Raw genomic sequence first — 57,671 nt, 5'->3', positions numbered from 1 at the left:
ACCACCGATATCCGCTGGCGCGCTTAAACTGTTCAAACTCGCTATTATAGGCTGCGAGAATCTGCTGTTTTTCTGTTACATTGAGAATGTCTTGAACTAGCAGTTCTTGAAACGCCGGATTTTCGTTGGCGGGCAGGGAATCGATCTCAATATTTAAAACTGCCAGTTGACTGGCGATCGCCCGGATATCCGTATATGTTCTACCGTCTTCTAGTTGCAGAACAGCCATATTACCACCTAATGTGTTGAGCTTTGAGGGAAATTTAGTTTCCATTTTTAAGCTGCTGTTTTAAGCTTTCGTCAAAAACTAAACTCCTGCTTGTTTTCAATAATAGCCGATCGCTAAAATTCCATGTCCTGCCTCGCCAATCATCAAAGTAATACCACCCATCAAAGAATTTTGTGGGTTTTTTAACTTTTATTTAATAAGATTTACTGGAGTTAATGTAAGGTGCACCATAAGCACCGCACAGCTTAACTAAAAACTCAAAACTTTCAAATCAGCATCCCCGCGATACAAGCAGTCATAAAACAAGCCACAGAGCCAGCAATCATCGCCCTCACGCCCAACCTCGCCAAATCGCCTTGCCGCTGCGGGGCCATCGCGCCAATTCCCCCAATCTGAATCCCGATCGAACCAATGTTAGAAAACCCGCACAAAGCATAAGTCGAGATAATTTGCGATCGTTCAGAAATCGCCTGTTGTTTCACCAATTCCATCAAATCTAAATAAGCAATAAACTCATTCAAAATCGTTTTTTTTCCCAAAACAATCCCCACCTCTGCACAATCAGCCCAAGGCACCCCCATCAGCCAAGCAACCGGAGCCATCAAATAAGCAAAAATTAATTCTAGCGACAACTGAGGCAAACTAATTAGCCCTCCAAACCACCCCAAAAGCGCATTAAAAAAAGCCAACAAACCCAAAAAAGCAATCAGCATAGCAGCCACATTCGCCGCTAACTTCAACCCGTCGCTAGCACCCGAAGCCGCCGCATCCACCGCATTAGCATAAACCTGTTCCACCTTCACCTCCACCTCCCCAGCAGTCAGCGACTTTTCAGTTTCTGGGTACAGCAATTTAGAAATAGCCAAAGCTGCTGGTGCAGACATCACCGACGCCGCAATTAAATGTTGAGCCGGTACTCCAAAAGAAATATAAGCTGCCATGACTCCGCCGGCAATTGTGGCAAATCCTCCCGTCATGACAGCATGGAGTTCCGAGAGCGTCATCGCCGCAAAATAAGGTTTAATTAACAAAGGAGCTTCCGTTTGCCCGATAAAGATATTCGCAGCACAAGAAAGCGTTTCTGCGCCCGAAGTTTTCATGGTTTTAATCATCAACCATGCCACTCCTTGCACAACTCGCTGCAAAATGCCGTAGTGATAAAGTATGGTGATAAACGAAGAGAAAAAAATGATATTCGGCAGCACTTTGAAAGCGATAAAGTGTTCGGCAAAATTGTCTCCAAATATAAACTTTGCTCCCGCATCAGAAAAATTGAGAAACTGCGTCACCATATCTCCCAAAAATTTAAAGACAGCCAAACCAGGAGCAGTTTTGAGAATCAAAATAGCAAAAATTAGCTGTAAAGCAATTCCCCACAATACGGGCGGCCATTTGACAGCGCGCCGATCGACTGAAAAGACGTAGGACAAACCGACAAAAACAGCTAACCCGAATACAGAAATAAGTCGTTCCATTTAGCAATTTTTAGAGAAGGTGCAGCAAGCATTTATCGTTACCAGGCTCTGGTAATCCAGATTAACAGTCCGAGCCTTCTTTATCTCGTTTCCAGAGGTCGCCATGAGTTCGCGGCGCGGGCAGCACAGCCCCGGAGGGCGTATAATACACGATGCAGCCCGATCGCATACAATCTCAGCCAGTTTCGCTTACAATAAAAGGCTAAACCTCAAAATCACGGCGCAGCCTAATTGCTGCTACTTTTATGTCTCTACCTATAGTTGCTATTATTGGACGCCCCAATGTAGGCAAATCGACGCTCGTCAACCGTTTAGCCAACACCCAAGACGCGATCGTCCACGACGAACCGGGAATCACGCGCGATCGCACTTACAGACCAGCATACTGGGGCGATCGGGAATATCAAGTCGTAGACACCGGCGGGCTAGTATTCGACGACGAGACAGAATTTCTGCCTTTAATTCGCGAACAAGCAATGGCGGCCCTCGCAGAAGCCAGCGCAGCCATTTTCGTAGTTGACGGAAAAACCGGGCTCACCGGCGGCGACGAATCGATCGCATCTTGGCTGAGACTGCAAAAAGTCCCAGTCATTCTCGCAGTCAACAAATGCGAATCCGAAAATACAGGACTCACCCAAGCAGCAGACTTTTGGCAATTGGGGCTCGGAGAACCTTTCCCAGTTTCCGGCATTCACGGCAACGGCACCGGCGAATTGCTTGACAAATTAATTACTTATCTTCCCACGGAAGTATTACCAGAAGTTGAGGAAATTAAAGTAGCAATTATCGGTCGTCCCAACGTCGGCAAATCGAGTTTGTTAAACGCATTTCTCGGAGAAAACCGCGCCATAGTCAGCCCGATTTCCGGCACAACCCGCGACGCGATCGACACCTTAGTAGAACGGAACGGTAAAACCTACCGCCTGATCGACACCGCCGGAATTCGGAAAAAGAAAAACGTCGAATACGGCGCAGAATTTTTCGGCATCAACCGCGCTTTCAAAGCCATCCGCCGCGCCAACGTCATACTGTTAGTAATTGACGCAATTGACGGCGTTACGGATCAAGACCAAAAATTAGCCGATCGCATCAGCCAAGAAGGTCGAGCCTGCATCATAGTCGTCAACAAATGGGACGCAGTAGAAAAAGACTCCGACACAATATACGAGTACGAAAGAGAAGTCAGAACCCGACTTTATTTCCTCGACTGGGCAGAAATGATTTTTGTTAGCGCCATGAGTGGACAGCGAGTTGAAAAAATCATTGAATTAGTAGACAAAGCCTCCGACGAACACAAGCGCCGCGTCACTACCGCCGTGATTAACGAAGTCATAGAAGAAGCCACAACCTGGCACTCAGCCCCAGTTACCCGCCAAGGAAAACAAGGCAAAATCTATTACGGTACTCAAGTGCGATCGCAGCCACCGACAATCGCCCTATTCGTCAACGATCCCAAACGCTTCACCGAAAATTACCGCCGCTACATGGAAAGCCAATTCCGCAAACACCTCGGCTTTACCGGTACACCAATGCGGCTACTTTGGAGAGGCAAAAAAGTTCGTGCCACCGAAATGAGCACAACAAACAGAGCACTGCGCGTCAAGTAATTTTCGATTTTAGATTTTGGATTTTAGATTGAAGAAAAGATGCTGTTAGATGATATAATTTGTTGCCAATTACAGCCCAATTTTTCATCTAAAATCTAAATATCGGATGAATGAACAAGAGTTTAAACACAGAACCAAGCAGCTAGCATTAAGAGTTATTAAGCTAGTAAGTTCACTGCCAAAAAATACCGTTTCCGAGGTAATTGGCAAGCAGTTAATTCGTTCAGCAACTTCTGTAGGGGCTAACTATCGAGCAGCTTGTCGCGCTAGGTCAACAGCAGACTTAATTGCCAAACTCAGAATAGTGGAAGAAGAAGCGGATGAATCTTTGTACTGGATGGAGTTGATAGTTGAAGCTAAATTAGTAGATGCCACTAATTTGAGGAGTATTATGTCAGAAACGAATGAAATTTTAGCGATGACAGTTGCCTCCATCAAAACTTTAATTGCTAAAAACCCAGCAGCAAACCGCAAATAAAAAAATCTCAAATTCCCCAAAAATTCCCAACCTAAAATCAACAAAGAAATAAAACAATCCCCAATCAATCAAATAGTCCCCAATCAATCCCCAGTCAATCAAACAATCCCCAATCAAACAATCCCCAATCAATCAATCAAAAAATCCCCAATCAAAAAATCTAAAATCTAAAATCTAAAATCTAAAATCGCCAAATGGACTTACTTCGATCGCTCCCCATAGGACTATACCTAGAACAACCAGTAACCTGGCTTCACCGGCTAGACTCCCGCGTAAAACTAGCCTGGTTGATGACATTTCTGATTGCGCCCATACTCGCCAATCCCATCTGGCGGTTCATGCTAGTAGGAATGTTAATCGTACTGACACTAACAGCAGCAATTCCCTGGCGCGTGTGGAAACAGCAAATGGGACTTCTGCTGCTATTCTGCCTATTACTATTTTGCCTCAGCGCGATCGCCCCCGACGGACTCCCTGCAGAACACCAGCCCCGCATCCCCGCCGACGAATTAACCTTTTCCCAACAGCCCGCAACTCTTCCACCCCCGCCCCAACCAAAACCCTGGTACAAACCTTTTAACTTAGGCTCAAACTCCCCAATCCCCAATACCAAAGCCCCAAGCCCAAATCAACTCCCCCAACCTACAAACTACCGTTACGTTGTATTCAAACAAGGCCCGATTAAAATCACCCGCAAATCCCTAGATTTAGCTATCAACGTCAGCACCCTATTTTTCACAGTAATTTACAGCACCAACCTCTACCTTCTCACCACAGCCAGCGAAGAAATTACCGCCGCCCTTGAAAACTTAATGCAGCCCTTGCGCCGCTTGAACTGGCCTATTACCGAAATAGCCTTAACATTAACTTTATCTTTGCGATTCATTCCCCTAGTATTGGAAGAAATACAAAATTTAGTGCGATCGGTCAGAACCAGAGCGATAAACTGGAAAAAACTCGGATTTCGCAGCGCCGCTCAAGTGTGGTTGATGATAGCTGAGCGGCTGTTAGAAAACTTGCTTTTGCGAGCTGAACAAATAGCCAGCGCCATGAAAGTTCGCGGCTTCACCAGTCCCGATCGACACCGTGTAGAATGGCACCAGTTGCAATTGAAAATCCGAGACTGGATCGCCCTCGGCTGCTTGCTCCTCCTCTGGAGCGCCCGCTTTGTTTGGGGGTGGGACAGTTAAGATTTTAGATTTTAGATTTTAGATTTTAGATTGAAGAATTTTGAAGAATTGGGAATGACTGATTCGATCGGGGTTTGGAACACGGGCCTACATTTGAGTAAATTTTGTCTGGTACGCGACAGTCCTGCTAAAGTAATGGAGACAAATATTTAGAGAACCAATACCTTGAACATCTATCTTGGGACAGATGTTGCGATTTTATATTTTAGTTTTTAGATTTTAGATTGATTAGATTTGAGATTGAAGAATTGGGAAGGAAAGATTCGAGCGGGCTTTGAAGCACGGACATACATTTGAGTCAATACGCTTGGGTTAGTGCTAAAAAAACCGATCGTGCGTAGGTTGGGTTGAGGAACGAAACCCAACATTTTCGCTACAATTTTCCTTAACTGAACCGTATTGACATTTGAGTAAATTTTGTCTGGTGCGCGACAGTCCTGCTAAAGTAATGGAGACAAATATTTAGAGAACCAAGACCTTGAACATCTATCTTGGGACAGATATCGTATATGTTCCGCGCATTCAAGCCGCATTAGACCGGTTTGGCGATCGCTTCCTCGAAAAAGTTTACACGCCCGCCGAACAAAGGGATTGCGGGCAACTAAATTCTCAACACAGCAGCATTAAAGGTAAAATGAATCGAGTTTCCTGCAACCAGCTAGCGGGCCGCTGGGCAGCAAAAGAAGCCGTTGTCAAAGCTCTAGGCACGGGATGGCGGGGAATACGGTATGCAGATGTGGAAATTCGGCGCTCCGAAAACGGTGCTCCAAATGTGCAACTGCACGGAACCGCAGCAGCACAAGCCTCTGTTTGGGGAAATTGCCAGTGGCAATTAAGCCTCAGCCACGACGGAGACTATTGCACGGCTACGGCGATCGCCCTTTGTACCCCGCCGTCAAACAACGCCGTCGGGCGATCGAGCGAAACTAAAATCTAAAATCGAAATCTTTAATCTAAAATTGATAGATTGTGAGCGTTAATGACTACCGAAACTTACCTGAATCATCCCAACTTTGGCCTCCTCTTCAGGGTATCCCAGGTTGAAGACAGCCAAGAATTATTTACCACCCTATACGCCCAACGCCTGTTTTTTTTGGTGACAAACGGCCCTGGCGGGCTGAGATTTGAACCAATCAGCCGCTCCGACGCTCGCCTCATGGTCGAAATTCGCCTGCGAACCCTGCGTCGCAGCGGTCAATATCAGGAGTACGACCAATTGCAGACCATTCACCAGCGCACATTTCAATAACGAAAATCAGTAATTTGGTAATTGGTAACTGTCTTAATTTTCCTTCCCTCCCGTCAAGAGCGTTGAGCACCCATGACCATAGCCTCTCGAATTAACAGCATTCGCCAACACTTGCCCCAATCAGTGCGGTTAATTGCCGTTACCAAACAGGTACCGACTGATGCTATCCGCGAAGCATACGAGGCCGGTATCCGGGATTTTGGCGAGAGTAAGGTTCAAGAGACTGCAGAAAAACAAAGCCAACTGCAAGATTTGCCGGATATCAACTGGCACTTGATCGGCCACTTGCAAGCCAACAAAGCTGCCAAGGCCCTAGAGCATTTCCAGTGGATTCACTCTCTCGACAATTTAAAACTCGCTCAGCGACTTTCGCGCTTGGCGGGGGAAATGTCCTGCTCTCCCCAAGTCTGCCTGCAAGTCAAAATGTTGCCCGACCCGGACAAATACGGCTGGAGCGTTCCAGAACTCCTTGCCGACCTTCCCGAACTCAACAAATGTCAGCATATCAAAATTCAAGGTTTGATGACAATTCCTCCGCTGGGATTAGATGACTCCCAAATCCTAGAATTATTTAACAGCACCCGCGAACTTGCACAGAAAATCCAGCAGCAAAATTTGCCCTGCATTCAAATGCACCAGCTCTCGATGGGGATGTCGGGAGATTATCATTTGGCAATTCAAGCAGGTGCTACTATGGTACGGCTAGGACAAACCTTATTTGGCTCTAGGAGGGGATAAATAATTGAAATCTTCTGATAAAGACAATTTGGGTTAAATATAGAATAGTCAGCCACCCGCGACTAACGCGCAACGCGAGTATAGTCGGGGCAGCAAAGTCGTGAAGGAGCGTAAATCATGAATATTTTTTCTAAACTGCGAGATTTTGTAGGCATCAACAATGAGCCTGAGTACGATGACGTATACGACGAAACTGAAGGGGAGCGGTATCAGAACTTTTACCAAGCGCCTGAACCCAACCCCGCTGCCGTCGCAGCAGCCGAAGAAGAACGTCGTCAAAATCGTAGAATGCGAGAGCGGTCAGTAGTAGGATCGACAGGTATGGATGTCGTTGCACCAACCGGGGGAGTAGGGTCAGTAATGAATAACGTGATTGGAATGCCTGGAGCTATGAACGGGATTTCGGAAGTAGTAGTAATGGAGCCGCGCACTTTTGAAGAGATGCCGGCAGCAATTCGAGCCCTTAAGGAACGGAAGTCTGTGGTTTTGAACCTGACGGTGATGGACCCAGACCAAGCGCAAAGAGCTGTGGACTTTGTGGCGGGCGGTACTTATGCCCTTGACGGTCATCAAGAGCGAATTGGCGAAAGTATTTTCTTGTTTACGCCTAGCTGCGTGCAGGTGAGAACTCAGTCGGGTGTGGTTCACGAAGTGCCTCCTGCTCAAGGACGCCCTCGTGCTGCTGCTCCTGCACCCACAGTCTGGCCTGCAGAACAAGCTCCCATCGCTCAGTAGTTATTAGTCAGCAGTTATTAGTCATTAGTCATCTGTCTTTAGTCTTTAGTTATTAGCCAGTAAGCTTTTAACTAGCCAGATCCTGAATTTTGTATTCCTTAGTTCTGGGTTCTTAACTCTTAGCTAAGGCAGTTGACTGATAACTAATGGCAACTAATAACTAATGACTAGCATAAAATAGTAAGGTGCGTCGCTTTGAGATGTTCGATAAAACTTGTAGATTGTTGCGGGCGACGCACCCTACAAGGTAGCACTGTAGACTAATGACTAATGACTAATGACTAATGACTAATGACTAATGACTAACATAAAATTTGGTACGATCGGCGGCGGGGTAATGGGAGAAGCTCTCTTATCCCGCTTAATTGCACAAAAAGTTTATTTGCCTTCAGAAATCTTGGTGAGCGACCCACAACTTCAACGCCGCCAATTTTTGACTGAAACCTACGGGATTGGAACAACAGCCAGCAATCTAGAAGTTGCTGCGGCTACAGAAGTGCTGTTTTTGGCGATTAAACCGCAAGTTTTTGATACGGTAGCTTTGGAGTTGGCTGTGGCGGCCGATCGCAAACAGGGAAATAATGGAGAAACGGCTAATTCCCAGCCAGAAGCGCTGGTAGTGTCGATTTTGGCAGGAGTGCCACTGAGCAAGCTAGAACCGGCGTTTCCCGGGCGGGGAGTGCTGCGGGTGATGCCGAATACTCCAGCAACAGTAGGGGCGGGAATGAGCGCGATCGCTCCGGGAAAACTTGTTCAACCGGCTGATTTAGAATTGGTAAAGCGCATCTTTCAGGCCGTGGGAGAAGTGGTAGAAGTACCTGAGAGTATGCTGGATGCGGTGACAGGGCTTTCGGGTTCCGGGCCTGGTTATGTAGCAATTTTGATAGAGGCCTTGACAGATGGCGGAGTTTGTGCAGGACTGCCACGGGCGATCGCCTCTCAATTAGCTTTACAAACAGTATTCGGTACGGCGAAGCTAATGCAAGAAACGGGAATGCACCCAGCACAATTGAAAGATCAAGTTACAAGTCCCGGCGGCACAACTATTGCGGGAATTGCTAAATTAGAGAGTAACGGCTTTCGTTCTGCGCTGATCGAAGCAGTGAAAGCAGCTTGTTTGCGTTCTCAAGAATTGGGCAAATAAGTCAGGAATAACGCACAGAAACTATCACAAATGAGTTCAATCGCACTTTAAACCTGCCGCTTTTGCCGTCGGATATTTGACGGGAACAAAAGCTACACCAAACTGTTCTTTTCGACACTTGACAATATGCACCAATTCGCTGGGGGGATTTTTGCGATCGCCATTCTTTCCAAACTGAATAGTTCCTGTTCCTCCTTCCACAATAAAATTCGGAAGAGAAAGCGTTTTTTGCATTCCTCTGCGGCTAGGTTGCTGCTGCATTTCCATTGCCTTAATCAGTGCAATAGTTGCATCGTAAGCTAAGGCTGTATCGGTATTTACCGTTCCTCCCCACAGCTTTTGAGCCTGTTGAGGAAATTTTTTATTAACACTGCTTAAGGGATGCCAGGGGACAGACACGATTAGTTTTTCAAAAGATTTTAACTGAGATACGGCTTCCAAAGTTCTCCACTTGTAGAGTACCCAAATTCCGGCTATCCAATTGCGATCGCGGTTGGCTTTAACTAATGCGATCGCGTTATTTAATGAATTAGTAATTTGACCGTCTGGAGATAACACGATCGCGGTTTCTCCTTGGCGCTGGATTTCATTTAAAGCTGTTTGAGCGTTGAATTCATTTTTGGATAAATCAAAGTTGCGAATTCTGACTATTTTTGCTTTTTTGTCATCTTGAAACTGCCGTTTGAAAGCTTGTGTAAAATAAGAACCAGACGAACTGCCGGGATTGTATAAAACTGTCGCTTGATTTTTGCCTGCGGACCGCAGATACTTTGCTAAAGTTTGAGATGCAAACCGACTCGAATAGGATGTGCGAAAGAAAATTTTCCGATGCTTTTCTGTCAGTTCTTGCGTTGTGCTTCCGGGAGAAATCAGCACGAGGTTATTTTGGTCATAAATATCTACCGCTGATAGGGTAATTTCGCTGGCATAGTGACCGACTACTCCTAAAACATCCGGCTGTTTAACCAGTGCATTTGCTGTTTGAATGGCCTCTGTTTTGAGATTCGCATCGTCAGCAATGATGACTCTCAGACCTTTTCCGTTAATAGCTTTGGCTTCGAGAAAGCTTTGACCGGGAAAGTTTTGATGACTCTCAGTAGCAGCGATTAATCCTAAATTAACTTCGGTTTGGGCTTGGGCAACGCCGCGCAAAAGTTCTTTGGCCGAATCTGCATTAATTACAGAACCATCCTGATTTGTCAGGATGGGAACGGCAACAGCCATTGTGTAATAATCAGCATTTTTACTTGTTAAAAAAGCATTGTTTATGTAAATTAAAGTTTCGGGATCGATGCTGTCTTCTTCGTTCCAAGATTTTTTAAATAAATTAAAAGCCGATTGATAATTAGATTTGGCAAACTCCTCAACTCCCCTTTGCTTTAAGCGAGGCGAAGAAGTTTTTACTAGAATTTCTTCGCCGCAACTAAAAGCATCTCCCTGGATTAAAGGACAAGTTTTAGGTGTAATTGTGCGTAAAAAAATAGGGGCAGCCAGTCCCGCTGTTATTCCCGCGATTGCCAATGGCAACAAGCCAAAGATCGATCGAGAAAACAGCCTGCGTTTCGGCGCAGGTGAGTGCCATGCTGTTAGGGAGATCAAATCCTGTAACACTTCAGCAACAGATTGATAGCGATCGTTAAAGTGATAACGCACCATCTTATTTAAAATTTTTTTGAGATCCTCGCTAATTTGTACCATCGGGCGATCGTCAGTTGAGTAGTGCCAGACGAGTTCCCCAGTTTTTTTATCATTAAAAAAGTCTTCAATATCTAACCCTGCGATCGCTTGAATGCCGATGATTCCCGCAGCATAGATATCGCTGTTAAATCTGGGCTGATTTTTCCACTGTTCGGCTGGCATATAACCGTCTGTACCAACCGCGCGAGTTTGAGTTATTTGACCGTTCTCGATCGCCAAAGTGCCGATCGCTTTTACTGCCCCAAAGTCAATTAACACAATTTTGCCGTCAAGCTGGCGCCGGATTAAGTTTGACGGTTTCAGATCGCGGTGAATAATACCTTGAGAGTGGACGCAATCTAAAACTGACAAAATATCTTGCAATAAATCAATAACTTCTGACTCCTGAAACTGCCTGCCTGAACCGATCTCTTTGTTCAGCGGATTTCCTTCGATGTATTCTTGAATTAAGTAAAATTTTCCCTGTTCAAGAAAGTGATCGATTAACTTGGGAATGCGCGGACACTTATCGAGATACTTCAGGGTTTGAGCTTCTCTTTCAAATTGCTGTTGTGCTTCCTTCAACAGCCGCGGATCGTTAGATTCAGGAGGCTCAATTTCCTTGACGACGCACAGGGGATTTTCGGGGCTGCCTAAAGCGTCGTTAGCCGTATAGGTTTTAGCAAACCCTCCCTGCCCTAATTGACCGATAATTCGGTAGCGATCGCGCAGAATATCCCCTGGATTCAGACACATAAATTGTTCTATCCCCTCGAATCGCTGCACTCGTTGGTGTCGATCGTACCACAAATATGACTTTTATGAACTCAAAGTTATGACTTTTATGAACTCAAAGTTATGAATTTATGAATAGACTTTGAGATTGGCTTATTTAATAATCTTGGCATCTGAGATTTTACGGAGAAGATATTTTATGGCTTTACAAAGAGACCCATCAGGATCGTCGCGCTTCTTTGGCGACAATACATCCGAATATATAGATTTACGGATCGGAAGTGGAGGAATTTCCTCTGGGGGAGTTTTGCTCCTCGGAGGTGACGATACAATCGATGGCGCAATAACCAACGATTTGATCTTTGGCAATGAGGGGGAAGATATTATCAGAGGGATTTTTGGCAACGATTCTTTATCCGGGGGAAAAGGGAAAGACGCAATATTGGGAGGGGACGGAAATGACTCTATCAACGGCGGTCAAGATGGAGATTTTATTCTGGGTGAAAGTGGAAATGATGTTTTAGTGGGCGGTAAAGGCAATGACTTTTTAGCTAGCGGTAACGGAAATGACACTCTAGTGGGAGGTTTGGGTCGAGACTTTTTAGGAGGCTTCACTGAAAATAATCCAATCAAAATCGGGGGCAGCAACTTGTACGTCCTCCAAGCAGAACCCGGAGTTACAGATGTCAATAATGCCGATATCCTTGTAAGTTTCAGACCCGCTTTCGATAAAATTGGATTAGCAGACGGTTTGACTGTGAATGATATAGTGTTGGAAAATTTGCCAAATGTACTCATTACACTACAGTTTGAAGTTCCGCAAGCAGCGGCTTCTTTTGTCACGCCCGATCAATTAAAACCCACATCGACGGCGACTTCAGGGACTGCGATCAAACTCAGGAATTCAGGAGAATTCATCGGTTTTGTGGAGGCTGTAACGCCTGCTCAACTGCAAAACAGCATTCTCAACAGCATTATCTCGGTTCAGGGATTCTAAGCTGTATAATGCGCTGCAACGCCTCCTACAAAAGCTTAAATCGAAGATTGGACAGAGAAATAGTAATCTGCAACCAGCGGTACAACAATTCTACCGGTCAATCGCTAGCTGCTGTTTCCAATTTCTCTCCAATCCTCGGTTCCGTACCGTTCAACAACCGCTGAATATTGCTCCGATGCCGCACAATTACAAATATCCCGCCCGCAAGTCCAAACAATACATAAGCCAGCGGCTGATGTAAAACAAACATCAATCCAGCAACGCTAATTGCCCCGATAATCGAACTTAAAGAAACTATTCGCGATACCGCAAATACTATCCCGAAAATTCCGAAAGTTCCCAAACCAACTGGCCAGTACAAACCCAGCAAAACTCCCAAACTCGTAGCCACAGATTTACCGCCGGTAAACCCCAGCCAGATTGATTTGCTGTGGCCCAAAACAGCCGATAAACCCGCCAAAGTTGCCATCCAAGGGAGGAGAGTTGCAGTATTTTCTAAACCTGCGGCGGTTGCTAGCTGGCTGGTAAAAGTGAGAGAGTAAATGTAGCGGATTAGGACGATCGCACTTACCCCCTTCAACACATCAACCAACAAAACCCCCAACCCCGGCCACTTCCCCAAAGTCCTCAGTACGTTAGTCGCACCAGTCGAACCCGAACCAACCTCTCGAATATCAATTCCTAGCATCCATTTCCCCAAGGCGTACCCAGTAGGAATCGATCCCAGCAGATAAGCTGCTATTAGCAATGCGCCATTTAAAATTATCCAGCTAGCCATTTTTTAATTTGAGATTTCGTGTACTTTTAAAATTTACAACCTTTCTCCTATCATAATTAGCAATTAGCAATTAGCAATTACTAATTACCAATTACCAATTACAAATTACCCAATCAAAAATCCTTAGCAGTCGTCAAAGTTTGCGGATCGGCAGCAAAGGCCAGCCATAACGGAAATTGCAGGATTGACAAACTAATTAAATCCTCAGTTTCATCAATGACAATTAGTGGCAATTTACCATCTTTCACCAGTCGATCGGCTTTTTGAGCCAAAGCCTCCGCAGACTCAAACATAATAATCCCCCTTTCCGGGCCAAAATCGCTGCGAGTAATGCCCAAACAGTCCTGCAAACCCCGGCGCCACTCTCCCAAACGTTCGGGACTGTTGGCGAGCACCAAAGTCCGCACCCGTCCGCCGTAGACGCTTCTGAGTACAGAAATAATTGTCGAAGTAATCAAGATATTTTGCAAGCGCGAACCCATAGTCCGCAAAGCACCCCTTCCTCCTTGGGTGAAAAACCAGTTAGAAACTCGTTCCGCGTGGATGGGTTCAAAAGTGCGGCGGAGTTGCCAAGGCGGGCCGTAGTAGTCGGGGACAGTGCGGTATTGATCGAGGGTGCGGCGAATTTGTTTGGCTTGTTCTTGAAATCCCTGTTCGGCAAATTTGGGATTTACCGGTGCTGAGGATTGAGACTCCTCAGCAGCAGTTCGCTGTGGTGTCTCTTGCACTGGCGGTGTCAAATCTAAGAGTTCGGCGGTAGCGGCCAAATCCTGCAAACTGCCTACTAGATAGTCTTTGAAACCTTGGACTCGAATTGCTAAATCTTGGGAAACGCCGGCAAAAGTGGTTCGCATTTCCTTCTGAATTCGATCGCGTCGGCGTTCGAGTTTTTCTACTTCGATTTGTAGCGCTTGTTTGCGCTGATCTAGTTGAATCAAGCCGTCTTGTACCAAACGCCCGATCGATGCTTGAGCCGCGCCCAACTCTTCTATAGCATTGGCTTTGTCGGCTTCCAAGGCGGCAATTTTTTCAGTCAAAGCTTGTTCTTGCTGCTGCAATTCTTTGACTCTCAGGGCCAACTGTTCGGTAACATTTTCTGGGATGTGCGTTACCGTTTCTGGGGTTGCTGTTGGCTGGGAGTCTGTGGGAGGCTCGATTTGAGCGATCGGACTTTCTGATTCGCCATCGTCGGTGTTGGGCCCAATTTGGGCGAGTGCGCCTGCTTCGTCCACGAATTGGGCGATTTCGGCATCTTCCTCGTCCAGCGGCGGGTCTGTTTCTGCCGGGAGTTGGGCTGGCAGTTCATTTTCGTCGATCCACAAATCACGTGTTTGAGATAGAACTTGGTACTCCGTCTCATTCACGGGTAAATCGACTTCGCCGTCACCGCTTGGGGCGGCTGGTTGTGGTTGCGGTTCTTGGGTTGGAGATTCGTCTGAATTCATGGGAAATTTTGTTCGGCGTGGGCACGGAAAAGTTAAAAATTAAAAATTAACAACTTTTTTAGTCTTGACGGGGACAGCGCTGTTCTAAGCAGGTCTGTAGCATTTTACGATCGAACAGAACCGGCAGAAAGTGAATGCTGTTAATTTCTTTGAAATAGAACAAAATCGGCACCGCGGGCCAAAATATCCGCCAATTTTGCCATTCTCGGTAAGGAAAGCGGCGGATTAAGTTGGACGATCGATAAATGTCCAAATCGGTTGGGGTAAATTGCAGCCGGATGGTGGCGGCTTGGTACATCAGAAACAAGCCGAACAGCGAAAGTGGCAAACTCACCCACTTCTGCACGAATAGCAGCGGTAGGCCCGCCAGTACCAGGACTAGGGGAATGGCATAACTCGGGGCGAGTTCGATCGTACTTTTCGGCGCAGTCGAAGAGGCAGTTGTAGTCACGGTTTTAAATCAAGGGTAGTAAACTAATGTTGCCAATTATTCATATTTTATCCGTTTCTTAGCTTACAAGCCTTTGAGTACGCTAGAGCCCGTCCCCTGAAACATCAGCCAAGTCATCAAAAAGTTAAAAATAAAAATAGCCAGCAAAGCCGTCACCACCGCTGTGGTAGTCGATTGACCGACGCCTTTTGCCCCGCCGGTGGTGGTCAAACCCCAGCTAGTGCCGATTACAGCAATCAAACCACCGAACACAAAAGCCTTAATTGCCGCGCTGCAAATATCCCACAGACTCAGGAAATTGCGGACTGATTCTAAAAACACGCTTTGAGAGATGCCGTACATTGTCGTAGCAATCAGCAGTCCACCGAGGATGCCGGTGACGAGACACATGATGGTTAAAATTGGCAGCATCAAGCAGCAAGCAATGACGCGGGGAATTACTAAATAGTCGATCGGGTCTGTTTTGAGCATCAGCAGGGCATCTATCTGTTCTGTTACCTGCATCGTGCCGATTTCCGCCGCAAAAGCCGAACCTACCCGTCCCGTCACGATTACCGCTGTTAAGACGGGGCCGAGCTCGCGAGTCAAAGACAAAGCCAAAACGCCACCTACGACATTGCCGGCACCGAGGTTAATAAACTCCCTCGCTACCTGAATAGTAAATACCATGCCGACAAAACCCGCAGTCAGCAAAGCAATCAGCAGAGATTCCGGGCCGACTGCTGCCATTTGGTCGATGGTGTTGCGGCGGTGAATTTTGCCCTTCAGCAAGTGCAGCATGACTTGGCCGCCCAATAAAGCTGCTGCCAGCAACCGCTGACTCCACAAACTGAGGCTCGAAGATGTAGTGGTGCTCAAGAGGATTTCGAGTGTAGAACAACTGCCAAAAATGAAATCTATCTACAAATCTTAAACAAGTTTTTTCTCTAACATTTAAGATTTCTGACAGAACCGGCCACTGAGGGCGATCGCTGCCTATCGTAGAAAAGGACAAGTTTTGTTTGCTTGTACCTTTCGGCAGTTTAGCTGAATTTACTGACTCTTATGAGCATTTTTCCCAATTTTCTTCGCTCTCTACTGCTGACGGGCCTGTTGAGCTTTGTCGCCCCCTTATTGTTAATCGGCGCGGGATTGACTAGCTTTTCGCTGATTGGCTTCGTGCCTGCTCTCCAAGGAGTTGGTCGTTCTGGAGAAGACCTGATTTTGCAGTTCTTAGCTACTTTCGGCAGCGGCTGTCCCCTCCAGGGTTTTTTGGTGATCGGTCTAACATTTAGTTTGGTGGGTGCTTTGTTTGATACCTACGCTTCTTATCAGCATTCGCGGTGGAGTTAATCGAACCTTCGATTTTAGATTTTAGATGGCAATTCCTCGCTCGAATCTAAAATCTAAAGTTGCTGGGTTCGGGTTGGATCGGATACCCGTACCTGGGATGATTTTACAATACCGATCGCGAATGTTCGGAAATGCGATCGCTCTTTTTGCGGAAAACCGAATTCCCCAGTTTCGGGAGCTGGAATATATTAAATACAAGTTGAGTCAAGTGTTTCTCAACCCTACAAACTTCAGATAGTCGAGGTATTAGTTATGGCACTTATTCGTTGGGAACCTTTGCGGGAAATGGACTCCTTGCAGCGAGAAATGAATCGGTTGTTTGATAGCTTGACACCGGCAACCGATCGCGCATCTAACGGTGTTGCTTTTGTACCCCCCGCCGAACTCGATGAAACTCCTGAAGCCATCCACCTTAAATTAGAAGTTCCGGGCATGGAAGCTAAGGATTTGGACGTACAAGTAACCGCAGAAGCTGTTGCTATCAGTGGCGAACGCCGTCTGGAAACTAAGAGTGAAGAGAAAGGCATGACTCGCTCTGAGTTCCGTTACGGTTCCTTCCGCCGGGTGATTCCCCTACCCGCACGGGTTCAAAATGACAGCGTAGAAGCTGAGTACAAAAATGGAGTTTTGCACCTGAATTTGCCCAAAGCGGAAGCGGAAAAGAACCGCGTGGTTAAAGTTCAAATCGGCGGTCAATAATTGTTTGCCAGTTTAGTTAGTTGATTAATAGGGGGCGCAGTGTGCCCCTATTTTTTTTTTATTGATTATTGGCCATTGGGAATTTCTGCTTCATCCCCTTATCCAACTGTGCTAAACTCGAAAAGGCAATGGTTGACGAGGAGAGTTCTGTGCCGAGTCAGGGAGTTGGAGGAAATGGAATTGCATCTGAGTTTGGAGACTTAACCGGGATGACTCGCCAAGAAGTCGATGACTTTTTGCGCGGACTGGGTGCAGAAATCAGAACTACTAGAGATGGTTATGTTGCATATAAATTTTTTGATAAGTCAACACTAATGATCCGTCCTAACGGTGAAGTGATTAGAACGCCTGCACCAAAATATGGCTCAGATGGAAGAAATATCAACAAAGGTTTGCGTCTCGATAGAGATGGTAATTTATTGCGAACGAGAGACGAATTTGGTAATTTAATTCCAGGGACTCACAATAGGGGAGAGAAATTAAATGAGTGATTGGAAGGATGACTATAACTTGCTTGGATTGGGTGGTTTTACATCTTTAATCACAAAAGTCAACGTATCTTTATGGGGAAACGAAGTATTAATTGAATGCGTCTACAATCCAGAAGAAAGATTGCCTTATATGCTGGAATTCAAAGACTGTCGCGATATCAGTTGGACTGTACACGATGAAGAGGCAGTTGGCGAACAGGAAGCTGAATTTTTCGGGATTTCTTTGGGCGAGCCGGAACACCGCAAGCCTGCGGTGATTACTACAGACATTTTTGAAATTTCAATTTTGTACGGCAGTTTTAGCATTCACAAGGGAGAAAACCTCAATGCTGAAGTAGCAGATTTAGAAACCGAGGTTTTGGTATCACAATCGCCAGCAGTCTTGTAGCACTTGAAAAGCACCGCCCCGTTAAATTGCCAAGCGGTTAGTAATATTATATCGGGTAAAATAACTATTACAGGACTTACGCACTCCGACTCCTAGAAACTAGGTTTTTTACCTAATCTGCGGGTGTTAACGCGTCTTTTCGTAAAAAACCCGGTTTCTGGGCCCCCATGCGTAAGTCCTATATTATTAGGTTTGTAGTGAGGACTGAAGTCCTCATCAAAATCTGAGGATTGAAGTCCTCACTACAAAAGAATTACCAATTTTTCAAAAAAGACAGTAGGTATTGTTGCCCGCCTCAGTTTACGATACTTAATAGAACTTTTTTCCCAGATGAGGTAAAACACAATGCCTGATATTGTTGATATTGCCGTAGGTGCGGGTTCGTTTCAAACCCTGGTAACGGCGGTGCAAGTAGCTAATTTAGTAGACGCGCTCAAAAGTCCGGGCCCTTTTACTGTCTTTGCACCCACTGACGATGCTTTTGCGAAATTGCCGCCGGGAACTATCACAACCTTAGTGCAGAACGTTCCCCAACTGACCAGGATTTTGATGTTTCACGTCGTATCGGGGAAGTTTATGAAGGCGGATTTGGCAAAACTCGGTTTTGTTACTTCCTTGGAAGGTTCGCCGATTAAAATTGATTGTTCTGACGGTTTTGAGGTGAAAAATGCTACTGTTGTCGCTGCGGATATCGAAGCTGATAACGGCGTCATTCACGTCATCGATAACGTGATTTTAATGGGATAATTTCGCCGTTTAATCTCGCTTCGGGAGCGAACCTGGTGCTTTGCGGTGCCGATTTGCTCCCGATCGCACGCTTTATTTTATCGGTTGAAGGTAATTTAAATATAAAACCGTTGTCTTTTCGTCAGATATATTTTAAGATGATTGTTTACAAAAATTTGAAAATCAATAATTATAATATAAGCAAACCAGTGTGGTGAGCACTATGCAAATCCTAGCCGCCAGCCTCAAAGCGAAAGTCCGCCAGCGTACCTTGGAACTGCAAGTTCTCAACGAACTTACGGAGAAAATACAACTCGCGGCTGGCGCTGATGAAATTTGGTCTGCGTGTCTGACACATCTCGATCGCCTCCTTCCTGGCGCGGCGATCGCAATTTTGACGCCACCGGACGATCGACTATACCTGGAACACTCACAGCCCTTAACTGCTAGCGCCAAAGCCGAAATTGAAGAGCGCTTGCAAGCTGCTCGCGCTGAATGGCAAGCCGGCAATCGGGACTGGGCGCACAACATCGCTCCGCCACCAATTGCTGAGTTTCAGTCGGTCTTGATGGCACCAGCCAACCCGGATGAAAGTGAAGAATTGTTGGGAGTATTTTTCATTGGTGCAGAGCCGGCAACTGCTTTTAATTTGGAACACCTTTGTTTGCTCCACACAGTCGCTCAAATTTGTGCAAAACAGTTAAGTATTTTAGCAGCTAAAACGACCAGTGTCAAGGATAAACTTAAAAATAATTTTGCTCTGGATGCCGAAAGTCAAGAACTATTGTTGCGGGCTGTAAGGGACGAGGCCCCGGACAGAGTTTTTGCGAAAGATAGAAATTTTAGATACATTTTTGTAAATCCAAGTTTTGCTGAATATTTGGGGAAAAATGTTGAGGAAATTATCGGCAAAGATGATATTGAATTAGGGTTTTGTGCCGAATTCGTATTTGGCGATCGCAACGGCAAAATTAGGGGCATCCGCGAGGACGATCGCGCTGTGCTGGCTGGGGAGAGGGTTCGCAATCCCTACCAGGCGATCGTCTTTGAAGGTGGCAAACAGCACATCTTTGACACGCAAAAAGTGCCACTGTGCGATGCAGATGGTAATATATTTGGCGTTTTGGGTTTTTCTAGAGAGATTGGTCAATTGCAGGCCACAGATGAAGCCAGGAATCAAAGCCAAGCCAAACTGCAAAAAATTACTGCTAGCGTACCGGGTACGGTATATCAAATTGACTTGAATCCAGACGGCTCAATGGCCTTCTCGTTTGTGAGCGCGGGCTGCCGAGAATTGTATGAAATAGAACCAGAGGCGGCTCAGCAGGATTTTAATGTAATTGTTGACATGATTCATCCCGAAGATCGAGATGATTTTCTCAACTCGGTGACGCTTTCTGCTGAAAATTTGCAGCCTTGGCGGTGGGAAGGAAGAATTGTCACTCCGTCGGGAAAACTTAAATGGGTGCAAGGAGCTTCCCAGCCAGAATTTCAAGCATCGGGGGAGATAGTTTACTACGGCTTGTTCACGGATATTAGCGCCCGGAAACAAGCTGAATTGAAGCTGCAACTTTATCAACAAATCTTTTTGAAATCCAACGATGCGATCGCGATCTTAGACCCCCAAGGCTATTACTTAGAAACAAATCAAGCTCACACGGCTTTGCTGGGTTACAGTTCGTCTAAATTGTGGGGAAAAACCCCGGTAACTCACATGGGAGAACAGGCATTTGCCTCGGTAATGCAAACCTTGGTAGAAACTGGAAGTTACCGAGGCGAAATGACCTGTATTAAGGCTGTGCAAGAAGGAACAGTTGAGGTCGAGGTTTCGGCTTTTGCGGTTCTCAATGATGCTGGGGATGTAGTTTGTTATGTAAGTGTCAAAAGAGACATCACCGAACGCAAGCGAGCTGAGGAAAAACTAAAACTTTACCGAGAAATATTTTTAAACTCCAACGATGCGATCGTCATTATTGATGCTGACGGGTTTTTCCTCGAACAAAATCTTGCTCACCAAACGCTTCTAGGATACACAGACGCGGAATTAGAAGCAGAAGCTTCGCCGCTGGTTGCGGGAGATCGCTTTTTGGCAATTGCCCAAAGTTTAGCGAAAACTGGAAGTTTTCGGGGCGAGATTACTAACTGCACTAAAAAAGGCCAGACGCTGGCGATCGACGTTGCGGCATACTCTGTGATTAACAACGCCGACGATGTAATTTGTCATGTCTGCGTCAAGCGCGACATTACCGAACGCAAAAAAGGAGAAGAAGAACGGCAAAAATTTGTGTCGCTGATTGAAAACAGCAGCGATTTTATCGGTATGGCTACCCTAAAAGGCCAAACGCTGTTTGTCAACGAAGCCGGACGAAAACTGGTGGGTGTAGAGAATCTTTCGCCCGTGCTTTATACGGAGATATGGGATTATATTGGGCCCTATTTTCAACAGAAATTCAGTCAAGAGATTTTACCAACAATTATCAGTCATGGCCAGTGGCAAGGCGAAGGTCAAATGCAGCACTTGGCCACCGGACAACCCATTGATGTTGTGATGAATGCTTTTCTGGTCAAGCACCCTCAAACCACCGAACCGCTGTGCTTTGCTGCGGTAATTCGCGATGTCACCGAACGCAAGCAAGCTGAGAGAATGCTGCAGGAACAAGCAGAACAAGAACGGCTGGTTTCGGCGATCGCCCAGCGAGTCCGCCAGTCTCTCAACCTCACTCAAACTCTGAGCACTGCTGTACAAGAAGTGCGGCAGTTGCTGGCAACTGACCGCACGGTAATTTATCGTTTTGATTCCGAGGAAACAGCGGTTGTTGTTGTGGAATCTGTAGGGGATGATTGGATGCCCCTGCTGGGCAGAAAAGTTCAAAGAACATCCTTTGGGGAAAGTTTTGTATGGCTGTACAGTCCAGGAACAATTCAAGCAATGGCAGATATTTATACGGCCAAATTGAGCGAGGAACACCGAGATTTACTTGCTAGTTTGCAGGTAAGGGCTAATTTAGTTGTACCAATTTTTATAGGCGATGATAGTCAGGGGTTGGCAGCAGAATATTCGCCGGAAACTCGAATTGAACGGCCGGAAAGGAGTTTGGAAACGAGTCAAAATCGGTTGTGGGGATTGCTGATTGCCCATCAGTGCAGCGCTCCGCGTGTTTGGACTGATTCTGAGATGGATTTGCTGGGAAGGTTGAGCGTGCAGTTGGCGATCGCCATTCAGCAATCTACTCTTTTTGAACAAGCGCAGCAGGCCCGAGAAGCGGCCCTAGAAGCGTCTCGAATGAAGTCGCTATTTTTAGCAAATATGAGTCACGAAATCCGCACTCCGATGAATGGAGTGATGGGGATGACTGATTTGCTGCTGAAAACGAATCTTACTCCCGAACAGATTGACTTTGTACAGACGCTGAAACTCAGCGGCCAAAATTTACTCTCCATCATTAACGATATTCTGGATCTCTCCAAACTGGAAGCTGGAGAAATGCGCTTAGAAACAATCGAATTTAACCTCAGTATCTGTATGAATGAAGTGCTGGATTTGTTGGCAACTCCCGCACAAGAAAAAGGTCTAGAAGTGGTGGCGCTGATTGACAGCGACGTGCCGCTGCAAATTAAAGGTGATGCAGCACGGTTGCGGCAAATACTCACTAATTTAATCAACAATGCTATTAAGTTTACAGAAGCAGGAGAAGTGGTAATTGAGGTGGCTAATGCTAGTAATCCTGGGTTGTTGGCAGCTAGCGACAATCAGAAAATTTTAGAGAGTATCGAACCGTTAAAAATAGAAAACAATGACTCTATGCTCCTGCTATTTAAAGTGACAGATACAGGAATTGGGATTGCTCCCGAAGACAAAAAAAAGCTGTTTCAATCTTTTACTCAAGTTGATGCTTCTACGACAAGAAAATACGGTGGCACAGGTTTGGGGTTGGCTATTTCTAAGGAGTTGGTGGAGTTAATGGGTGGGCAAATCGGTGTGGAAAGTACCCCTGGCCAAGGCTCGACTTTTTGGTTTACTGTGCCGACAGTTACGGAAAATTTAACTGCTGTCGGGACAGCGTGTGACGTGAATTTTGAAACGGTGCTGGCGGGGCGAAAAATGTTAGTTGCCAGCGACAAGCCGACAGTGCGAAAAGTGCTAGTGAGAATGGCTGTTTTGTGGGGAATGGAGGTTGAGGAGGTTGAGAACGGTTGGATGACGATCGCATCTCTGTACAAAGCTGTCAGCCTTAATTCCCCTTACGATATCGTTTTGGTTGATATTCAGTTGCCGGAAATGGTGGCGGGAAGTCTCGAACGCTTGAGGATTTCTGAGCCTGCAATGCAGCAGACTAAGTGGGTGGTGCTGACTTCAATGACTCAGCTTGGAGAGGCGAAACGCTTGGTAGATAGCGGTTTTAGCGGGTATTTAACTAAACCTGTTAAGGCTCACCGACTATTTGATTGCTTGGCGAATGCGATCGCCCCAATGACGCTGATTGATGAGCCGCTGGCAAATCCCACCTCCAATCGAGCCTCAGCTATTGACAACCGGGAGTTAGCAAGTTTAAAGATTTTGTTAGTTGAAGATACTCCTATCAATCAAAAAGTTGGTCTCAATCAACTCAGAGTTTTGGGATGCGCGGCGGATGTCGCCAATAACGGTGCAGAGGCACTATCTATGGTTGCTCTGAAAAAGTATGACATTGTGTTGATGGACTGTCAGATGCCGATTTTGGACGGTTACGAAGCAACGCTGGAATTGCGCCGCCGGGAAGCTGCAGATGTTGCTGCTGGGAAGATGCAAAAGACGGTGGTGATTGCGATGACTGCGAATGCTTTGAAGGGCGATCGGGAAAAGTGTCTGGCGGCGGGCATGGACGATTATATTAGCAAACCTATTGCGATCGAAAAGTTAAAATCGGTACTAGATAATTGGTCGGCCAAGCTAAAAATTGGAACTCCCAAGTTTAATGGCGAGGAACTTCAAAACTCTGAGCCAGATATCGAATCGGTAGTGGATATGGCACGTTTGCACGAAATTTCGGGCGCTGATTTAGAGTTTGAGCGGGAAATACTGCAAACTTTCGTGGTGGATACTGGTAGTTATTTAGAAGCTGCTAAGGGGGCGATCGCCTCGGGAGATATGGAGACACTGGCCCGCCACGCTCATCAAATTAAAGGTGTCAGCGCTACGGCGGCGGTGCGGTTAATGCCCGATCTGGCAGATCGGCTTCAAAGTCGGGCCGAATCTAATGATTTGGAGGGGGCTACAAAAATCATCGCTGAATTAGAAATAATTCTGGCGGGGGTTCAAAAGTTTGTGGCTACCGAGTAGTCAATCAATTTTCTTTTGAACCGGGCCCGTGGAGCCCGATCCCGGATCGAAAGCATCCAGGATACCCGCCACGTGATTCATCCGTCCAGAAATAAAAAACCTGTATCCGATAAAGGAGTCCCCGAATTTATCTCGCGCAAGTCAATGCTTCAAATCTAAAATCTAAAATCTAAAATCTAAAATCGATTGACAGCTCTTGGCAGCCCCCGCAAGCGAGCGCGTGTAAAGATTTTTAATGTTTTATCAAGATGTTTATCTCAATGTGAAGGAATTGGGAACTCTTATAACATCTTGTGTGTTGTAACTTGTGACACTACTGTCTTAAGTTATTGTGGTCAAATATAAAATAATCATTAAGCCGATGGTTATGAGGGTGCTTTTCGTCTATCGGCTTGAGACACCAAGACCTGCTTTTCGCTATCCCCGCCCATTAAGTGCGTATTTACGCTCAACGAGGTTTTATGACTCCAGTCATGTTACGCCAACTCTGGTCATTAATTGAGACCACCCAAGCTACTCTTTTAGTCAATTTAGACGATGCCACCCTGGTACAGTGGCTGCTGAAGCAGTTAAAGACGAACTCTGCCCTCAATGGCAAAGAAGCAGATTTGTTGGACGAATACATCCAGTCTCGGCTGTCCCTAATCCGCGATTTAGCTGAGCAGCGGCTCGCACCAGAGCTACTGTGAGCCGATTCCATCCAAATCGGATTAATATTCCAGGGAAAGGCGACGATCGCTCGCGCTGGGCAGAAATAGCAGAAAAGAAACCGGGTTTCAGGGATAAATCTGAGGTTTGACGACCATACCTCCAGCCAGAAACCGGGTTTCTAACTTTGGGCTCCCAGCTTGCTCAAAAAAAACAGGCGGGTAGTCAGGGCAGTTGCCGCTGTGCAGCACCGGATGCAGAAGGGCTAATTTGAAACCGGAGGCTGTGTAGATCGCCGATCGCCACAGTTCTGACAGCTACAAGGTAGGATTGTCAGGAAAGCGTTCTATTAAAATCTATGCGTAAATGGGGATTTCTGCTACTAGCAAGTGTGTTATTTGTGGCACCGTTGGCGTCTTGTAGGGATCGATCGGCACAAACCGGACAAACAACAGCAACAACTGCAGCGGGCGGCAACTCGCAACAAGGTTCCAGCCGGATAGATACAATTGTCAGCCGCGGCAAACTGATTTGCGGCGTCAGCGGCGAACTACCGGGTTTTAGCTTTGTAGACGAAAAAGGCAAATATTCGGGACTGGATGTGGATGTGTGCAGGGCTGTGGCGGCAGCAATATTTGACGATCCCGAAAAAGTCGAGTACCGAAAACTCAACGCTAAAGATAGATTTACAGTTTTGCAGGCGGGAGAAATCGACATTCTCAGCCGAAATACCACCTATACAGCGAGTCGCGACAGCACTACCGGACTGGAATTTGCCCCGGTGATCTTTTATGACTCTCAAAGCATCATGGTCAAAAAAGACAGCCGCATCAAAAGTTTAAAAGATTTTGCGGGCAAATCTATCTGCGTGCAGACAGGTACGAGCACGGAACAAAATTTGTCCGACCAAATGCGAAAAATAGGAGTTAAATACACTCCTGTGGTGTTTGAAGATGTGAATTCTACCTTTGCTACCTATCAAGAAGGTCGCTGTCAAGGTGTTACTGCCGATCGATCGCAACTTGTTTCTAAGCGGACAACTCTGCCGAATCCCGATAATAATGTTGTTTTGCCGATCGTGATGTCAAAAGAACCATTAGCCCCAGCGGTGAAAAGCGGCGATCCTAAATGGGCTGACGCGGTGAGATGGATCGTTTTTGCGGCGATTGAAGCTGAAGATTTGGGAATTAATTCAGGAAATGTAGACCAAATTGTGGCAAGCACTACAGACCCGAACATCAAACGTTTGCTAGGAACAGAAGGAGATTTAGGTAAAGGTTTCGGACTTCCGAACGACTACGCTGTCCGCGTTGTGAAGAAAGTGGGGAATTACGGGGAAATGTACGATCGCAACCTCGGCCCCAAAAGTACACTCAAGTTAGAACGGGGTCAAAACAGACTTTGGAAAGATGGCGGTTTGCTTTACTCGCCGCCGTTCCGCTAGTAAAGCTATGTAGGGTGCGTGACGGTCAAAATCCCGATCGCCAATCGAGTAACTATCAAGTCACGCACCAAAGCTATGTAGAGTGCGTGACTTGAAAAATCCCGATAGCCAATCGAGTAACTATCAAGTCATATCAAATCCGGTAGCATCGGAATAATTCATCTCTGTATTCTCTCCCTCTGCGTTCTCTGCGCCCTCTGCGGTTAAATCATTCCGATGCAACCGGAAACGATATCACCCACCAAAGCTCAATCTCGCCTGGATTTGCCAGCAGATTTATCAAATATAATTTAAGTTATGAACCCAGAACCTCAACCGGGCAAAGCCCAGAAATTTCCCTATTTTAAAGATATATCAAAACTGCTGCGGGACGATCGCTTCTGGAAAATTGCCGGACAGGCGATCGCCCTAATTTTAGTAATAGTTGTGATCGCGATTCTCGCGGACAATCTCAGTGCCAATTACTCGCAACTAGGGATTGCATTTGGATTTGATTTTCTCAATTCTCAAGCATCCTTTGACATCGGCGAAAGCGTGATTCCCTACAGTCCCGAAAACAGTTACAGACAAGCTTATTTTGTCGGTTTAATCAACTCGCTGCGGGTAATGGGTCTTGGGATTATTTTCGCAACTGTTGCGGGTTTGACTGTAGGAATTGCCCGCCTTTCCGACAATTGGCTGCTGCGGAGTTTGGCGGGTTTGTATGTGGAAATTTTGCGAAATACCCCGTTATTGCTGCAATTATTTTTCTGGTATTTTGCAGTTTTCATTTCCCTGCCAAAACTGGAAGACAACCCGCAGTTACGCGGGCCGATTTACTTGACAAATCGCGGCATTGCTGTACCAACCCCGGTGGCTTTGCCGGGTTTTGAAATTTGGTTGATTTTGCTAACAGTCGGAGTTTTGGCGGCGGTGGGGCTGTGGATGTGGCGGGCGCGGGTGATGTTGGAAGAAGCTAAGCCGGGAAGACAGTTGTTTTGGGCTGTAGGTGCGATCGGGCTGAGTGCAATCTTAGCTTGGATTATCACCAAAAATCTGCCTTTTCGCCTAGATGTTCCGCGCCTGACACCAGCATTGCAACTCGAAGGAGGATTAAAATTAACTCCAGAATTTGCCGCCCTGGTGACAGGACTCAGCTTGTATACTGGCAGTTACATTGCAGAAATTGTCCGGGCCGGAATTCAGTCAGTATCGAAAGGCCAGTGGGAAGCGGGAAAGTCTTTAGGGCTGAAGTCTGGAACAATGATGCGGATGGTAATTTTGCCGCAAGCTTTGCGGGTGATTGTACCGCCTTTAACCAGTCAGTATCTGAATTTAGCTAAGAATTCGAGTTTAGCGGTTGCGGTTGCTTATCCCGACGTTTATTTTGTGGTGGGCTCTCCGACGCTGAATCAGACCGGTAGGGCGATCGAAGCAATGTTAATTATCATGGTAACATACCTAACAATTAGTTTGATAGTGTCTCTGTTCATGAATTGGTACAATAAAACTGTACAAATCAAGGAAAGGTAAAGAGTTAATGTTGGAAATTTTACAACGGCGATCAGAGGAAATAGAAAAATGGCGTACAGTGATTTTAGTTTAGAGGGCGCCGTCAAAACATTTGAATTAAAGTATTCGGAAGTCGCCGATTTGTTTGGCAAAGAACCCAACTTAGAATGCAGCCAACTACTAGCCGAAACTCTCAAGCGCAGTGTACCGTTAGGTCTGGCAAGTAATACCCAGAAATCCCGCGCTGAAATGATTACCGCACCAATTTTAATTGAACTTAGAGAACAATTACAAAATCGAATTAGCTTATTTTCCGGTATTGACTTTAATGTTGACTCCGAAAGAGGCTTAGACGGTAGTTGCGATTTTCTAATTGGCAATTCATCAGGACTTTTGTTAGTTGTTGCACCAGTCATTATAATTGTAGAAGCAAAACCGGAAAATCTCAATAGTGAATTGGGACAGTGCGTAGCAGAAATGCTAGGCGCTAGAATATTTAATGAACGTGAAGGCAACGATATTTCGGCAATTTATGGCGCTGTCACTAGCGGAACTATCTGGAAATTTCTCCGATTAAAAAATCAAGTAATTGAAATAGATTTGACCGAGTATTACCTCACCGAGGTTAATAAAATTTTAGGTATTTTAGCCAGTGCAATTAATAATTAATAATTAATAACCAACAAATAAAATGGAAACAATACCTGTATTACCGCCCCCAGCCACCGAATCGCCTACCCCTTGGAATTGGGCGCGCAAAAATTTATTTAGTACCTGGTACAACAGCATTCTGACAGTAGTTTGCCTAATTATCGCCTTCCAAACTATTAAAGGAATTATCGTTTGGGCAACAACAAAAGCTCAATGGCGCGTATTAGAAGCCAACTTGCCGCTATTTTTTGCCGGCAGATTTCCCAGGGAATCCTACTGGCGACTGTGGATAGTAACGGCCATAATTGCCTTGTTGGGAGGATTAACTTGGGGAAACATTCAGCGGCAAGAACGTCTTTGGAATCCGCCTTTACTAATTATACTCGGTGCTGCGGTTGTGGGTGCGGTCATTTCGCCGATCGACCTAACCTCTCGCCTCTACCTCTTAGGAATTATTATCGCAGCCGCCGCCAGCTATCTCATCGGAAGGCAAATAAACCCAAAAATCCTGGGCTGGATGCCGGCAATTTGGGTTCTTTCCTTCCCAATAGTTTTGTGGCTAATTAAAGGCGGGTTGGGTTTGACAGAAGTGTCAACAAATGATTGGGGCGGTTTAGTATTGACACTGTTTTTAGCAGTTATTAGTATTGTGCTTTCCTTTCCTTTGGGAGTATTGCTAGCACTCGGCAGACAAAGTTCTTTGCCAGTTGTGAGACTGTTATCAACATTATACATCGAAATTATTCGCGGTTTACCATTAATTGGCATTTTGTTTTTAGGTCAAGTGATGCTGCAATTATTCTTACCGCCAGAATATCCCAAACTGGATAGAGTAATTAGAGCGATTGCTGGATTAACCTTATTTAGTGCGGCATACTTGGCGGAAAACGTGCGCGGTGGCTTGCAGGCCGTGCCCAGGGGACAGATAGAAGCAGCTAGGTCGATCGGACTCAATACACCCCTACTCACAATTCTCATTGTACTGCCTCAAGCATTGCGAATAGTCATTCCGGCGATCGGCGGTCAATTCATCGGATTATTCATGGATACATCCCTGCTGTCTCTATTCGGAATGTTAGAATTAATCGGAATATCCCGCGCCGTTTTAGCAAATCCTTCCTATATCGGCAGATACGCCGAAGTTTACATATTCGTCGGCATCATTTATTGGATATTTTGCTACTCAATCTCCCTAGCCAGCCGCAAAATCGAGCGAACTTTAGAAAAAAGTCATTAGTCCGCAGTCTGTAGGGGCGGGTTCACCAACAAAATATAACTCCCAACCCAAATATATATAAACCCGCCCCTCCCAACCCAAATATATATAAACCCCCATCCGCTGAAGTAGTCAACAGTCATCAGGCAATAATTATCCGTCATTATTTAAAGGACAAAACTATGCAAACTAAACCCACAATCCCAGAACAAGTAATCGTAGCCGAAAACGTCCATAAATGGTACGGACAATTTCACGTACTGCGCGGCGTCAGCATGACCGTAAACCGAGGTGAAGTGGTTGTCGTGATGGGGCCATCGGGATCGGGAAAATCGACGTTTATTCGCACATTTAACGCCTTAGAAGAATACCAACAAGGTAAAATTACGATCGACGGCATCGAACTTTCCCACGACTTACGCAACATTGAGACAATTCGCAGCGAAGTAGGAATGGTGTTTCAGCAATTTAACCTGTTTCCCCACTTATCAGTTTTGCAAAACGTCATGCTAGCGCCAGTATGGGTGCGCCGCTGGCCGAAGAAAAAAGCCGAAGAAGTGGCAATGCAACTCTTAGAAAGAGTGGGAATATTGGAACAAGCAAAAAAATATCCCGGACAGTTGTCTGGAGGACAACAGCAGCGGGTCGCTATTGCACGTTCTCTAGCCATGCAGCCTAAAATCATGCTGTTTGATGAACCGACATCAGCATTAGACCCGGAGATGGTGCGGGAAGTTTTAGATGTAATGCGAAATTTGGCTCAAACTGGAATTACAATGGTAGTGGTGACTCACGAAGTCGGGTTTGCGCGCGAAGTTGCCGATCGCATTGTATTGATGGATGGCGGCGTTTTAGTTGAAGAAGCTGAGCCGGAAGAGTTTTTTCAGAATCCGAAGGAAGAACGCACGCGCAAGTTTTTATCTCAGATATTGTAACTGATTTTCAAGTTTAGTCGGTGGGTTTGGCGACGGTAGCAGCAGTAAAAATCGGCACAATTAAGGTAAAATAAAAGAGTGTACAATCAGTCTCTCTTTTGCTGAGATAGCTTGCAATGCCATCCACAAAAACTCTGCCGTTAGTTAAAGACTCGGAACGCCTAGAAAGTCGCCTCAAAGAAATTCCGGCGGTTCCTGGTGTATATTTAATGCGAGACGAGAGCGATCGCATCCTTTACATCGGCAAATCAAAAAAACTCCGAAACCGCGTCCGTTCCTACTTCCGCGAAAGCCAAAATCTCAGTCCCCGCATCGCGATGATGGTGCAGCAAGTGCGCGAAATTGAATTCATCGCCACCGACACAGAAGCGGAAGCTTTAGCATTAGAAGCAAACCTCGTAAAACAGCACCAACCTTACTTTAATGTCCTCCTCAAAGATGATAAAAAATATCCTTATTTGTGCATAACTTGGTCGGAGGAATACCCGCGCATTTTTATCACCCGCAAACGCCGCGCCGGTAGTGCAAAAGACCGCTACTACGGCCCCTACGTCGATACAGGGGCGCTGCGGAGTACGCTGCATTTAATTAAGCGGATTTTCCCGCTGCGGCAGCGCCCTCAACCGCTATTTAAAGACCGTCCTTGTTTGAACTACGACATCGGGCGCTGCGTTGGCGTTTGTCAAGGGTTAACTTCGCCGGAGGAGTATCGAAAAATCATCCAAAAAGTAGCGATGATTTTCCAGGGAAGGACTCAGGAATTGCTCGATATTTTAGAACCCCAAATGGAAGAGGCAGCCGAAGATTTAAACTTTGAAACGGCGGCGCGCATTCGCGACCAAATTAAGGGTTTGCAGTCTTTGAGTGCGGGTCAAAAAGTGTCTTTGCCCGACGATACGGTTTCCAGAGATGCGATCGCACTTGCGGCAGACACCCAGCACGCTTGCGTCCAGTTGTTCCAAATTCGCGCCGGTCAACTGGTCGGAAGATTGGGATTTATGGCGGAAATACCCTCCCAACCCAGGGCGGGCACGGGGGCACCGCCCCTACAATCGGGGGGGGAAGAGTTATCTCAACTTTCTCTTGCCTCCCCCCCAAGCCTTGGGGGGGTAGAGGCCGGAGCGATTTTGCAGCGGGTGTTGGAAGAACACTATCAAAATGTTGAATCCGTAGAAATTCCCAGCGAAATTTCAGTGCAGTACGAATTGCCAGAAGGGGAAATATTAGCAGATTGGTTGAGCAACCGTAAGGGCCGAAAAGTTACGATTTTGACGCCGCAGCGGCAAACTAAGGCTGAGTTGATTGAGATGGTGGAACGCAACGCTGAGTATGAATTGGCGAGAATGCAAAGATTGAGCGATCGCAATTCTCAAGCAATGGAAGATTTAGCAGAAATTCTCGATTTGCCAGAAGTTCCTCGCCGCATAGAAGGTTACGATATTTCTCACATTCAAGGTTCTGACGCCGTAGCTTCCCGCGTCGTATTTATTGACGGTTTGCCGGCCAATCAACACTACCGCCATTACAAAATTAAAAATCCTGAAATTAAATCTGGTCATTCTGATGATTTTGCTAGTTTAGCAGAAGTTATCGGTCGCCGATTCCGAGGATTGAAGGAAGAAGAAAAAGGGAAGAGGGAAGATGGATTTAGCGATTTAGAAGAACAGAAAGAACTCAGCAATTTATCCTCAGATTCTCCTACTATTTCCGACAAACCAGACTTAATTATGATAGATGGCGGCAAAGGTCAACTGTCAGCAGTTGTGGCTGTTTTGCGGGAGATGAATTTGCTAGAAGAGTTGCGCGTTGTCAGTTTGGCAAAGCAGCGAGAGGAAATATTTTTGCCGGGGGAATCTTTGCCACTGCCAACTAATTCTGAGCAGCCTGGGGTACAATTATTGCGCCGGGTGCGGGATGAGGCGCACAGGTTTGCTGTGAGTTTTCACCGGGATCGAAGAAGCGAGAGAATGAAGCGATCGCGCCTTGATGAAATTCCCGGATTGGGACACCACCGACAAAAACAATTGTTAGCACATTTTCGGTCGATCGACTATCTCCGTTTAGCGACTCCCGAACAGTTGGCAGAAGTTTCTGGGATTGGCCCGCGTCTGGCGCAGCAAATTTACGATTATTTCCATCCGTAAAGCCTTACCCAGCATCGGAGACGGGGATTTTCGGGGTGAGGGGGCGATCGGGCCGCAACCCCCGATTCAGCCAGTGTGAGGGAGGTCTTCAAAAATTTTGCACAGGCCTATTGCAATCCCCAGAGACTTGTGGTATATTTAGTTTCTGTGTGCGGGCATAGTTTAGTGGTAAAACTTTAGCCTTCCAAGCTAATTATGCGGGTTCGATTCCCGCTGCCCGCTTGCGTCTATAAAAACCTCAAACCAACGAGAAATCAACGGTTTGAGGTTTTTTATTGCTCAGAATACGGCTAAGTCAGGGGTCTAGTTGACTAGAAAATGGAGACAATTTGGATACAATTTGCCTCGTTTGGATACAAATTGGATACAATCCATGCCTAGACTGGGTTTGAGCCGTACTCTTCCGCTAGAAGTCCCAGAATAGCGTTGATGTCAGCCAAGTCCGCCCTAGACTTTTTGCGTTTGGCTTTCAACCGATTGAGTAAGTCGGCTGGCTCTGGAAATTCTGCGATGACAGTGGCTGATTCTTGTTTTAAAGCAAAAAGTTCACCCTCGACTTCCTCCCGATCGGCGCGCTCTGTCGCAAGTTGCGATCGCAATTCCTGTACCTCTTGTCGGAGCTTGTTGGTAATGTGGGCGCTGAATTCTAGAAGCTTGGCATACTCGGCCTGTAACCTCTGATTCTCTGCCTTTAAGTTACCTAACTCTATCTGTAACTCTTCATTCCTTGATTTTAAGTTACCTAACCGTATCTGTAACTCATCATCTGTAACCTCGCTAGGCTTGAGCAATTCAGGAGAATCACTCAAGCCCTCAGTTTTCCCGGCAGTGCCTCCCGCAACGATTCCAAGGATTCTTGCAGTGCCTGCACCTGCAACTCTAAAGCCGTCAACCTGTCCGAGTCCTCCAACACCCTAGCGGTTACAGGGAGGCTGTCTGTAACTGCGCGTGCAACCCCTAAAGCATTTGTCTCTGTAACTTCTGCAACCGCGTGTGTAACCCGTGGTTGAGGGAGAGTATTCAGAGACTTTGCAATCTCTTCGAGCTTTGCCGTGCTTAGCTCAGAGGTTTTGCCCGCATACTTCTTATGTAACTTGCCCGCCACCTTTCTGTAACCGTACCAGTAATCCCCGCCCTTCCCCGATTCCTTGCGAACCGTGTAGGGCTTGTTGCCCCCCACAGGCTCAAAACGGAAAGAGCTAATCGATTCTAACCACGCCTGACCTTTGGGGGAATCTAGCTCGAATACCTTGCCGTCCTCTGCCTCAACCATGCCCTGTACTACCGATGGAATTGCCACAAGTTACCTACCCGTTACATATAGTTCTATGTAACTAATGTAGGTAACTTACAGGTAACTGTCAAGAGTTACACAAAACGATTCTCTATCTCAACCGTCCTTTGCACTACCGCTGGAATTACCACAAGTTACCTACTATAGTTACAGATAGTTCTATGTAACTACAGTAGGTAACTTACTTCAACCAAATTGTGTATCAAGCGTCAGAACTCGCCATGAATGTTGCTACCACGAATAAGAAACCATTGGCTAGAGCTTATGGCTCTTACTAAAAGCCCTTCCTCCAAAGTTTTTTTGCTGTCTGCCAACAAAAATTGACGAGTAATGCCGTCTGCTTCCATTATTGCTTTCACTGTTTCAACGGGAACAAACCCATTCTCCTCAAATTTTTGTTTTGCCTCGTCAATTAGCCTTGCGCCTTCCGCTAGAGCCTTAGATGAAAAATTTTTAGCACACGCCAATTCTTTTGGCGTCACCGCCCTACCGTGTCCCATCATCGCCTTACCTCCATAACATTCCTTCAGCTTATAATTTCTAGTTCCTCTGGCTTCATCCATGTTGTGAGAGAGCCATCAGGCTTAAGACACGCAATCTCGAAGTATGCGTCCATACTGTGAACTCTTAGCTCTAACCCTTCATACTGTTCGGCATATTTAGGGTCGCCGACATATTTAACTCGCGTACCCTGCAGAAATCCTGCTTTAGCCAAAAGTTTAAAGTTTTGACGTTCACCAGGGGTCAAAGCATTTTTAACTTCATCCCTCAATTTTGCTTTTGCCTTACCCTTCAAAGCTTCCTCAACTTCCAGGGCGAGCAGTCGGTCAAAATTTGCGATCGCCTTTCTGATTTCTTGAGCAAATTCGTGAGGTTCGGTAAGGTAACTCAACAATAAATTCTCTGATTTTTCAGAAGGTGGTGAATTTGTTACCACAGTTACCACAGTAGGCTTTAAAGCCTTATCTGGTAAGGGTTCGGACTGTGGTAAAACCGTTACCACAGTAGTACCACAGTTACCACAGTCAACATCATTTACTGTGGTAACTGTGGTAACGGGTTTTTGGGTACTGTGGTAAGGGTTAGCCCGCTCTGTGTCTAGGTTCTGATGTACTGTGGTAACTGTGGTTGTGGTTAAAGTTAAAAAAGCAGATTTTTTAACTGTGGTAACTTCGCCGTGTTTCATTTCTTGAAGTTCAGAAAACCACTCGCGAACCGTTTGAGCGGTCGGCCGCTGTTTTATGTGGAATAGGTGTTGAGCTTCGCGGGTTGAAATTTTCCCCCCTTGCCGTTCTGCGGCCTGCATAATTTTCATCAGATTTGGAGCGAGCGCCGTCTGATCGCTAAATTCTGTGTAGAGGTTGACTATCTGGTCAGCCGTAAATTTCACAAATTTAATCGCCGCCTCCACCGCACTTCGGGGAATCAGTAGATCGACCTCGACACCGTTGACAACAGAATTAATGGTGTGGATGATGGCGGCCATCTTACCGACCTTCTCAGGCATCTTGCCGAGCATCGCCCGTGTACCTTGCCTCGGTTCGGTTTCCCGCTGTTTTTCTATTTGTCGGTAGAATGTGGCGAAAAGTTTTTTAGCATCGCGATCGAACTCCATCTCTAACTTAGGTAGAGCATCTATTTTTTTGTAGAGCGAGCTCAGAATGTGGGTTGTGGTATCGGGTAATTCTGTATCTTCATCTGGCAAGTCTGAGGCCGCTAAAGGTTGAACCACAAAATCGAATCGAGCAAATTTGCCGTTTGAGTCGCTGCAATCTTTCAAAAATCCTGCAAGCACTTCTGGTTGAATGGTTCCAAACACGCTTAACAGTAGCCCGTCTAAATCTGCTGCTACTCCTTTAGCTCGCAGTACCGTAGAGCCTGTGCCGTTCCAGAATTCGAGCAAGTCTTCATCGTCGCTCCCCTTGCCACCTCGATATTGGTTAGTAGATTTGAACAAGCTTGCTAGTTCGTCACATCGGTATGTTAGGGCCTGATCGGGATGTGCCTGAACTTGGTATAAAATCCCCTCACCCGTAGTCTTTGAAAAATGATAAATTCTCTGGCGCGGCTCTTTGGGGGCGGGGCCCTTATCTTCTCCTTTTGTATTTTTCCAAGCTGCGTACTCCTTCTCGTAATCTGCAAAGGCTTCTTTGTATTCCTCGCGAGCCTTGTCCTGTAAAGGTTTCATAGGAAGCGTAAGCATCGCTCGCAGAATTGGAGATTTTTTTTGTGAACTTTCAGCCACAATGCCGGCGAAGTAGTTGGGAGTGCATCGGTAGTTGGTATCGCGTCGCAGCAAAATCTCAGTGCCAACCTTAAACAGTCCTGATACTTGAGTCAGTAGCGCCGCTAAGTAACATTCAGGTTTTAGGTTTAGCTTGCCTGCTAGTTTCTCGATCGGCTCTGCTAGTTGTGCCGGCAAAATTTCTGAGAGTTCGATTTTTGATTGCTTAATTTCCAGCAACCGCGCAACTTCAGCCGCCGTATCTTCCCGGTTGACTTCTTGCTCTAACTCTTGCTCGCGGTCGCGGTAAATTTTCCAGATATCAGCAGAGTTGATGCGATACTTTTGAGCCAGCTCAGAAATCTTAAGCTGCACCTGAGATTTCTTGAGGTCGGAATCCAGCAGTTCGTCAATTTCTTTGCCTAGCTCAGAAAGTGAAGGAATTTGAAACTGCGTCGGTCGGATAACATTTGCTGTTGCTTGTGAAGTCGGAGCCGGGGCCTTAAAAACTTTCTTCTCTCCAATCGCCGCTTTTATGTCATCGGCTGAAAGTTTTCTGTCTTGAATCCAATCGAAAACATCTAGACCCTGACTTTTTTGTGGATTTTCCCAAGCTTTAGATTCTGGGTAGCAGTAGAGCCACAGAGCATCGGGGAAGTGTTGGGCGATTTTCTCAGCATCCTTAAGTCCTGGTTGGTCGCGATCAGGGGTGATGACAACAACCGCGCCCTGTAAATCCAGAGAGTCGGTCTGGGAAAACTTACCCATCCCGCCGAAGCTGGTAGTGGCGGCCAAACCTAAATCCCAAAAAATGTCAGCGCACTGTTCCCCATCGACTGTGAAAATTAGTTGACCTTCTGCTTTTGCCTTTTGAACTTCCTGATATCTGTAAACTGGGATGCTGGCACGGGCAACATCGCCTAAGCCTTTTTGCCATTTAGAACCGTCCCAGTGTTCTTGCCAGATTTTCTTTTTACCTTCGCCATCATCCACACGAATCGCACGAACCAACGGGGAGCCGTCGCGGGCGGGGTAGGGAAAATAGCGAGTTTGTTTGGGTCGCGCTGGTTTCTTTTCTTGTGGGCGGGCATAGAAAATTTTGCCGTCCTTGTCTGCTTTCGATGTCGCTTCCCAACCAGTAGCGGGCGGTTGGTCGCGGTTGCAGACTGACAACTCACCTATGGCGTAGCACCAGTCAGGTTTGCCACAGTGCGGGCAAGGGTTAGATTTGGAAACTTTGACAAGATTGCCACGAACACTTGTAACTTGACCACCGATCGGAGTAGAATTGTTGTACATGAATTTAGCTCGCCCTGAGCGAGTTTGATTGCAAAAGCCGTTCTTCGTTGTCGCCAAACTTCAAAGAGAGCGGTTTTTTGCTGTGTGTATAGTTTTAAGCCATTAGAGAATATAGGCGACTGGCTTTAGTCGCCTATCCTTGATTGCAGGTGGAGGAGTAGGACGGAATGTGGAGACATGGTAATCCTTGCTATCAGCCACTGCGGTCTTTAGCCATGTCATAAGCGCGTTTCTTACTTCCCGGATGGGTGGCACATCGTGGATTTTTCGTTTTAGAACCGCGCGTGATTTGATTGTACCAAGTGGCACCGACACATGACGCTGGATGTTGGAGATGTAGCCCGCTACGTTGCGTAATGTGGGTTGACGATGAACATACATTGAACACTACCCGAAACCCTATGGGTTTCCGACAAAAACATATGTGTTGGATACCTATCCAAAATCACTACTCCTTTGCTTGGCGGCTACCGATCGCCCTGACCCCCCAAAACGGCATCCCACGGTCGAGGTTGTGGTTCCCCTGGTGTTGGCGGGACTGCTACCCCGAGCTGAGGCAATTGCAATTCGTTGAGGTAGTAGGCGTACTGATTATCCTCCCCCCGTTGCGGGTAGAACTTGCCGTTAGTTTTCCAGAAGAAGTCCTTGCCTCGCAGAACAGCCAATACTGACTCTATTTCTGACTTAGTACCAGTCAATCTTAGGGCTGCTGTTGTTGGGATGTTTGGCTGTTTAGTCATCACTTTCCCCTTTTACAAACGGCATCAAAAATTCATACTCAGCCTTCGCGTCCCGGTAGGATTGGCTACTGCCGGCTGACACTCCCCAAACTTCTTTAAGGATTTTATTCTTGCCGGTGATGCCCTTCGCGTGACATTGCAGAATCAGTTCGATTTGTTCGCGCTGTCTAGTGGATAAATTCACGACTGCGAGTTCGCCAGAATCGCCAGAAGTCTGGTTCAGTAGCAGTTCTAGTGATTCTCTTATCGAATCGAGTTCTGCCTCTTGTTCGTCGGTTCGTTCGTTTGTTGCCAGAATTTGTTCTGCTTCCTGTTGTCTTTGTTTCTGAGAAATGTATACGCTTGTCGAGATTTCATCCACCACATCGGCAGTGATTGCCCGCTCTTTGATTGCCTCAATCTCCCCTTGTTCGGCCAGTCTGCGGGCGATATTACCCGCCGATACTGCACAAGCAATCGCAGCACACAGACTCACCCCTTGCAGCGCTTTGTGAGTGTCTAGCGTTTTGTCTAGCGCTGCTAGTGGAACCAACCACAGCACGACAGAGGACGCACTCAATACAAACAGTTTTAGCTGCATAGAAACACCCCCAAACCAATCAGCAGCATAGCTAAACCGCCGATTAAAAGCGCTTGTAAATCAGCCACTGAAATCTTGAGCAGTTTACTCAGGGAGTAGTCAAGTAACCAACTCAAACCCCAAGCAGTCGCAATCGCTGCTAACAAGAATAAAACGGCTTTCATTGCCATTGGATGCAGACTCGCTATCCACCCCAAAAGGGAGAAAGCGACGCACCCGGCAACGAAGTAATTTGCCAGATACATCGCTTTCATTATTTTTTACCTCCTAACACGGCATCCAACGGGCGAGGCTGAGGGGTAGGTAAGGCGGGGGGACGGAAATTCTCCAAGGTATAGGAGCATTGGTTGCGCCCAAAAGGGGAATTTGATATTTCCACAAAGTGGGTAAGGTCAAAGGTGAACCCGTTAGCTCGTAAAGCTTCTACCAATTTCTTCACTTCTTTTTTGTTGCCGGAAAGCCACATATATTCCATTAGCTTGCGCCTCCGGTCAGTTTGGCTTTAATTTCATCAATCCGAGTCCTGGCGTCGGAGTCAGCTTTATCAATCCCTAAACCCAGTCGTGCATAGCCGGGTCGGAGTGCGTGTAACTTTTTCGCCAAACCAGCGTTAGCGCGTATCTTGCCTAGCTCATTCTCAGCAACCGCACCCTCATATTTGCGGTGCTCTTTGTGAACTGTTTTGTCAGCCACTTCAATCTTGGTCAAAGCTTTGTAAGCGCGTTTAGACTGCCGTGCACCGTCTGTTTTCTCCTTTGCCAAATCTTTCATTGCGTCCGCTTCTTCCTTCGTGAAATAGCGCGGGGCGGGAACTACGGGAACACTACGAACGGAGTCAAAATTACCAGGATTTGATGGCGTTATAACGCTTGTGTCAGTGCTTGCCAAGACTTTTGACTTGTCGATTGCGTGTCCGCCGTCGTTGCTGGCAGTAAGTTTTCCAGCATCAGAATTGCCGCCAAAAAGGCGTAGTTGTAAGCTCATAATTTTGTCCCGATTTGAATGTTGATGCGAACTGGGGAGGGAAATAAATTCAAGGGATTGATTTGTCGCCACATAGACATTGCCAGCACAAAAACTCCCGCCGATGCGAGTACGAGTGCGATGAGTTGAGAGAAGTCAACCCAGTCTAAAAAGCTGGTGGAATTCTGGCGGGTAAAACCACAAACAGGGAACGAACCGTCGTTAGTCCAATCTAGGGTGTCTACAGTGTCTACACTTTTTGTGTCAAGCGGTTCAGATGTCGCGTCTATACTGTCTACGTTTATGCTGTCTACACGGTCTACATTCACTGTGTCAAGCGATTCGCCGTCAACGAGGTACAGTTCTAGCAGTGCTTCCCACGTAGCAGTTTTGCTGAGTTTCCCGAACTGTCTGGCGTCTTCATTAGTGAAGCCACGGTCATAGGCGATCGCCTTAAGTTGGTCAATGCGACGGTAGCTGACGGTAGGCTTAGTCATGGCAAAACCCCGTCAACTCAATCATTAAGAGTTGCGATCGTCCGTTAGGACAATCGGCTGAAAGTGGCATAATTTATAGGCTCCAAACGTTGTACAGAAACGGTTTGGGGAAGTCGTGGTTTGGCTAGCATTGCAAGTGCTCGTCAACCGCGCAACAATCTTCCTTAGTTACTCACGATTGCAGACTTCCCTCCCCTTGTCAACACAGGAAGTGTAAAGTTTTGTTTCGCAAAAGTTGCCCCTAGAATCAACATCCTAACAACATCAAAGCGGGCGTAAATGCTCCAAAATCTTGCCGTCTAAATACACAGCATTAATTACCCTTTCCGACGTATCACACCACTTAGCAACCACCGCACTCGGTACACCCTTGCCAACCTGTTCACTAATAAAAGTATCCCGGCAAGAGTAAGGGGTAGTAGTCTTAGAACCCTGTTCGTGTTGCCTGGTTTTTTCAGTAATCGGGTCAACCAATTTATGCCATACCTGCTTACTGAAATTGTTGTAGTTAATCGCCCCGCCCTTAATAGGTGATGGAAAAACCAACCTATCCTTATCAGTCAGGTTTTGTGGCTTGATACTTTTCAACAACTGAACCAGCTCTTGATTGCAAGGAAATTTACGCCGTTTGTTGTTTTTACTGCCGTCAACCCTTGTCTCCTTACCGCTTGGGTGTTGTATACTCCCGTTGAACACAATGTGAGAAAAGTCAGTAGCAATGTCAGACCACCTCAATCCCACAGCTTCAGATGGACGGCATCCAGTTAGCAGCCAGAACCGCACCATCGGGTAGTAAAAACACAACTTTTGCCCGGTTTCTCCCCTCCCATTCCAAGTACCTCTGTGGTTCTTAAAAGCCTCCAAAACCAGCTCTTTTTCTTGTGCTGTAAATGCGTTCGGTTCCGGGTCACTTTCCCAGTTATGTTTAGGCAGTTCCGCTGCCAGCCCTTCAAACGGGGATACAGTTAAACCCTTAACAATCTTGAACTTAATCCCCCACTTTACCGCTGCATTTAGGTGAGTCAAAATCCTTTTAGTCATGCTGTTAGTCGTATCCTCCAACAGCCACGCGCGCACCTGCAAAGCACAGTCCTCTGAAAGAGGCTGGTAGGGGCAACGGTCAACATAACTTTGAATGCCCGTCACCAAGTAATTGAAAGTTGTCGCTTTGAGCGCTGGTTTCTTGAACTCCAAGTATTTAGCAAATAACTGAGTCAGCGTCAGTTCCGGCTTAGGCTTGATTGTCTCAACCACGGTCAAGTGAGTCTGTGGCTTGTACTTCTTGAGTGTGGGGTCAAACCGCTCAAACTTGATGTCAGATTCAATCAACTGTGCCTTAGCTTCTGCCAGTTCCCAGTTCTCAGGGGTATCGGCTAGATTTAGGTACAGGAATTTTCGGTTTCCCCCGTAAAGATGTCTAGGCATTTGAAGGCGTAATCTCCCTTCATTGGTCTGAACAACGACAGAGCCTTTTTTTGCCTTAAACGGTGGCAGGTTAGTCATGGCTGATTACCAACTCAACACCATCACAATACACCTTTTGGATACAGATTGGATACAATCGTCCGACACCTACTAAGGCAAAACCTGCAAACCCTTGCGCACAAAAGGATTGTCAGTGCGAGTCCGCTAGCCTTCCAAGCTAATTATGCGGGTTCGATTCCCGCTGCCCGCTTACTTCTATAAAAACCTCAAACCAACGAGAAATCAACGGTTTGAGGTTTTTTATTGCCTAGAATAGGGGTAATTTGGGAGCCAAACTGAGTATCAACTGAGTATCAACTGACTACGGTTTGACGAGAAAACGACCAAACTGAGTATCAACTGAGTATCAATTGAGTATCAAGTTTTGACCCTAGTCAGCCCTTCCCCCCAGAATGCCTCGCTTCCAGTAGTAAGTCAGGGTTCCCTCACAAGCAGTTCTAGAATCCCCTCGATGTCTGCGAGCGATGCGGTAGGTTTCTTAGGTTTCATGCCCTCGACTTTCTTTTTTTCGTACTTGGCCATTAACTGATTGAGCAAGTCGCCCGCATCGGGTAAATCTTTGCTGGCAGTGACTGATTTTTGTCTCAGGTCGGAGAGTTCCGTCTCAATTCCCTCCCGATCGGCGCGTTCTGCTTCGAGTTGCGATCGCACTTCGGCTAATTCCCGTTCGAGCCTGTCGGATTGTTCAGATGCTTCTGCAATGGTTTCATCCTTCGCTGCCAGTCGAGAATTTAGCGTCGCGATTTCCTGATTCCTTAATTTGATGAGCGTATCGCTTCTTTCCAAGCTCCGACGCAAGATTTCGATTTCTTCCTCAATCAATTTGCGATCGGCGCGTTCTGCTTCTAGGTTGCTTAACTCATTATGCAACCGTTCTGTAACCTCGCTATCTACTTTAGGCAATTCCAGAGAGTTACCCGACTCGAACTTTCCCGGCAGTGCCTCCTGTAACGCTTCAACGGCTTTTAGCAATGTCGCTACCTGCAACTCTAACGCTGTTATTCTACTTTCTGCAACCTGTTCTGCAACCTGTGAGACTTCTGCAACTTCTGCAACTTGTTCTGCAACCTGTGAGACTTCTGCAACTTCTGCAACCTTCTCAGTCCGTGGCACTGGGGGCATCTCCAAGGCTTCTGCAACCTCCTCAAGCCTAGCCACAGTGACTTCTGAGCTTTTACCTATGTATTTTTTGCGTACCTTTCCTGCAACCTTTCTGCAACCGTACCAGTATTCACCGTTCTTACCTTCTTTGCGGACTGTGTAGGGTTTGCCGTCTCCTGTGGGTTCATATCTGAAAGAGCCGATCGACTCCAACCATGTGGAACCCTTGGGGGAGTCTAGCTCGAATACCTTGCCGTCCTCTGTCTCTATCAATCCTTGCATCACCGATGGAATTGTCATAGGTTGCGTACCAAGTTGCCTAACTACTTATGCAACCAGCTTAAGCAACCTTTAAGCAACTGTCAAGGGTTGCTTAAAGGTTGAGTAAGTTAAAGCTTCATTTGCGATCGGTGATTTTCTACAGCTTTCTCAAGTAAGGAAAACTATCTGCACCCATCGGTACAGTAACAAGCACCTTCTCGCCTTCAAGCTGCACATAATAGTCAATCTCCCTTGCCCCAAGTCCAATATTGGCAATCTTGCCTTTTTGCCCCTGGTAGTCGCTCTTTAGCGTAATTTCCACCAAGTCGCCTATCTCAAAGGTTCTAGGCTTCTTGGCAGAGGTTGCCGTTGATTTAGCGGTTTCTGTAGTACAGCTCATCATTGAGGACTGAGAGGTTTTAGGAGAAGTTATAAAAGTGTCCCCAATGTCCCCATTAGAGTTCAATCCTATATTTGGCATGGTTTTGGAATTGGGGACAGGGGTGTCCCCAATGTGTCCCCAATTGTCCCCATTAGATTGACTTGATGGGGACACTGTGTCACTTAATGGGGGTGTTGGGGACATAGTGGGGACAGGGGTGTCCCCATCTGTAATGCTTGCGGTGTCTTGCTTGTAGCCTATTGGGGACATTGGGGACACATAAGTAAGAGAAAATAGAATACTTCGCCCTTTGCTTGTAACCTCTCCATAATTCATGGTTGCTAATTCCGCGAACCATTCTTGAATTTCTTGATTTGATTTTCGGTGCTTTCCGTTGAAAGTCTTGCTTACCTCGCGAACTGATACCACGCCACCATTGCGTTCTGCCAGCGAGATGATTTTGGCGAGATTACTTTCAAGTGCATCGGGACTGGAAACCTCAATATTTATGCTCAAAGCTTGCTGTGTCGTGTACTCAACCCACTTGATAGCAGCAGCAACTTGACAGGCAGGAATCTTAGAGGAAACCTCAATCCCCATGTGTGCAGCGTGGATACAGTGCAGGATGGTTGCGACGCGGCCAACTTTCTCAGCGGCCTTACCTAACATCGCCCGCATCCCTTGTTTGGGATGATTCAGTCGGAGTCGCTGGCAGTGGTTGTAGTAGTCCACAAACAACTTTCGGGCTTCCTCATCTAGCTCGAATTGCATCATCGGGATAGCATCCACCCTTTCGTAGAGCGCTTGCAGCATTGGGTTGATGTCAATCTTTGACACCCCTAAAGTTATCTGAGTTAACGCTGGTGGCTGTTGAACAAAGTCAAATCGGGCAAAGGTTCCGTTGTCGTCACTGCCATCTCCCAGAAAGGGTTCTAAGACCTTGGGCTGGATGTTTCCATAAATAGAAAGGGATACCGCACCCACGTTGACAGTAGTGCCGGCTGCACGTGCCACTACAGCGCCATTACCACTCCAACATTCCAGTAAGTCCTCTTTGTCACTTCCCTTACCACTGCGGTACTGGTTGGCTGATTTGAAAAATCCTGCAAGCTCATCGCAGAGCCACAGTATCCCTTGAATGGGATTTCGACCTACCATCCCTGCTATCCCCTCCCATGTAGCTTTAGTGATGTAGGGGATTGTCTCCACAGGGGCATCAGGCGCGGGGCCTTTGTCCTCATCCTTGCTGTTTTTCCATTGTTCGAGCTCCTCTTTGTAGGCTTTTTCTTGGGCATTGAACTTCTCCTGGTTCTTTTGCCGCATTGCTGCTAGCGGGTCTGTAATCATGGCGTTCAATACCGGAGTCTTCATCTGGCTTGACTCAGCGATTAGAGCTCCGAAGTAACCAAAAGTCCGACACCGATACCTGTTCCATTCCTCCACAAGCATGGTGCTACTGCCATTCTTCAAGAATCTTGAGACACCGGAAATCAGTGCCAGCGCGTAGCATTCAGGCTTGAGGTTCATGCGTCGCGCTACTTCTTCGATCGGAGCGGCCAGAGATTCAGGGAAGATTTCTGAGAGTTTGACGCTGGCAGACTTGGAGGCCAGTAGTTGTTCAATTCCGATTCTCGTGTCTTCCTTGTTGGCTTCTTGCTCGGACTCTTGTTCAAGCTCGCGGTAAATTTTCCAGACATCGGCAGAGTTGAGACGGTATTTTTGGGCGAGCTCGGAGATTTTAAGCTGTAGCTGAGATTTCTTGAGGTCGGACTCTAGCAGTTCTTCAATCTCTCCCCCTAGCTCGGAGATGTGGGGAACTTGAAACTTTTCAGGACGGACAACTTTTGCCCCTAACTGGGGGGAAGTTTCAAAAACCTTCTTCTCTCCGATTGCGGCCTTTACTTGACTTGCTGAAAGTTTTTCGTGGTCAATCCAATCAAAAATATCGAGCCCGCCTTTCTCTGGCAAATTTTCCCAAGCTTTACTCTCTGGGAACGGATAGAGCCACAGAGCATCAGGGAAGTGTTCGGCAAGCTTGTCGGCGTGTTCAATTCCCTTTTTGTCACGGTCAGGGACTATGACAATCACCTTTGCACCCTGCAAGTCCAAAGAGTCCGTAAGTGTGAATTTACCGCTACCGCCGATATTGGTAGTCGCAGCTAGCCCAAGCTTCCAAAATAAGTCAGCGCAAGGTTCACCCTCTACAAGGTAAATCGTTTCATTATTTGCGATCGCCTTTCTGATTTCGGCATAGCGGTAAACCGGGATACTGGCACGGGCAACCTTGTTTAAATCCTTATCTGTGCCTAGCCCGTACAGCCATTGTTTTTTATCTTTATCCCAGCGTTGTTGCTTGATTTTCTTGTTGCCCTCACCATCGTCAACCCGTTCTACACGTGCCAAAGGGTAGCCATTGCGATCGGGATATTCCCAATAGCGAGTACCTTTTGGGCGGATGTCTTTGGTAGTTTTTTCTTTGAAGACGTACACGCCACAGCGGCTATCAGAACTTGTGCCGTCAAAGTGCCACAGGTCAGGCTGTTGAGTTTTGGTGTGGTCAAAGTTTTGATGACACAGTACCATCTTCCCGTCATGGCTAATACGGCAGTCGCGGTCTTTGGTGCGTCCACAGACCGGGCAAGGATTGGACTTGCTGCTGCTGACAAGATTTCCGCGAACACTTGTAAGTTGACCGCCGATTGAAGTAGAATTGTCGTACATGAAAATTTCTCGCCCTAAGCGAGTTTGATTGCCAAAAGCCGTTGCGTAAGGGTTCCAATCTTCGAGCAGCGGTTTTTTGGTTTTTACAGTTTTTGAAAAATTCAAGGCATAGGAGGAACCGCCCCGCGAGTTAGATTGCGGGTGCAATTAAGCTGTCGTTGCGAGCACAGCCACCTATTTCGATACCAGGGAGAGGGATAAATCGGACAATCGGAGGATCGAGAATACCCCCACATATTTTGTTGCCTTGACTACAAGGACACGGCAAGGCAAACAAATAGGCGACAAAGAGGCAGAGGAGCCAAAACAAGAAATTAAGCCTAGGGCGCGGCGGAAAATTCTTAAGCAGCTTCTTGATTTCTTCCCGTGTTTCTTCCTCTAAGCGCTTACAGACGAACTGCCAAAACTCCCACTGGTTAAAAGTCTTGGGAGTCTTTATCCTATTTTCTCCCCAACCTAAAAAAGAATTTAGACGATTGCTCACCAGCGCAAGATTGTAAGTATCGACAGGGGAGATTTCCTCCTCATTGCCCCAAAGGTGCTTGTTGAGAAGCTTGATACTGCTAATTAGTGCGAGGGTGTCGTCTATCATTTCATTATTTTAGTGGTGGCGGTACATCTTCAACAAACAGCCGTCGCTCAAATTTTGTCCCAGCAACGAACCGAAAACGTAAAAAAAACGTACCGAAAACGTACCAAAACTCACTCGTCGGGTTTAAAGGTAAAAGCACTAGACGAGTGAGTCAGAACAAGGCTTTCGGCGCCGCCAAGTCAGAGGGACTTTTGTCCGAAATTTCGGACGGATTTTTCTGCGCCCTGACCACCTAAAACAGCATCCCACGGCCGAGGTTGTGCTTCCCCCGGTGTTGGTGTTGCCGAGACTGCTACACCGATCTGCGGTAATTGCAGTTCGTTGAGGTAGTAAGCGTACTGATTGTCCTCTCCCCGTTGCGGGTAAAACTTGCCGTTAGTTTTCCAAAAGAAGTCCTTGCCTCGCAGAACTGCCAGAACTAACTCTATTTCTGACTTAGTACCAGTCAATCTTAGGGCTGCTGCTGTGGGGATGTTTGGCAGTCTGTTCATTCCTTTTCCCCCTCAAACTGATTGATTAAATTTTGCAATTTCACCTTGCCTTCTGAGAATTTGCGCCCTCCCATTTTGAGTACATTCTCAACAATCCAAGTCACAGACTTACCCGCTTCCATTGACTTACAAACTTCCAAGTATATAGGGTAATCAGGAGAGTCGGAAGCGGAAGCAGTTTCCTGTAAGTCGCTGCTGTATATAGCTTCCAGCGCTTGACGGCTAGCTTCCACGTCAACGCCAGGGGAAGTCAGGATAAGTTCTACTTCCTGTTGTCTTTGTTGCTGTGAAACGTAGACGCTGGCACTAATTTCGTCCTCTACATCTGCCTTAATTGCTCTCAGTTTCAGTTTCTCGATTTCTCCCTTGTCTGCCAGTTGACGGGCGATATTTCCAGCGGAAACTGCACAGGCAATTGCAGCACACAAACTCACCCCTTGCAGCGCTTTGTGAGTGTCTAGCGTTTTGTCTAGTGCTGATAGTGGAACCAACCACAGCACAACAGAGGACGCACTCAATACAAACAGTTTTAGCTGCATAGAAACATCCCCAAACCAATCAGCAGCATCGCCAAACCGCCAATTAAAACTGCCTGTAAATCAGCCACTGAAATCTTGAGTAACTTACTCAGGGAGTAGTCAAGCAACCAGCTCAACCCCCAAGCAATCGCAATCGCTGCTAACAAAAATGAAACGGCTTTCATTGCCATCGGATGCAGACTCGCTATCCACCCCAGAAGGGAGAAAGCGACGCATCCGGCAACGAAGTAGTTAGCCAGATACATCGCTTTCATTTAGTCAGTTCCCCCCGTGAGTTTTGCCTTAATCGCATCAATCCGAGTACGGGCATCGCTGTCAGCTTTATCAATCCCTAAACCCAGTCGGGCATAGCCGGGACGCAAACTGTGCAAGTGCTTAGCTAGTCGAGTGTCTGAGCGCTTTTTTCCCAGTTCATTATCGGCGACAACACCCTCATATTTGCGGTGATGACGGTGAACTTTAGCATCGGCTTCTTCGACTTTTGCCAGAGCTTCATAGGCACGTTTAGACTGTTTTGCACCGTCTGTTTTCTCCTTTGCCAAGTCCTTCATAGCGTCCGCTTCTTCCTTAGTAAAGTAGCGCGGTGCTGGCACAACTGGAACACTGCGGATGCTGGAAAAATTACCAGGATTTAGCGGTGTGATGACGCTTGTGTCAGTGCTTGCCAAAACTTTTGATTTGTCGATTGCGTGTCCGCCGTCGTTGCTGGCAGTCATTTTTCCAGCATCAGAATTGCCACCGAATAGGCGTAGTTGTAAGCTCATAATTTTGTCCCGATTTGAATGTTGATGCGAACTGGGGAAGGAAATAAATTCAGGGGATTGATTTGTCGCCACATAGACATTGCCAGCACAAATACCCCCGCCGATGCGAGTACAAGTGCGATGAGTTGCCCAAAGTCAACCCAGTCTAAAAAAGTGGAATTCTGGCGGGTGAAACCGCACACAGGGAATGAACCGTCGTTAGTCCAATCAAGGCTGTCTACAGTGTCTACAGCTTGCGGGTTAAGCAGTTCAGGCGTGGTGTCTACAATGTCTACAGCTTGCGGGTCAAGCAGTTCAGGTATTGTGTCTACAGTGTCTACACTCAAACTGTCTACAGTGTCTACCTTCACTGTGTCAAGTGACTCACCGTCAACTAGGTACAGTTCTAGCAGCGCTTCCCAGGTAGCAGTTTTGCTGAGTTTCCCGAACTGTCTGGCGTCTTCATTGGTGAAGCCACGGTCATAGGCGATCGCCTTTAATTGGTCAATGCGACGGTAGCTGACGGTAGGTTTAGTCATGGCAAAACCCCGTCAACTCAATCATTAAGAGTTGCGATCGTCCGTTAGGACAATCGGCTGAAAATGGCATAATTTATAGGCTCCAAACGTTGAGATTGAACGGTTTGGGGAAGTCGTGGTTTGGCTAGCATTGCAAGTGCTCGTCAACCGCGCATCAATCTTCCTTAGTTACTCACGAGTGCAGACTTCCACTTCCTTGTCAACACAGGAAGTGTAAAGTCTGGTTTCGCAAAAGTTGCCCCTAGAATCAACATCCTAACAGCATCAAAGCGGGCGTAAATGCTCCAAAATTTTGCCGTCTAAATACACAGCATTAATCACTTTCTCCGACGTATCACACCATTTAGCAACCACTGCACTCGGTACACCCTTACCAACTTGTTCGCTGATAAAAGTATCCCGACAAGAGTAGGGAGTAGTCGTTTTGTGGTGTCCTTCACAGGCGCGAGTTTTCTCGGTTATTGAGTCAACCAACGGGTGCCAAGTTCTTATAGTGAAATTGCTGTAATTAATCGCCCCGCCCTTCTTGGGTGAGGGAAAAACCAGACTGTTTCTATCCGTCAAATTTTCAGGCTCAAGCTTTCTTAAAAACTCGCTTAACTCCTGATTACAAGGGAACCTACGACGCTTGTTGTTTTTACTGCCATCAACCCTAGTCTCTATTCCGCCCGGATGCTGCACACTGCCGTTGAACACAATGTGAGAAAAGTCGGAAGCAATATCGCGCCACCTCAAGCCAACAGCCTCCGAGGGACGGCATCCAGTCATGAACCAAAATTGCACCACAGGGTAATAAAAGCAAAGCTTCTGCCCTCCATAGCCCCTGCCGTTCCAATTCCCATTGTGGTGTTTGAAAGCTTCTAATACCAACGCCTTTTCTTCTGGACTAAAAGCGTTCGGTTCGGGGTCGTTTTGCCAGTTGTGTTTTGGCAAGTCGGCTGCCATTCCGTTAAAAGGGGAAGCGGACAACCTGGTGATAATTTTGAATTTAATCCCCCATTCAACGGCTGCATTCACGTAAGTCAAGACTCGCTTAGTCATGCTGTTAGTAGTATCGCCTAGCAGCCACGCGCGTATTTGCAAAGCATCATCCTCAGACAAGCCTTGGTAAGGGCAGCGGTCAATATAAGCTTGAATGCTCGTTACTAAATAGTGAAAAGTTGTGGGCTTGACAGCAGGTTTTTTGAACTCTAAATATCTCTCAAATAATTTACTTAGAGTCAGTTCCGGTTTAGGCTTGATTGTCTCAACAACAGTCAAGTGAGTCTGTGACTTGTACTTTTTGAGAGTTGGGTCAAACCGCTCAAACTTGATGTCGGATTCAATCGACTGTGCTTTGGCTTCTGCCAGTTCCCAGTTTTCAGGGGTATCTGCCATCCCCAAAGACAGGTATTTTTGCTCTCCCCCGTACAAATGTCTTGGCAGTTGTAACCGCAGTCTCCCCTCGCGAGTTGCTACCACCACAGAACCGTAAGAAGCTTTCCTGCCCGATTGGGGAGTTTTAGTCATGTATTTTTGCTCAAACTCGATCGACCAATTTTACAAAATTGACTACGGTTTGACTACGGAAACAGCGGACGGCAAAAACCTTTTGTGAGAATTCCTTACGGTACAAAGGGTTTGCAGATTCCTTGCTATCGCTTGGAAGGCTGAACGTCGTGGGTTCGAGTCCCACCGTCCGCTTGCGAAAAAACTCTTTAAAACTCTTGAGGAATCAAGGGTTTTGGCGTTTCTAGGGCTGGATCTCTGTGGTTGTACAGGATGTTTTTGGAGACAAACACAGGGTTTTTGAGGGCTGTTTGGAGACAATTTGGAGACAATGTGGAGAGTATTTGGAGTGTCTCTAAATATGGCTTTGGTTAAGCGCCTAGCTCTGCCAATACGTCCAGCACAGTTTCCATATCCGCCAAATCAGCCCTCGACTTTTTGCGTGGTGCTTTTAACCCACATTCCGCACCTCTACTAGACGTATGGGTCATGGTAAAATTTCAAAAGCGACAGGACAAGGTTAGCACTTTGGAGACAATTTCGAGACCACACGGGATACAAAAATTAGTTCGGAGGATGTAACCCTTTGCCAGTATGGGGTTCCATGAGTGATGCTTACCTCTTCCGCTGAACATCGTGGGTTCGAGTCCCACCGTCCGCTTTGACTGAATTTTCATATAATTTAATTATGAAATTTAATTACTCTTATCCATTCGATATATGGCTTATTTCTTAACCGCTGCTTTATATAAGTTCGTTGAACTACCGGATTTTGCTGAGCTGAAAGCACCGCTACTCGATTGTTGCAACCACAACAACGTTAAAGGCACTATCTTGCTGGCCCAAGAAGGCATTAATGGCACGATTGCCGGCTCGTCCGAGGGCGTACACGCAGTGCTGGCATTCTTGCGTAGTGACCCGCGTTTTGCGGATTTGGTACACAAGGAATCTTTCTCGGAAAAAGCACCTTTTTACCGCCTGAAAATACGCTTGAAGCGCGAAATCGTCACGATGGGGGTACCGGAGATTAATCCGCGCCTCATGGCGGGCAAATATGTTAAGCCTGATGAGTGGAATAAGCTGCTTGACGATCCCGATGTTGTGGTGGTTGATGTGCGTAACGACTTCGAGGTATCTATGGGTACTTTTGAAGGCGCTATTAATCCAAAAACAAAAAGCTTTTCCGAGTTACCTGAATGGGTGTTGCGGGAAACTGCTTTACGCAATAAACCCAAGGTGGCAATGTTTTGCACGGGTGGTATTCGCTGCGAGAAATCTACTGCTTTTTTGCGTAGTCAAGGTTTTGAGGAAGTCTATCATCTCGAAGGCGGAATTTTAAAATATTTGGAAACGGTGCCGGAAGCAGAAAGTCGTTGGGAAGGTGAATGTTTTGTGTTTGATGAACGGGTTTCTGTTGGTCAGGACTTAAAGCCGGGAAACTATGAACTTTGTCGCGGTTGTCGTCACCCGATTAGTCAGGAAGATAAGGCTTCTGAATTATTTGTACTTGGTGTGAGTTGTCCTCATTGTCATGACTCAAAAACTGAAACTAAAAAACAAGCTTTATCTGAACGTCAACGTCAGATTGAGCTTGCTAAGCGTCGCAACCAAGTACATATAGGCGCCCGCTACGAGGCGAAGGAAAAAGTAGATGGTGCGATCGACTAATATTATTATTCACTAAGTTCAAAGAAACCCGGTTTCTCGGAAAAATCTTGTGTGGCGACGAGAAATATCGAAAGAAACCGGGTTTCTGACCCGAAAAACCCGATCGTGCGATCGACTAAACATATAATATGTCAGCAACATACCCGATTTTGTATTCCTTCCGCCGCTGTCCCTATGCTATGCGCGCGCGCTTGGCCTTAATGGTTAGCAATCGGGTGTGTGAGTTGCGGGAAGTTGTTTTGCGAGACAAACCACCAGAGATGTTGGAGGTATCTCCCAAAGGTACAGTACCAATATTGATTGATGTTGACGGGCGTGTACTCGATCAAAGTATTGATATCATGTTGTGGGCATTGAGACAACACGATCCTGAAAAATGGTTGATGCCACAGCAAGGTTCTGTTACAGAAATGTTGGAACTTATAGCTCTATTTGATGATAGGTTTAAATATCATCTTGACCGTTATAAGTACCCCGATCGTTATCCCGGTGTTGATGCCCAAGTACATCGTTATGAAGGTTCTTTATTCCTGGAAAAACTCAACTCACAGTTAAGTGCCACTAAATATTTGTTTGGTAACAATGTAGCATTTGCTGATATGGCGATCGCACCTTTTGTTCGTCAATTCGCTCATACAGCAGATCGAACTTGGTTCAACCAACAGCCTTGGCCTGGGCTACAAGCTTGGTTAACAGCGTTCACAGAGTCGGAAATTTATAGCAGTGTTATGCAGAAATATCCGAAATGGGAATCCGGTAATCTAGGTGTTATTTTTCCTTCCTCGTAATTAGTTATTCAGGACTTAGGCACTCAAGGGCGTTGAATCAAGGGTTTGAGATTGTTTCACTACGTTTTCTAGGGACAGAAAATGGTAGCCTTTTAGGAACAGGCAAGATGCCTGTTCCACAAGAAAATTTATCTTTTGTGGAACGGGCATCTTGCCCGTTCTTGAGAAGGGTGTAAAATGTGAGTTTTAACTCATAGGTTGCACCATTCTCAATGAGCCTTTTAGGAACAGGCAAGATGCCTGTTCCACAAGAAAATTTATCCACAAGAAAATTTATCTTTTGTGGAACGGGCATCTTGCCCGTTCTTGAGAAGGGTGTAAAATGTGAGTTTTAACTCATAGGTTGCACCATTCTCAATGAGCCTTTTAGGAACAGGCAAGATGCCTGTTCCACAAGAAAATTTATCCTTAAGAAAATTTATCTTGTGTGGAACGGGCATCTTGCCCGTTCTGGAGAATGGTGCAAGATGTGAGTTTTAATACATAGGTTGCACCATTCTCAACTAGCCTTTTAGGAACAGGCAAGATGCCTGTTCCACAAGAAAATTTATATTTAAGAAAATTTATCTTTTGTGGAACGGGCATCTTGCCCGTTCTGGAGAATGGTGCAAAATGTGAGTTACCATGCTAAACTTATTTTTTTCAGAATACAAGATTTACTGTCATTTGACTAGAAAAGTGACACCGGCAAAAATCGCATTTTGCTAAAAATTTTAACGTGAAAGGCGTTAGTGTATTCTAGTAAGTATTGTCAGGCTGAAACTATGATTGATGTTGGTTCGTTAGTTCGATCGCCCAGAAACGATTTGGGAGTCGGAAAAGTTGTCGAGGTATCGCGTACCGAGGCGGTAGTTGAATATTTTTGCTCAGTTAAAAACCGCCTCCGCAAAACTGTGCCATTAAGTCTACTGCAAGAAGCTAGACTTCAGCGCCAAACCCGCTGCTACCTCTGGAGTACCACTCAGGAAAGATGGATAATTGGGCGAGTTTATGACTGGGATGAAGATAAATTAGAGTACGAAATTGACCTCCCCGACAGCCAAAGTTTGCAAGCTGTTGAAACCGAACTTTACGTTCGCTGCAATATCCCGATCGCCGATCCGATCGACATTTTAGCAGTCAAAGGCCAAGAAACGCCGTATTTTCACGATCGCCGATTGGCATTCGTTCAATCTGCGATCGAACAGCGGGCCGTCAGCCGCGGCATGACGGGTTTAATTTCTGCTAACATAGACCTCTATCCGCACCAAGTAGAAGTCGTCCGGCGCGTCCTAGAAGACCCAATCGTGCGCTATTTATTGGCAGACGAACCAGGACTCGGAAAAACAGTAGAAGCCGGCACAATTCTCCGCCAATTTCTGCTAGATGAACCCAACGGACGCGCTGTGGTTCTGGTTCCGAAATACTTGCTCGAACAGTGGCGGCAGGAGTTGGAAAATAAATTCTATTTGTCTCATTTTGCTGACCGAGTGCAGCTTGTGGCTGTTAGCGACATCAATCAAATTAGCCGCAACGCTAACCTCGATTTTCTGATTGTGGATGAAGCGCATGATGTGGCGGCAATGGCAAATTCGAGCGATCGTGTTGAGCAGCAGTCGTTTGAACTTTGTCAGAAACTAGCTCAAAAAAGTAAAAATGTATTGTTATTATCTGCAACGCCAGTTCTCGGCCGCGAGCAAGATTTTCTAACGATGCTGCACTTGCTAGAGCCCGCAACTTACCGTCTTGATGACCTGGAAAGCTTCAAAGAACAGGTGCAAAACCGTCAAGAAATCGGCCGCGCTTTGCTGGATTTCCGAGAAAATGCCAAGCCGGCTGTTTTGCAAACAAAACTCGCTCAACTTCGCACTATTTTCGCCAAAGATGATTATTTAATCGGCTTAGCAACAGATTTAGAAAGTTGTTTGAAAACTAAAGAAACCGCAGAACAGGCTCGCCTAGTCCGAACTATTCGCACTCACGTTAGAGATACCTACCGCCTGCACCGTCGCATCCTTCGCAACCGCCGGGATGCGGTTGAAGATGTGATTTTCGATCGAGAGGGTGTCCCCAAAACTGAGTACGATCTGAATGATGAACAGTGGTCGGAAATTCAAACTGTACTCGATAAATGGCGCACAGTCGCTCCCAAGTCGATCGAATATCAGAGAATTTTTCTGCTGTTTTTCCGCGCTTCTGGTACTTGGCTGAATGTTTTAGAACGGGTTGTCAAAGCTCGCTTGCAGAAAAAATCGACTCCCGAACTCGATCGCGAATTTGGACAAAATGACACGGCAATTTTGACCAAAACGGAGCTGTTTCCCGAAGAAAGGGAAATGCTGGAAACCTTGCTCAATACCCTGGAAAAGCCCCAGGAAGGACTCGATCGACTGAGTTTGTTACGAATCGCCATTCTCCGATTTCTGGCAGTTGCTTTGAAGGTTCCGCGCGAGTATCACAGCAAACCTCGCGATTTGCTGTCGAGAATTCAACAGCAAATTAAACGGCCGATTCCGGGCGAGCGTTTCCCGAAAATTGTGATCTTTACCAGTTTTACTGCAACTTGTCAAGAGATTGCGGAAAATTTAGCTAAAATCTTTGGTAAAAATGCGATCGCCAGCCATGACACGAGCAAATCGGCTGATGATGTTGAGGCTAGTCTCAAGCGGTTTAAGACAGAAGCGCATTGTTTTATCTTAGTGTGCGATCGATCGGCAGAAGTAGGGGTAAATCTGCAATTGACAGATTGGTTAGTTCACTTCGATTTGCCGTGGTTTCCCAACCAGTTAGAACAAAGACTCGGCAGAGTCGATCGCATTGGCAGCAAAATGGGAGTGCAATTTTGTTTGTTTGCAGGCCCGGATTTGCCGGAGAGTCCCCACGAAGCTTGGTTTCAAGTTTTAAAAGATGGGTTTGATATCTTCAACAAATCTATTGCCAGCCTTCAGTTTTATGCTGAGGAAAAAATTATCAAACTTGAAGAAAAGTTGTTTGCTGAGGGAGGCAAGGGTTTATCCAGCGAAATTGAAGCGATTAAAACTGAAATCGAACAAGAGAAAATAAAAATTGACGAACAGTACGTTCTTGATGAAATTGATACTCTTGATGACACTGCATCTCAGTATTTTGAATCTCTCGACAACTGCGATGCTAAGCATAAAGAAATGCAGCGGGCTACTGAAGGTTGGTTGTGTCAAGCTCTTCACTTCAAACAAATCGAACATCCGAGTGTATCGGGGTTGATGCGCTATAAACCTACTCAAAAAACGTTAATTCCCTCGAAGGATTTGATGACCAGATTGGTTCCTTATTGCCAGCAATATGGTAGTTACAATCGCCGTATTGCTTATCAGAATGCGGATGTGGCTCTTTACCGCATTGGTGAGGGATTGATCGATGCACTTGGCTCTTATATTCGCTGGGACGATCGCGGTCAAGCTTTTGCCATGTGGCGGCATGATGAAAGTTGGGATGCGGAGCCAGGGAAGGAGTGGTTCGGCTTTCAGTTTAATTATTCAATCCAGACTGATGTGCAGCCAGCCGAGCAAGTTTTGCAAGCACAAAACATCGAAAATTACAACTTGAAAGCTTTGCAGCGCCGCGCTGATGCTCTGTTTATCCCAATTTTTGAAACTGTGTTTGTAGATGCTCGCAGCGAGCAGATGTCTCTGGTGGAAGATGCGGAAATTCTAGCGATTTTGCAGCGGGCTTATAAGGGGAAAGGCGGGCCAAATCGGGATTACAATTTGTCGAAAAATCGCACGTCGCTGATTGACAGTTTTGTCGATCCGCTAGAATGGGATGATTTTTGTCAAAAGGGACGGGTGGTATCGGAGGAATTGCTGCGGGGGCGATCGGCTTTTGTGGAAATGTGCGATCGATCTGCTGTTACTGCTGCTATCCAACTCGAAAACCGGGTGAATCAATTGCAATTGCGCTTGAATCGACTTTCTAAATCCGAACAACTTTTAGAATCGGTTTTGGCTGAGGAAATCAGTACGGAAAGTTTGTTGAGTCAAGCGGTTTTAGCTGGGATTCGCCGCCCGCACATGACTCTTGAGTCTGTGGGATTTATGGTGATTTCTGGGCGTCCTCCTGCTGTAAAGGAGTAGCCATAAAACGCAAAATCAATAGTTTCAGCCATTCTCACTCTAGATTCTAGAGTAATTCTAGACTACTAACGTGTTTACGCCGTTTCAGCCGTTCAGCTAGGTTACTTAAGAGTGATTTTTCTCTAGATAAATTCTAGACAGTGCTACACGTAGCGATATTTACGATTGTGCTGCAGGCCGAAACTCAATATCGACTTTAAAGTAAATCACTAGCGACACCATACCGTACCGGCCCTAGCCTTCATTTTTACTCTTAGCCGCCAGTAATAGGCGGCTATACTCAAAGATGCTAAACCCGATACCGTCCCGGTCGCAACCCGAAAACCTACAATCACAAGATGTGCATAGCGTGAGTGACACGATCGAACTACTGTGCCGTGCGATCGCACTGAGTTAAGGTAACAAGCTATCCAGCATATCCAAAATTTCCTCTAGATCTGCTAGGTCGCACTTGGACTTCTTGCGCTTGGCTTTTAATTGGTTGAGTAAGCGGCCCGCTTCTGGTAGCTTAAATTTAGCTACTGGCGTTGTCGGCGGGTTGACCTGTACTGTCTCAAGTTGTGATCGAGCTTCCTCTAACTGTTGATTAAGTTTTTCCCTTTCAGTCTCTGAGTTATCTAACATACTCTGTAACCGCTGATTCTCGATACGTACCGCATCTAGTTCCTGCCTGAGTGATTCAGCCTCACCCTCACTCAGGGCAAGGGATTTTCCCGGCAGTACCTCTACAGCAACACTTCCAATATGTGTGTTACTTGTTGCCGGAGTAGGT

54 protein-coding genes, 1 tRNA gene and 1 pseudogene (1 of these 56 running past the window's edge) are annotated in these 57,671 nt (G+C 46.4%); 27 read left to right on the top strand and 29 right to left on the bottom strand.

Annotated features, from left to right (window positions below; genetic code table 11):
- Both QUB16_RS07740 and QUB16_RS07735 read right to left on the bottom strand, forming a co-directional pair.
- A protein-coding gene (locus tag QUB16_RS07740; RefSeq protein ID WP_333315283.1) for an acireductone dioxygenase crosses the window boundary here: on the bottom strand, positions 1-274 show its beginning. The gene continues 314 nt to the left of window position 1, outside the view; the window shows 274 of its 588 coding nt (coding positions 1-274); it begins with the start codon at positions 272-274; the stop codon falls past the left edge of the window.
- A gap of 221 nt (positions 275-495) precedes the next feature.
- On the bottom strand, positions 496-1,704 hold the full coding sequence (locus tag QUB16_RS07735; RefSeq protein ID WP_333315281.1) for a NupC/NupG family nucleoside CNT transporter: 1,209 nt from the start codon (positions 1,702-1,704) through the stop codon (positions 496-498).
- A 245-nt stretch (positions 1,705-1,949) separates the two neighbouring features.
- Here QUB16_RS07735 and der point away from each other — a divergent pair, with 245 nt between their 5' ends.
- From der to proC, 8 genes are all read left to right on the top strand, one after another.
- Positions 1,950-3,311 (top strand): ribosome biogenesis GTPase Der, encoded by a 1,362-nt coding sequence (gene der, locus QUB16_RS07730; protein ID WP_333103879.1) that lies wholly within the window; start codon positions 1,950-1,952, stop codon positions 3,309-3,311.
- A 106-nt stretch (positions 3,312-3,417) separates the two neighbouring features.
- Positions 3,418-3,789, top strand: a complete 372-nt coding sequence (locus tag QUB16_RS07725; protein WP_333207154.1) for a four helix bundle protein — start codon at positions 3,418-3,420, stop codon at positions 3,787-3,789.
- A 194-nt stretch (positions 3,790-3,983) separates the two neighbouring features.
- Positions 3,984-4,979, top strand: a complete 996-nt coding sequence (locus QUB16_RS07720; protein ID WP_333315280.1) for an energy-coupling factor transporter transmembrane protein EcfT — start codon at positions 3,984-3,986, stop codon at positions 4,977-4,979.
- 478 nt (positions 4,980-5,457) lie between these two features.
- Positions 5,458-5,916 carry a holo-ACP synthase gene (acpS, locus tag QUB16_RS07715; protein WP_333293117.1) on the top strand — a complete coding sequence of 153 codons (459 nt, stop codon included), beginning with the start codon at positions 5,458-5,460 and terminating at the stop codon, positions 5,914-5,916.
- A 42-nt stretch (positions 5,917-5,958) separates the two neighbouring features.
- Positions 5,959-6,228 (top strand): transcriptional coactivator PipX, encoded by a 270-nt coding sequence (gene pipX / locus QUB16_RS07710; RefSeq protein WP_006634205.1) that lies wholly within the window; start codon positions 5,959-5,961, stop codon positions 6,226-6,228.
- Between the two features lie 72 nt (positions 6,229-6,300).
- A complete protein-coding gene (locus tag QUB16_RS07705) occupies positions 6,301-6,966 on the top strand; it encodes a YggS family pyridoxal phosphate-dependent enzyme (RefSeq protein ID WP_333315278.1) in 666 nt (221 codons plus the stop codon).
- A 117-nt stretch (positions 6,967-7,083) separates the two neighbouring features.
- Entirely contained in the window at positions 7,084-7,701 is a 618-nt protein-coding gene (locus tag QUB16_RS07700; RefSeq protein ID WP_333315277.1) for a cell division protein SepF, read from the top strand.
- Positions 7,702-7,999: 298 nt separating this feature from the next.
- Positions 8,000-8,845 carry a pyrroline-5-carboxylate reductase gene (proC, locus tag QUB16_RS07695; protein WP_333315276.1) on the top strand — a complete coding sequence of 282 codons (846 nt, stop codon included), beginning with the start codon at positions 8,000-8,002 and terminating at the stop codon, positions 8,843-8,845.
- Between the two features lie 36 nt (positions 8,846-8,881).
- Here the strand turns inward: proC and QUB16_RS07690 are convergent, their stop codons facing one another.
- A complete protein-coding gene (locus QUB16_RS07690) occupies positions 8,882-11,278 on the bottom strand; it encodes a bifunctional serine/threonine-protein kinase/ABC transporter substrate-binding protein (RefSeq protein ID WP_333315275.1) in 2,397 nt (798 codons plus the stop codon).
- A gap of 178 nt (positions 11,279-11,456) precedes the next feature.
- Between QUB16_RS07690 and QUB16_RS07685 the strand changes: the two genes are divergently transcribed.
- Positions 11,457-12,254 carry a calcium-binding protein gene (locus QUB16_RS07685; RefSeq protein WP_333315274.1) on the top strand — a complete coding sequence of 266 codons (798 nt, stop codon included), beginning with the start codon at positions 11,457-11,459 and terminating at the stop codon, positions 12,252-12,254.
- A 97-nt stretch (positions 12,255-12,351) separates the two neighbouring features.
- Here QUB16_RS07685 and plsY read toward each other — a convergent pair whose 3' ends face one another.
- The 4 genes from plsY to QUB16_RS07665 all read right to left on the bottom strand — a co-directional run bounded on the left by plsY (position 12,352) and on the right by QUB16_RS07665 (position 15,786).
- The gene (gene plsY / locus QUB16_RS07680) at positions 12,352-13,032 is read right to left on the bottom strand and encodes a glycerol-3-phosphate 1-O-acyltransferase PlsY (protein WP_333315273.1); all 681 of its coding nucleotides are present in this window, start codon (positions 13,030-13,032) and stop codon (positions 12,352-12,354) included.
- Between the two features lie 113 nt (positions 13,033-13,145).
- Positions 13,146-14,477: a DUF3086 domain-containing protein gene (locus tag QUB16_RS07675; RefSeq protein ID WP_333315271.1), complete on the bottom strand. Its 1,332-nt coding sequence runs from the start codon at positions 14,475-14,477 to the stop codon at positions 13,146-13,148.
- Between the two features lie 58 nt (positions 14,478-14,535).
- Positions 14,536-14,928: a DUF3119 family protein gene (locus tag QUB16_RS07670; RefSeq protein WP_333315270.1), complete on the bottom strand. Its 393-nt coding sequence runs from the start codon at positions 14,926-14,928 to the stop codon at positions 14,536-14,538.
- Positions 14,929-14,991: 63 nt separating this feature from the next.
- Entirely contained in the window at positions 14,992-15,786 is a 795-nt protein-coding gene (locus tag QUB16_RS07665; RefSeq protein ID WP_333155134.1) for an MlaE family lipid ABC transporter permease subunit, read from the bottom strand.
- A 186-nt stretch (positions 15,787-15,972) separates the two neighbouring features.
- On the opposite strand from QUB16_RS07665, the gene QUB16_RS07660 reads away from it, so the two are divergent.
- From QUB16_RS07660 to QUB16_RS07590, 15 genes are all read left to right on the top strand, one after another.
- Positions 15,973-16,260 carry a hypothetical protein gene (locus QUB16_RS07660; RefSeq protein ID WP_333205340.1) on the top strand — a complete coding sequence of 96 codons (288 nt, stop codon included), beginning with the start codon at positions 15,973-15,975 and terminating at the stop codon, positions 16,258-16,260.
- A 25-nt stretch (positions 16,261-16,285) separates the two neighbouring features.
- Positions 16,286-16,498, top strand: a complete 213-nt coding sequence (locus QUB16_RS07655; protein ID WP_333315267.1) for a hypothetical protein — start codon at positions 16,286-16,288, stop codon at positions 16,496-16,498.
- A gap of 14 nt (positions 16,499-16,512) precedes the next feature.
- Positions 16,513-16,959, top strand: a complete 447-nt coding sequence (locus QUB16_RS07650) for an Hsp20/alpha crystallin family protein (RefSeq protein WP_333315266.1) — start codon at positions 16,513-16,515, stop codon at positions 16,957-16,959.
- A 128-nt stretch (positions 16,960-17,087) separates the two neighbouring features.
- Entirely contained in the window at positions 17,088-17,450 is a 363-nt protein-coding gene (locus tag QUB16_RS07645; RefSeq protein WP_333315264.1) for a hypothetical protein, read from the top strand.
- Complete coding sequence (locus tag QUB16_RS07640) at positions 17,443-17,838, top strand: hypothetical protein (protein WP_333315263.1); 396 nt, start codon at positions 17,443-17,445, stop codon at positions 17,836-17,838. Before QUB16_RS07645 ends, QUB16_RS07640 begins: the two co-directional genes overlap by 8 nt.
- A 345-nt stretch (positions 17,839-18,183) precedes the next feature.
- On the top strand, positions 18,184-18,585 hold the full coding sequence (locus tag QUB16_RS07635) for a fasciclin domain-containing protein (protein ID WP_006634220.1): 402 nt from the start codon (positions 18,184-18,186) through the stop codon (positions 18,583-18,585).
- A 202-nt stretch (positions 18,586-18,787) separates the two neighbouring features.
- Positions 18,788-23,884 carry a PAS domain S-box protein gene (locus tag QUB16_RS07630; RefSeq protein ID WP_333315355.1) on the top strand — a complete coding sequence of 1,699 codons (5,097 nt, stop codon included), beginning with the start codon at positions 18,788-18,790 and terminating at the stop codon, positions 23,882-23,884.
- A 461-nt stretch (positions 23,885-24,345) separates the two neighbouring features.
- On the top strand, positions 24,346-24,573 hold the full coding sequence (locus QUB16_RS07625; protein ID WP_015178453.1) for a hypothetical protein: 228 nt from the start codon (positions 24,346-24,348) through the stop codon (positions 24,571-24,573).
- A 317-nt stretch (positions 24,574-24,890) separates the two neighbouring features.
- Positions 24,891-25,976: an amino acid ABC transporter substrate-binding protein gene (locus QUB16_RS07620; RefSeq protein WP_333315262.1), complete on the top strand. Its 1,086-nt coding sequence runs from the start codon at positions 24,891-24,893 to the stop codon at positions 25,974-25,976.
- Positions 25,977-26,273: 297 nt separating this feature from the next.
- Positions 26,274-27,488, top strand: a complete 1,215-nt coding sequence (locus tag QUB16_RS07615) for an ABC transporter permease subunit (protein ID WP_333315260.1) — start codon at positions 26,274-26,276, stop codon at positions 27,486-27,488.
- Between the two features lie 48 nt (positions 27,489-27,536).
- Entirely contained in the window at positions 27,537-28,136 is a 600-nt protein-coding gene (locus QUB16_RS07610) for a hypothetical protein (protein WP_333315258.1), read from the top strand.
- Positions 28,137-28,158: 22 nt separating this feature from the next.
- The gene (locus QUB16_RS07605; RefSeq protein WP_333315256.1) at positions 28,159-29,355 is read left to right on the top strand and encodes an amino acid ABC transporter permease; all 1,197 of its coding nucleotides are present in this window, start codon (positions 28,159-28,161) and stop codon (positions 29,353-29,355) included.
- Between the two features lie 161 nt (positions 29,356-29,516).
- On the top strand, positions 29,517-30,269 hold the full coding sequence (locus tag QUB16_RS07600) for an amino acid ABC transporter ATP-binding protein (RefSeq protein ID WP_333315254.1): 753 nt from the start codon (positions 29,517-29,519) through the stop codon (positions 30,267-30,269).
- Positions 30,270-30,385: 116 nt separating this feature from the next.
- On the top strand, positions 30,386-32,413 hold the full coding sequence (gene uvrC / locus QUB16_RS07595; protein WP_333315252.1) for an excinuclease ABC subunit UvrC: 2,028 nt from the start codon (positions 30,386-30,388) through the stop codon (positions 32,411-32,413).
- 151 nt (positions 32,414-32,564) lie between these two features.
- Positions 32,565-32,635, top strand: a tRNA-Gly gene (locus QUB16_RS07590).
- A gap of 155 nt (positions 32,636-32,790) precedes the next feature.
- Here the strand turns inward: QUB16_RS07590 and QUB16_RS07585 are convergent.
- The 20 genes from QUB16_RS07585 to QUB16_RS07490 form a co-directional block, all read right to left on the bottom strand.
- Positions 32,791-33,222: a hypothetical protein gene (locus tag QUB16_RS07585; protein WP_333315250.1), complete on the bottom strand. Its 432-nt coding sequence runs from the start codon at positions 33,220-33,222 to the stop codon at positions 32,791-32,793.
- A complete protein-coding gene (locus QUB16_RS07580; RefSeq protein WP_333315249.1) occupies positions 33,219-33,713 on the bottom strand; it encodes a hypothetical protein in 495 nt (164 codons plus the stop codon). Before QUB16_RS07580 ends, QUB16_RS07585 begins: the two co-directional genes overlap by 4 nt.
- 203 nt (positions 33,714-33,916) lie before the next feature.
- Complete coding sequence (locus tag QUB16_RS07575; protein ID WP_333315247.1) at positions 33,917-34,210, bottom strand: hypothetical protein; 294 nt, start codon at positions 34,208-34,210, stop codon at positions 33,917-33,919.
- 23 nt (positions 34,211-34,233) lie between these two features.
- Positions 34,234-37,230: a DUF3987 domain-containing protein gene (locus QUB16_RS07570; RefSeq protein ID WP_333315245.1), complete on the bottom strand. Its 2,997-nt coding sequence runs from the start codon at positions 37,228-37,230 to the stop codon at positions 34,234-34,236.
- A 467-nt stretch (positions 37,231-37,697) separates the two neighbouring features.
- A complete protein-coding gene (locus QUB16_RS07565) occupies positions 37,698-37,970 on the bottom strand; it encodes a hypothetical protein (protein WP_333315244.1) in 273 nt (90 codons plus the stop codon).
- A complete protein-coding gene (locus QUB16_RS07560) occupies positions 37,963-38,550 on the bottom strand; it encodes a hypothetical protein (RefSeq protein ID WP_333315243.1) in 588 nt (195 codons plus the stop codon). Before QUB16_RS07560 ends, QUB16_RS07565 begins: the two co-directional genes overlap by 8 nt.
- Positions 38,541-38,804 carry a hypothetical protein gene (locus QUB16_RS07555; RefSeq protein WP_333315242.1) on the bottom strand — a complete coding sequence of 88 codons (264 nt, stop codon included), beginning with the start codon at positions 38,802-38,804 and terminating at the stop codon, positions 38,541-38,543. Before QUB16_RS07555 ends, QUB16_RS07560 begins: the two co-directional genes overlap by 10 nt.
- Positions 38,804-39,025: a hypothetical protein gene (locus QUB16_RS07550; protein WP_333315241.1), complete on the bottom strand. Its 222-nt coding sequence runs from the start codon at positions 39,023-39,025 to the stop codon at positions 38,804-38,806. The genes QUB16_RS07555 and QUB16_RS07550 overlap by 1 nt, the downstream gene beginning before the upstream one ends.
- The gene (locus QUB16_RS07545; RefSeq protein WP_333315239.1) at positions 39,025-39,534 is read right to left on the bottom strand and encodes a hypothetical protein; all 510 of its coding nucleotides are present in this window, start codon (positions 39,532-39,534) and stop codon (positions 39,025-39,027) included. The genes QUB16_RS07550 and QUB16_RS07545 overlap by 1 nt, the downstream gene beginning before the upstream one ends.
- The gene (locus tag QUB16_RS07540; RefSeq protein WP_333315238.1) at positions 39,531-40,010 is read right to left on the bottom strand and encodes a hypothetical protein; all 480 of its coding nucleotides are present in this window, start codon (positions 40,008-40,010) and stop codon (positions 39,531-39,533) included. The genes QUB16_RS07545 and QUB16_RS07540 overlap by 4 nt, the downstream gene beginning before the upstream one ends.
- A 264-nt stretch (positions 40,011-40,274) precedes the next feature.
- A complete protein-coding gene (locus tag QUB16_RS07535) occupies positions 40,275-41,513 on the bottom strand; it encodes a tyrosine-type recombinase/integrase (RefSeq protein ID WP_333315236.1) in 1,239 nt (412 codons plus the stop codon).
- Between the two features lie 396 nt (positions 41,514-41,909).
- The gene (locus tag QUB16_RS07530) at positions 41,910-42,896 is read right to left on the bottom strand and encodes a hypothetical protein (RefSeq protein ID WP_333315235.1); all 987 of its coding nucleotides are present in this window, start codon (positions 42,894-42,896) and stop codon (positions 41,910-41,912) included.
- 118 nt (positions 42,897-43,014) lie between these two features.
- Positions 43,015-46,065 carry a DUF3987 domain-containing protein gene (locus QUB16_RS07525; RefSeq protein WP_333315233.1) on the bottom strand — a complete coding sequence of 1,017 codons (3,051 nt, stop codon included), beginning with the start codon at positions 46,063-46,065 and terminating at the stop codon, positions 43,015-43,017.
- 25 nt (positions 46,066-46,090) lie between these two features.
- Entirely contained in the window at positions 46,091-46,552 is a 462-nt protein-coding gene (locus QUB16_RS07520) for a hypothetical protein (RefSeq protein ID WP_333315231.1), read from the bottom strand.
- A 179-nt stretch (positions 46,553-46,731) separates the two neighbouring features.
- Positions 46,732-47,043, bottom strand: a complete 312-nt coding sequence (locus QUB16_RS07515) for a hypothetical protein (RefSeq protein ID WP_333315230.1) — start codon at positions 47,041-47,043, stop codon at positions 46,732-46,734.
- Positions 47,040-47,582, bottom strand: coding sequence for a hypothetical protein (locus tag QUB16_RS07510; RefSeq protein WP_333315229.1), 543 nt, complete (start codon positions 47,580-47,582; stop codon positions 47,040-47,042). Before QUB16_RS07510 ends, QUB16_RS07515 begins: the two co-directional genes overlap by 4 nt.
- A complete protein-coding gene (locus QUB16_RS07505; protein WP_333315228.1) occupies positions 47,573-47,836 on the bottom strand; it encodes a hypothetical protein in 264 nt (87 codons plus the stop codon). Before QUB16_RS07505 ends, QUB16_RS07510 begins: the two co-directional genes overlap by 10 nt.
- Entirely contained in the window at positions 47,837-48,346 is a 510-nt protein-coding gene (locus QUB16_RS07500; RefSeq protein ID WP_333315227.1) for a hypothetical protein, read from the bottom strand.
- On the bottom strand, positions 48,343-48,864 hold the full coding sequence (locus QUB16_RS07495) for a hypothetical protein (RefSeq protein ID WP_333315226.1): 522 nt from the start codon (positions 48,862-48,864) through the stop codon (positions 48,343-48,345). Before QUB16_RS07495 ends, QUB16_RS07500 begins: the two co-directional genes overlap by 4 nt.
- A gap of 264 nt (positions 48,865-49,128) precedes the next feature.
- Complete coding sequence (locus QUB16_RS07490) at positions 49,129-50,373, bottom strand: tyrosine-type recombinase/integrase (protein WP_333315225.1); 1,245 nt, start codon at positions 50,371-50,373, stop codon at positions 49,129-49,131.
- Between the two features lie 699 nt (positions 50,374-51,072).
- Here QUB16_RS07490 and trhO point away from each other — a divergent pair.
- Positions 51,073-52,020, top strand: coding sequence for an oxygen-dependent tRNA uridine(34) hydroxylase TrhO (trhO, locus tag QUB16_RS07485; RefSeq protein WP_333315223.1), 948 nt, complete (start codon positions 51,073-51,075; stop codon positions 52,018-52,020).
- 128 nt (positions 52,021-52,148) lie between these two features.
- Positions 52,149-52,808 carry a glutathione S-transferase gene (locus tag QUB16_RS07480; protein ID WP_333315221.1) on the top strand — a complete coding sequence of 220 codons (660 nt, stop codon included), beginning with the start codon at positions 52,149-52,151 and terminating at the stop codon, positions 52,806-52,808.
- Between the two features lie 37 nt (positions 52,809-52,845).
- Here the strand turns inward: QUB16_RS07480 and QUB16_RS07475 are convergent, their stop codons facing one another.
- Complete coding sequence (locus QUB16_RS07475) at positions 52,846-53,103, bottom strand: hypothetical protein (RefSeq protein ID WP_333315220.1); 258 nt, start codon at positions 53,101-53,103, stop codon at positions 52,846-52,848.
- A gap of 469 nt (positions 53,104-53,572) precedes the next feature.
- Here QUB16_RS07475 and dpdE point away from each other — a divergent pair, with 469 nt between their 5' ends.
- A complete protein-coding gene (dpdE, locus tag QUB16_RS07470) occupies positions 53,573-56,899 on the top strand; it encodes a protein DpdE (RefSeq protein ID WP_333315218.1) in 3,327 nt (1,108 codons plus the stop codon).
- Between the two features lie 393 nt (positions 56,900-57,292).
- Here dpdE and QUB16_RS07465 read toward each other — a convergent pair.
- Positions 57,293-57,671: pseudogene (locus tag QUB16_RS07465) on the bottom strand (hypothetical protein); the annotation flags it as partial.

The sequence above is a fragment of the Microcoleus sp. D3_18a_C4 genome, from assembly GCF_036702415.1.
Classification (GTDB): Bacteria; Cyanobacteriota; Cyanobacteriia; order Cyanobacteriales; family Microcoleaceae; genus Microcoleus.
This window is presented reverse-complemented; position numbering and strand designations above follow the sequence as displayed.

Bases quoted from the DNA above. Each gene is read 5' to 3' on its own strand.
- QUB16_RS07690 (WP_333315275.1), bottom strand. From the start codon at position 11,278: ATGTGTCTGAATCCAGGGGATATTCTGCGCGATCGCTACCGAATTATC.
- QUB16_RS07720 (WP_333315280.1), top strand. From the start codon at position 3,984: ATGGACTTACTTCGATCGCTCCCCATAGGACTATACCTAGAACAACCA.
- QUB16_RS07570 (WP_333315245.1), bottom strand. From the start codon at position 37,230: ATGTACAACAATTCTACTCCGATCGGTGGTCAAGTTACAAGTGTTCGT.
- QUB16_RS07635 (WP_006634220.1), top strand. From the start codon at position 18,184: ATGCCTGATATTGTTGATATTGCCGTAGGTGCGGGTTCGTTTCAAACC.
- QUB16_RS07615 (WP_333315260.1), top strand. From the start codon at position 26,274: ATGAACCCAGAACCTCAACCGGGCAAAGCCCAGAAATTTCCCTATTTT.
- uvrC (WP_333315252.1), top strand. From the start codon at position 30,386: ATGCCATCCACAAAAACTCTGCCGTTAGTTAAAGACTCGGAACGCCTA.
- plsY (WP_333315273.1), bottom strand. From the start codon at position 13,032: ATGGCTAGCTGGATAATTTTAAATGGCGCATTGCTAATAGCAGCTTAT.
- QUB16_RS07575 (WP_333315247.1), bottom strand. From the start codon at position 34,210: ATGATGGGACACGGTAGGGCGGTGACGCCAAAAGAATTGGCGTGTGCT.
- QUB16_RS07495 (WP_333315226.1), bottom strand. From the start codon at position 48,864: ATGACTAAACCTACCGTCAGCTACCGTCGCATTGACCAATTAAAGGCG.
- proC (WP_333315276.1), top strand. From the start codon at position 8,000: ATGACTAACATAAAATTTGGTACGATCGGCGGCGGGGTAATGGGAGAA.
- QUB16_RS07610 (WP_333315258.1), top strand. From the start codon at position 27,537: ATGGCGTACAGTGATTTTAGTTTAGAGGGCGCCGTCAAAACATTTGAA.
- QUB16_RS07515 (WP_333315230.1), bottom strand. From the start codon at position 47,043: ATGAACAGACTGCCAAACATCCCCACAGCAGCAGCCCTAAGATTGACT.
- QUB16_RS07480 (WP_333315221.1), top strand. From the start codon at position 52,149: ATGTCAGCAACATACCCGATTTTGTATTCCTTCCGCCGCTGTCCCTAT.
- QUB16_RS07650 (WP_333315266.1), top strand. From the start codon at position 16,513: ATGGCACTTATTCGTTGGGAACCTTTGCGGGAAATGGACTCCTTGCAG.
- QUB16_RS07675 (WP_333315271.1), bottom strand. From the start codon at position 14,477: ATGAATTCAGACGAATCTCCAACCCAAGAACCGCAACCACAACCAGCC.
- der (WP_333103879.1), top strand. From the start codon at position 1,950: ATGTCTCTACCTATAGTTGCTATTATTGGACGCCCCAATGTAGGCAAA.
- QUB16_RS07640 (WP_333315263.1), top strand. From the start codon at position 17,443: ATGAGTGATTGGAAGGATGACTATAACTTGCTTGGATTGGGTGGTTTT.
- QUB16_RS07550 (WP_333315241.1), bottom strand. From the start codon at position 39,025: ATGGAATATATGTGGCTTTCCGGCAACAAAAAAGAAGTGAAGAAATTG.
- QUB16_RS07540 (WP_333315238.1), bottom strand. From the start codon at position 40,010: ATGACTAAGCCTACCGTCAGCTACCGTCGCATTGACCAACTTAAGGCG.
- QUB16_RS07500 (WP_333315227.1), bottom strand. From the start codon at position 48,346: ATGAGCTTACAACTACGCCTATTCGGTGGCAATTCTGATGCTGGAAAA.
- QUB16_RS07490 (WP_333315225.1), bottom strand. From the start codon at position 50,373: ATGACTAAAACTCCCCAATCGGGCAGGAAAGCTTCTTACGGTTCTGTG.
- QUB16_RS07685 (WP_333315274.1), top strand. From the start codon at position 11,457: ATGGCTTTACAAAGAGACCCATCAGGATCGTCGCGCTTCTTTGGCGAC.
- QUB16_RS07700 (WP_333315277.1), top strand. From the start codon at position 7,084: ATGAATATTTTTTCTAAACTGCGAGATTTTGTAGGCATCAACAATGAG.
- QUB16_RS07565 (WP_333315244.1), bottom strand. From the start codon at position 37,970: ATGACTAAACAGCCAAACATCCCAACAACAGCAGCCCTAAGATTGACT.
- QUB16_RS07520 (WP_333315231.1), bottom strand. From the start codon at position 46,552: ATGATAGACGACACCCTCGCACTAATTAGCAGTATCAAGCTTCTCAAC.
- QUB16_RS07645 (WP_333315264.1), top strand. From the start codon at position 17,088: ATGGTTGACGAGGAGAGTTCTGTGCCGAGTCAGGGAGTTGGAGGAAAT.
- QUB16_RS07600 (WP_333315254.1), top strand. From the start codon at position 29,517: ATGCAAACTAAACCCACAATCCCAGAACAAGTAATCGTAGCCGAAAAC.
- QUB16_RS07630 (WP_333315355.1), top strand. From the start codon at position 18,788: ATGCAAATCCTAGCCGCCAGCCTCAAAGCGAAAGTCCGCCAGCGTACC.
- dpdE (WP_333315218.1), top strand. From the start codon at position 53,573: ATGATTGATGTTGGTTCGTTAGTTCGATCGCCCAGAAACGATTTGGGA.
- trhO (WP_333315223.1), top strand. From the start codon at position 51,073: ATGGCTTATTTCTTAACCGCTGCTTTATATAAGTTCGTTGAACTACCG.
- QUB16_RS07530 (WP_333315235.1), bottom strand. From the start codon at position 42,896: ATGACAATTCCATCGGTGATGCAAGGATTGATAGAGACAGAGGACGGC.
- QUB16_RS07605 (WP_333315256.1), top strand. From the start codon at position 28,159: ATGGAAACAATACCTGTATTACCGCCCCCAGCCACCGAATCGCCTACC.
- QUB16_RS07555 (WP_333315242.1), bottom strand. From the start codon at position 38,804: ATGAAAGCGATGTATCTGGCAAATTACTTCGTTGCCGGGTGCGTCGCT.
- QUB16_RS07510 (WP_333315229.1), bottom strand. From the start codon at position 47,582: ATGCAGCTAAAACTGTTTGTATTGAGTGCGTCCTCTGTTGTGCTGTGG.
- QUB16_RS07625 (WP_015178453.1), top strand. From the start codon at position 24,346: ATGACTCCAGTCATGTTACGCCAACTCTGGTCATTAATTGAGACCACC.
- QUB16_RS07660 (WP_333205340.1), top strand. From the start codon at position 15,973: ATGAGCATTTTTCCCAATTTTCTTCGCTCTCTACTGCTGACGGGCCTG.
- QUB16_RS07535 (WP_333315236.1), bottom strand. From the start codon at position 41,513: ATGACTAACCTGCCACCGTTTAAGGCAAAAAAAGGCTCTGTCGTTGTT.
- QUB16_RS07620 (WP_333315262.1), top strand. From the start codon at position 24,891: ATGCGTAAATGGGGATTTCTGCTACTAGCAAGTGTGTTATTTGTGGCA.
- QUB16_RS07505 (WP_333315228.1), bottom strand. From the start codon at position 47,836: ATGAAAGCGATGTATCTGGCTAACTACTTCGTTGCCGGATGCGTCGCT.
- QUB16_RS07735 (WP_333315281.1), bottom strand. From the start codon at position 1,704: ATGGAACGACTTATTTCTGTATTCGGGTTAGCTGTTTTTGTCGGTTTG.
- QUB16_RS07725 (WP_333207154.1), top strand. From the start codon at position 3,418: ATGAATGAACAAGAGTTTAAACACAGAACCAAGCAGCTAGCATTAAGA.
- QUB16_RS07705 (WP_333315278.1), top strand. From the start codon at position 6,301: ATGACCATAGCCTCTCGAATTAACAGCATTCGCCAACACTTGCCCCAA.
- QUB16_RS07655 (WP_333315267.1), top strand. From the start codon at position 16,286: ATGGCAATTCCTCGCTCGAATCTAAAATCTAAAGTTGCTGGGTTCGGG.
- pipX (WP_006634205.1), top strand. From the start codon at position 5,959: ATGACTACCGAAACTTACCTGAATCATCCCAACTTTGGCCTCCTCTTC.
- QUB16_RS07545 (WP_333315239.1), bottom strand. From the start codon at position 39,534: ATGAGCTTACAACTACGCCTTTTTGGCGGCAATTCTGATGCTGGAAAA.
- QUB16_RS07475 (WP_333315220.1), bottom strand. From the start codon at position 53,103: ATGCCCGTTCCACAAAAGATAAATTTTCTTGTGGATAAATTTTCTTGT.
- QUB16_RS07560 (WP_333315243.1), bottom strand. From the start codon at position 38,550: ATGCAGCTAAAACTGTTTGTATTGAGTGCGTCCTCTGTCGTGCTGTGG.